This is a genomic window from Rubritalea sp., assembly GCF_051252225.1.
Lineage (GTDB): Bacteria > Verrucomicrobiota > Verrucomicrobiia > Verrucomicrobiales > Akkermansiaceae > Rubritalea.
The window spans coordinates 1-57,671 of sequence record NZ_JBPOGE010000016.1; the positions used below are offsets into that span (position 1 = coordinate 1).

The window sequence follows — 57,671 nt, forward strand, 5'->3', positions numbered from 1 at the left end:
AACGCCCAAAAAACCATCAAAAATGGCTTTTAAAAGCTTTTGCGACCTCACCAATAAGCAGGTGAGTGAAAAGTCATACTCAAAGCCCTATGAAAACAAAAATTAGCTTTCAGCAGACTGAAGCCCGACAGAACCCGATTCAAAAGAGACTAATACTGGAGTGATTTCCTGGTGAATCAAGGCGTGACGAAGGAGCGATACGAGCACCGTGACTGAGGAATAACGCAGATTCAACAGGATAGCGCCCAGCCTTCACTTCTTCCGCAACTCGCTATTCCCCATGCTTCAGTAAAATCACATTTGTCTCTTTTGGAACTCAGTTTGGTATAATCTCAATTTTACTTCGCATCTGATCTAAGCCCTACCAATGACATATCAAAGGGCTTGATGCCCATCTTGATTGCTGGTGAGCCTGGCTTAAAGCGGAAATCACCATTGGCTGGATCCTGAAACATGGGATCTACCGCTCGGCTATGAGAATCCACACCATCCTTCTGAAGTTTTTGGAGAACTTCTTCTCCTATTTTACGGTCTGCCTTACAGAAATAGAGATTGTAATCTGAATCTATGTCTTTCATACGCGCGGTCACTCGACCTCGACTATCCTCGCCTACATTCCCTTTTCCAGCTCCAGGCTCTGAAATAAATTTACAGCCAGAATCTGAGGAATAAAATATGTTTCGCAAGTTGCTAGCCCCCTTCATCGGACCTTCTACTATTTTCAGGTAGGTTCCACGCGGCACAATGACATCGGCTATGATGTTATTATCGAAACGATTATTTAGCTTCAGTGTCATCCCCTGTGACTTGCATTTATACATGAGATTCCCCTCGATGAGGGTATCCATCTGCCCCCCGTCAGTACGTATCGCGCTTTGTTTTGGAGTAGCGGCTACTAGATGGTGTACATAGTTACCTCGAATCACATTTCCTGGGCCACATCCACGGATATAAATGCCATTACCATCACCTAGTATCTGCATAACATGATGAATTTCGTTGTGTTCTATGATGTTATTGCGGCAGTGCATATAGGGACGAATATCTTCTAATTCTGGATTCTTCGGTACGTTTTTCACTTCATGCCAACGGATCGAGCTGCTCGACTCCCGCTTATTTTGCTCCACGAAAAATCGAGTCACGATACCCGCCACGATCATCCCCGAATAATTGGTGTGATGAATCAGGTTATTTGCCACGCGGTTCTCCCCACTCTGGCAAACAAAGATACCAGGGGAATGCCAATAGATCTCTCCAACATGGTGAATGTCATTATTGAAGACGATATTCTTTTTATTCACGTCCTTCGTTCCTGGTCCATAGCCACAAAGGAAAATACCGTTACCCCCCATGTATTCGATATGGTTGCTGGAAATTTCATTGTGCATTCCATGAAGGTCGACACGAATAGCGCTACTACCACCGTGTAAGAAATGGCATTTCTCTATCTTACAATACTCCGCCCCACGCAGACGAAACATCGCATTGGCCTTGTCGAACATATCCCAATCATGCTGGGTTCCTTTATCATCTTTCGCTAAGGTATAGCGATCTCCATGCTTAAAGGTCAGCCCTTCGAATCGCAGATTACGAACAGGCACATCCTTTGGTCCTTGTTTATCGATTTCACCCTCTATGCGAAACAGTTCTATCAATCTAGGCGCCACAATCTGAGATTGATTCCGTGGCCAAAGGTAAACCTTCTGTTGCTTCGTGTTGAGCACCCATTCACCAGGTTCATCCAGTTCTTCCAAAACATTCTCTAACCAAACACCTAGCTTACTCATCGCATAGGTCGCTTTCACCGAGGTATGAGCGATGCCTTTTTTTTCATCAACCGATGCTAGGGGTAACACGTTCATCACCCAATCACGCGTTGGACGAACGAGAATCTCTACATCCTCAACATTTGCCCAATTTTTCAATTTCCCCTCTGGATAGACCAGCTGGGTACTCTTACTTCCGGGTAAAGCAGCAAAACGTTCCGACTGGGCGCGTGGGAGCATGCCCTCGTGATCGTATAGTGTCAGGAAACGCTTAGAGGTATCTGCTACCCACACCTTACCTTGTGCTTCCTTTGGTAGACCTGGTAAATTGCCCGCCACTTTCTCCCAGCCTTCTATCAACTCTCCAGAGCTGAACACTGGAGATTCACCCGGATAGGCAGCGTAAGTAATTGTTGCCGCACCTCTGCCTGAATCAGCTAAACCAAAGACCACTGTTTCAGATAATTTATAAGCACCATCCCGAATCAACACCTTAATGTCACTCGTCTTTTGCTTTTTTAGTTCACGGACAGCATCACGAGCCCGAGTCAAAGAAGCAAACGGCCCATCATTCCCCTCTGCATTGGGTTCAGCCAATGTGCCCGACCAGCCGTCCGAACCCACAACAGATACATAAAAATCGGCCGAAGCCTCAGCGGCAGTAGCAAAACCTGTCGCTACGATGGTGAACAGCAAGGTAAGTAGTTTTTTCATCACAACGAATTTAGAATTTTTCAATATACACGTAGTACGCCGGATGAACACGCCCATCCTTGTCGATCAACTGAGCTTCCATATCATACTTTCCAGCACTGACATTTCCTTCGAAATTTACTTCATCTTGATCAGCTGAGATCTTCTTCTTTCCTTCGATACTAGCCACATACAAATAGGCTTCACTAAAGTCAGACTTCGTGCTCGCCCCGTTAAACCGGTGCAATTCTTCTCGGCGTTCTTGCTTAGGAAATGTCGCGTTTATGCCTAAACCGCTCTCACGTGGAAAGCGTCTTAAAGAAATACGATACCGACCATCTTCAACAAATTCGATCTTCCAGCGTCCTGCCGCTTGTGACCCGATAATCGCACCATTCTGGCTCCATGAACCACCGTGCTTCCCAGTCAGCATGTCGTGCGCGTTGATCCGACTCGGATTTTCATGCGGAGAACCGACTTTGATGTAAGCATAGCGCTCGTCCACGCCTTCATCCATGATCGACTGCCACCAGTTCTCATAGCCTACTGCCAAGCGAGCAGCTACCTCAGGGTATTCCTTAATCACGTTATTTTTCTGCGCTAAGTCTTCAGTGACGTTATACAGTTCCTTCCCGTTCACCAAACGCCAATCCTGATCCATCACCGCATAGTCCTTATACTTTATGAGGTTCTGCATGCGCTGCGTATCCATATAGAAAATTCGATTCGGCCATTCGGCATTTTCATCAAGCATCAAGTTCTTAAAACTAACACCATCTAAGGGCCTCTGCTCAGTGAACTCTAAACCTAATAAATCCACAAAAGTCGGTAAGACATCGACATGCGCTACGAATCGATCGTCATCACGGCCCCCGCCAATTCCACCTGCTGGCCAGCGCACAAAAAACGGTACTCTGTGTCCTCCTTCATAAGGACTTCCCTTGCCAGCCTTTAATCCACCTTCAAATCCAGGACGCCCCCACGTCCCCCCATTGTCGGTCATGAAGATTAAAATAGTATTTTCGCGCAGCCCTAGCGTCTCTAACTGGTCTTCCAGACGCTTCATGTTGTCATCGATATTGGTGACCATCCCATAGAAACGCTTCACTGTGTCCTGCAGACCAGGAATGTCTTTATACATGTCATAATACTTCTTCGGCACATTGAGTGGTGCGTGTGGAGCATTGGTCGAAAGATAACAGAAAAACGGCTTCTCTTTATTCTCGTCGATAAAGCGCATCGCTTCATCGAAAAATACATCCGTGCAATAGCCTTTATACGACTCCATCTTCCCATTGTGCCAATAACTGTCGTCAAAGTAGTCATTCCCCCAGTAATCAGGGCCTTGGCCGATTCCGCCACCGCCATGACGCACTACTTCATGAAAACCTCTGTCCATAGGACGGAACGGGTAGTTGTCGCCAAGATGCCACTTACCGAACATACCAGTCGTATAGCCATTTGTAGCAAAGACCTCAGGAAGAACGACCTCATCTTCAAAAAGTAAGGAACGACCAGTGATCGTATGGTAAACATTCAAACGGTTGCAATGGCGTCCAGTCATCAGCGATCCGCGGCTCGGTGCACAGGTGGTAGATACATGGAAATTCGTAAACCGTAGCGACTCGCCATGGAGCTTATCTAAGTTCGGAGTTTTTATGTATGGATTCCCACGCGAGCCCAAGTCGCCATGACCTTGGTCATCGGTAATCACAATAATGACGTTAGGTTGCTTCGCTTGTTCAGCAAAACTCGGGAGCGCCACGAGGCAAACGAGAGCGATAGTATGGAAAAAGTGTTTCATTAGAGTGATTTATAGAAAACGGTAATAACTATACTTACTTCGCTGCGGGATCTTTCTTAAGTCGCCCCATTTTAGAGATATTCAGCGGCTCTATACCGAGCGTGATTGCTGGACTGCCTGGACGGAAACTGAAGTCACCGGCTGTTAGATCCACAAACATTGGGTCACCAACCACACTCGCTTCTTCCTTCCCAGCTGCTCGCATCTTTTCAAAATGCGCATCCATCCAATCTGGATCTGCTGGATTGTAGTAGAGGTTCTCATCCATATCAGTATCCACCAACTTTGGTGGAGGGTTGCCCCCATTATTCTCACCGCGTGGACGTTCATTGTTGGCTACGCCTCCATCAGGATGGGATACGATGATATTGTGATACACCTTGGAACCCTTCACCGGTACCCACTCGTAGCTAATGTAACCACTTCTCGGGACGATTGTAGAATCGACGATGAAATTGTTGATGATATCATTCACCCCCTTAGTAGCGATTCCCGCAGACACCCCACCATTGTGATAAAGAATGTTACCATAAATAAGCGTTTCATGTTGATCGTCGTCGCATCGAATCGGCGCAGGGAAATGCGTTGCTAAGTTATCGTGGAGGTAGTTGTAGCGAATAATATTCCCCGTACCTGTTCCAGAAACATAGATACCATTACCATCTGAAAGCAGTTGCACACAGTGTGAAATATCATTGTATTCTAGAAGGTTGTGACGTGCATGATTATATTTTTCACGCTCCTTCCAGTTCTCATATCCACCGCGCCCGCTTGTCTTTAGCGCTTCATCGATTTCATGCTGGCGAATCGTTCGTCCACCTTCTCCATTAAGTGGCCTATTCGGCTCGACCCTAGTCGTGATACAAACTGCAGCGTAACCACTGTGGTGCAGATCGTTGTGCAACATTTTATTGTGACCACTTTGCCAAGCCCACAAGCCTGGTGAATGCCAGGTGATCTCACTAAAGTGATGAATGTGATTGTTGACGACTTCATTGTGGTGATTCACGTCTTTCGTTCCTGGCCCATAGCCAGCTAACAACACCCCAGCTTCACCTAGGTGGGAAAATTCGGAATCTATCACTCGATTCCGTTGAGCATGGAGATCAAGACGCACTCCTGATCCACCAGAAGCGGTGAATATACAATCACTCACCTCACACTCCTCTGCTCCGCGGAAGCGTAATAGAGCAGTCGGTCGATCAAACATATCCCAATCGTGCTGTAAGCCCCAGCCCACTCGTCCTTCATCACTTTTCCAGGCCCAACGATCAGCATGAGAAAAGGTCAAACCAGAAAAAGAAATCCCGCGTACAGGAATGTCGGTCGGTCCTTCGTAGTCTATGTCTCCTTCTACGCGAATCAACTCCGTCGTCGTTGGTGCTAAGATTCCCTTCGGGGAACCATCCTCAGCGAGCTCCCGTGGCCATAGGTAAATCTTCCGAGTCTTCGTGTTGACCACCCATTCACCAGCTTCATCAAGAGCTTCTAAAATATTCTCCACCCACACCACTGGCTCACCATCTTTATGTAAATATCCCGGTAATGGTCCCATCTCGTAGGTCGCAGAAGCTCCAGTCGTCGCTACCCCATTTTCCACATCTACAGTCTTTAATGGTAACATATTGATCGCCCAAGCTCTACCCGGCCTCACCTGAACTTCCACATCTTCTAAGTTGTCCCAATCCTTCAAAGCTCCTTCCGGAAAATGCAGCGTCCGCTTATTACCCACTTTCGTGTAAGCAAATCCAGAATTGCGAGCGCGCTTCAGCCGACCCTCACTATCATATAGGGTATAGAATCGCTCCATTCCCTCCGGCATATTAGCTACCCAAACCTTCCCTTCCGCCTGCTCTGGCAATTCTTTAGGAGTATCCTCTAACAATCTCCAACCTGTCACAGGAACGCCACCACTTATCACAGGATTCTCTCCAGGCTGTGCCTTAAATGACAACCATGCGTCGCTAACTTCACCCGCACCATACTTTGGGAGATTTACAGCCTCGACTTTAATTTGGGCACCATCAGCTACCCCTAACACTAGAGTTTCATTGAGTGGATGCCTTCCCTCACCTAAGTAAACCGTCACTGGCTTAGAATAGCCTGATTTACGTAATGCTCTCACAGCCTCCATGGCTGATGGGATCGTCGCATAAGGCTGCTCTACACTGCCATCAGCTGCCTGTTCACTAGCACTGGGTGAAACGTAGTAGTCTTTAGCTTGTGCACTAATAGTGAAAAGCATGGAAGTAGTAAGAAGTGTGAAGTAGCTGTTTCGTGTAATATGCATTTCCTTAATGTGATTCAGTGATAGATCGTTGCCTACTCACTCTTAGTTCCACCTTCATTTGTTCATTAACATTAAGAAACTCATTGGTGTGCTAGTGGTTAACAATCAGTCAAAAATAAGCGGGATGTCATATATAGGAATAGCCTAACCGGCAGCAAGCTTAGATTAATTTCGTGCGCATTATGGCACTTATTAAACACTAAAAAAGCGCACACGGAATAACCCGGTGCGCTCTTTCTAATTCTTGAAATTCACTGAACCTTCTACACCTTTTCAGCAGCGACGACAGATACTTCTACTAAAAGCTCCTGACGTGCCATACGTGCTTCTACACAGGCTCTAGCTGGAGCATACCCTTCTGGAACCCACGTATCCCAGACCGCATTCATCGCTGCAAAGTCTTTCATATCGCGCAGATAGACTGTCGCTGAAAGCATGTGCTCACGGTCAGATCCAGCCTGTACCAACAAACCATCGACCTTATCCAGCATCGTCTGCGTTTGCTCCTCGATCCCCTTAGTCGCATCTGCGCAGACCTGACCACAAAGATAGATGGTGCCATTGTGCTTCACGATACGGCTCATGCGCTGTTTGGTTTCTTGACGTTCAATTGCCATGCGCAACTCTATAGCGATCACTCTACCAAATAACGAGAGTAATTCACTCCCGTTCGAATCAAAAAACTAACTGAACTTACGCTCCAGTTCTTTGAGAGAAATCTGAATTAAAGTTGGGCGGCCATCAGGTGCACAATACGGTAGGTCGCACTTAAACAATCTAGCTAACAAGTGCTCTGCTCCACTACGCTTACAGACCTCGTTCCAAGCGGCACGTTTTGCGAGCTTTTCGGCAAAAAGCTCAAATGCGAGGTTCTTTCCTCTCTTGGCTCCGACAGTATCTACAAGTTCGTCAATGAGTGTGATCACGAAAGCTCGAGGGTCTTTGTCAGACAAAACCGCTGGCATGCTGCTCACCTGCAAGGTTGTTCCGCCAAAGGGTTCTATCGAAATCCCCGACTCGGTAAAATTCTCCATATTGGTGAGGACCACATCGAGATCGCGCGAGTCGAGTTCGATCAACTCAGGAACTAATAAGCCCTGCGATTCCAACTCTTTGCTTCCACCCTCTAAAAATGCCTCATACACGATGCGTTCACGTGCCGCTTTCGGTTCTAACAAGACGAGACCATCCTCACCCTGCATCAATAGATATCGTTCGTGAAGAGTGGCTAAAATCTGAAACTCGGGTGCCCCCTTCTCTTGCTTTTCAATTTCTAACTCCTCTTGTTTTGCTTGCGCTTGAAAGGTCTCCACCGCTTTCACAGCAGAGACCGTTGCTATTGTAGACCTAGGTACGAGAGCCTTTTCTGGAGCATTGCTTTTAACCAACGATTCAACGCTCTCTTCTGACTTTTCAAAAGGTTTGCGCACAGGCACAGCTGAACCATCTTTCCTAGAAACTATCTTAGGAACACCACGTAGCACCTTCTCTTCAACCTTTACGCTGAGAGCATTCTCAACTGCAGAAAATACAAGGTGTCGGACCTCTAAAGGCTTATGGAAACGTACTTCCTTCTTCGCTGGGTGGACATTGACATCGACAAGCCTAGGATCCATTTCAATCCAAAGCCAAGCTGATGGATTGAGCCCATCAGAAACGGCTCCTTTAAAAGCATCTTTGAGAGCTCGGCTAATTGCGGAATCTTCAATCGGCCTGCCATTTAAAAAAACAAACTGCTGGCGCTTTCCTTTGCGTGCAAATTCAGGTGGCAGCACATAACCATGCACTTCCATGCCAGATTCCTCCGTGAGCGGCACTTCTACCAAAGCACGACCAGCCTCAGCTCCCGCCAATCCAGCGATTCGCATGCGCTTATCATTCGTGCCCGGCAGATCGAACAAGGTGCGCGTGTCTTTTCGCATTGTGAAGCGCACCGCCGGCCACGCCAATGCGTGCAGCTTCACCTGATGCTCTACGTGCGCACTTTCTGTCGACTCAGCCCGCATGAACTTCCTCCGAGCTGGAACATTAAAAAAGAGCTGGCGAATCTCAAATACAGAACCTGGCTGTAGGCCCGCAACCTTAACCTCTTTAACGATGCCACCGTCTACGATGATTTCCGTTCCTTCTACGGCATCGTGTTCGCGCGTGCTTAACCTAAACTTAGAAACCGATGCGATACTTGGAACGGCTTCTCCACGAAACCCCATGGTCGTAATAGCTGAAAGCTGAGAAGAAGTTTTTAACTTACTCGTTGCATGCCGCTCTAGACACATCAATGCGTCTTCCTTCCCCATGCCGGAACCATCATCAGTAATTTTAATCAGACTCGCTCCACCTTTCTGAATCTCTACTTCGATATGCTTCGCCCCAGCATCGATCGAATTCTCCACCATTTCTTTTACGACACTGGCTGGACGTTCCACTACTTCACCCGCCGCTACTTGGCTGGCGAGGACATCCGGTAATATCGCAATTTTTGGCATCACGAGAAAAATGCCAAGAGCCGCCTGAGAAACAACCCAGAAGTTAAAAAGATTCGCAATTCGAGTCTATTGAGCAATCCACAAGAGCCCCACAGCGTCGACATTAATATCTTTTTTGTACGGCTTCACCTGCACGTTTTCGAGTTCAATCGTTACGGGATCAAAGCGTTCAGAAAGCTCAGCAATATCCTCAGCTAGTTCCGCTTCCATTTCTTCGATCAACTCACGTAAGTCATCCACCTTCTCCTTAGCCCGTGCGACATCGCGTGTCTGCTGAACTGCGCGTGATGCCGACCGAGCTGAAGTTGCTCCTTTACGTAACGCAGTACTTCCAAGCTTTCTTGAGCCTAATAAAGCCCCAAAAATGGTACTCAACACTGATGCTCCAGCACTGATTTGCGCATTTTGGGCCTGCGACTTCTCACGATCTACCGCGGCAAGAGCTCGCTGGAGCTGCCCTTCTTTAGTGCGCAGCTTACTCCGCATTTTATCACGGATTTTTTCTACCGCTTCATCGCGCTCTTCTCGCACACTTTGGCCAAGACGCGAACGGAAGGAACCTTCACTCTCTCCAAATTTAGAATACTCTTTCACCAATGGAGCATAAAAAACCTCCACTTTCTCGTTTCTATAAACCCAATCGATGAACTCTTTTTCCACCGCTTTATAATTTTTTGCATTCATCGCGAATCCTGGTAACTCCGCGAATCCGGTGCCTTCTTCAGGCTCTGTCGCTAAATCATCCAACTCTATCGAACACTCCAAATTGGCGGACCAATCGATTCCATTCTCCAACACAGGATTCACAAATCGAACCACACGCGAGCAATTCACGCCGGTTTTCGCATTACTGAAATACACGGTTGCTTCACGTAAAAGCGCAGGCTGATAAACATCGCCTTTTGTTGGTGCAAAATACTCGCTGACGCCATTCCCTACAACTGGTCGAATGGTAGCACTATTGCTCTCAGCTGTACTAGGTAAAGCCATCGGATTACTCGAAGAACTTTTTACATTCCCCAGCCAAGCATCGCGCTTAGTATCCATCAGTTTTTTTACCTGACGTTTGGTTAGAGGACCACAAAGGTAACTCATCACCCAGCGCACGTGGAAAACGACAGGGTTATCTTCGTGCACATTATTCATCAAGAAAACACGACTTCCAAGTCCCGCTAATAGCTCTTCCATAGATTTTCGGTCAAAGCCCCCTTCTTGGCTCGCCGCGGCTCCTTGCAAGCCATCTAGCACCCGCATTTTATCACGTTCAGTTTGTAATCGGCCCAACCACCATGTCCCAATGTTAGAGAGAGCCTTGTAATCAAGATCGACAGGATTCTGGGTCGCTAGCAAGGCGCCAAGCCCAAATGCGCGGCCTTGCTTCAAAATAGTCATCAGCGGTTTCTTACTCGCTGGGTTTGCTGTTGGAGGAAGATAGCCATAAATTTCATCCATATACAGCAAGGCTCGGAGGCTAGTCGTACCACTCTGCGTGCGCATCCAAGCTAACATTCTGTTCAATAAGGTACTGACAAAGAACATCCTTTCACTGTCACTCAGGTGAGCAATCGAAAAGATAGAAATACGCGCCTTACCGTTGTCTTGATATAGGAATTTTTGAATATCTAGACTTGGTCCTTCAAGCCAGGTGCTGAAGCCTGGAGACGCTAAAAGGTTATTGAACTGGATCGCTAAATCCTGACGGTCATTCTGCGGGTAATAAGATTCCAAATCGATCACGCCGACCTTATCGAAAGGTGGTTTCTGAATGGCGTGAATCAGACTCTCAATGCTAAGGTCTTTTTCCTTTTGCCAATAATGAGCAAAAATCGAGCCTAACAACACGGCCTCATGGCTTTGTTTTGGGTCTTTTTGAATTCCTATCAATGCAAGCATTGAGCTCACAGAACTCTCAATATAATCGCCTAACAACTCCCCATCATCCAACACCTCAAAGGGCGGCGCCTGCATAGCTCCTAATATAGACACGGGAATCCCCGCTTTGCTGCCAGGAGTGAACACATTGATATCTACATTCTCTTTGAATGCTTTCACGCGTTCTGAAGACTGCCCCCAATCCTCAATTCCTTTCTTCCATGTCTTCGCAGTTTTCTCCGCATAAGCATCTGGCTCTAAACCTTTTTTTAGGGCGTCATCTTCATTGATCCAAGGACGGAAGTCGCTCCCTTTAAAATCAGGAAATGTGAGCATCAAGTTTGCAATATCTCCTTTGGGGTCAATCACAATAGCTGGGATATTATCCATCGCTGCTTCTTCTAACAAACTCAGACAGAGTCCAGTTTTACCTGACCCTGTCATTCCTAGAACCACCCCGTGCGTCACCAAGTCTTTAGAATCATAAAGCACAGGTTCATCTTGAAGTTGCTTGCCTTTAAGCTCGTATTCACGACCTAAATAAAATGAACCTAACTTCTCGTAATCCTGCATGCTCTATTCTTAACCGTTACGATGGCTCCTAGGCAAGAAAACTCAAAATTTGTCACATTGATCTTTTCAGTCACGCCGATGAGACATTGAATGAGACTTAGCTTGAATAAAGAAACTATATCACCTCCGCGTACATGGGCAGAAATCAATCTCAGCGCATTACAACACAACCTAGACTTCGCTCGCCAACATTCTGGTCAACATGTCATGGCGGTATTAAAGGCGGGTGGATATGGTCACGGCATACAGCAAATTGCCCAAGCGCTCGATGCGGAACATCTAGCGTACTTTGGAGTCGCGAGTGTGATAGAAGCCAGAAAGCTTAAAGAATCTGGGATCATAACCCCCATCTACCTCTTAGGTCCCACATTCCCAGCTGAACGCCAGGAGATCATTGAACAACGCTGGGTTGCCTCTGTTTCCACCATAGAAGAAGCTCAACATTTTAACTCACTCAATGCTGGCCACCCTCCTCTAGAAGTTCACATCACGCTGGACACTGGTATGGGTCGTGGAGGTTTCCTTGCAGGATCTCTCTCATCAGCCATTGAAAAGATCAAACAACTCCCAAACCTTACTCTAGTAGGAATTGGTTCACACTTACCAAGTGCTGACGAAGATCGCGAATTCACGCTTCAGCAGTTTTCCCAGTTCGAGTCCTCAGTCCTTGGTTGTGATCTGAAATACCTACACCTCTCAAATTCTGCGGGCTTGTTGGATTATGAATCATCAGTGACAAACCTTGTTCGTCCCGGCCTCATGCTTTACGGCATTTCACCTCTTCCGAAATATCAAGACAAGCTCCAGCCTGTAATGACGCTGAAGTCTCGAGTCTCACTCGTTAGAACACTTCCAGCTGGCCACGGCATTTCTTATGGTCGAGATACTATTCTCAAACGGGACACACGTGTAGCTACGATTGGAGCCGGATACGGCGATGGATACCCGCGCGCGCTCTCAGGTAAGGGTGCTGAGGTTGTCATCAGAGGCATGCGTTGCCCACTGTTAGGTCGCGTGACGATGGACCAGATCATGGTAGATGTCAGCGCTCTTCCTGAGTGCGAATCAGGTGATGAAGTGGAACTCTTCGGTTCTACTATTCTTGTATCTGAAATTTCTCATAGAGCGGGTCTAATCCCATGGGAAGTGCTCACTGGAATCACTCCTCGCGTGACGCGCATTTATCAATAATCGATCGTTGGAGCACTCAGCTCGCCATATATATCTCGGCCTGAAAGTTCACCTAACGCACGCAGCTCCTTTTCTAAGACCTTCCACGCTGGTTGTCCACCATCCTCCTCCCGTCCACAGTGCGTACACGAAGCGAAGCCGGGATAATCCTCTGTTTTCTGAGGATCATTTTGGGCAGACACCAAGGTGATTAAAGAGCGTGAACGATCTCTTCCAGCGGGCAGTATAACTATCGGGTGAATCCAACAAGTAAGAGGCTTAAGATACCAATCCCCTAGTTCGTCTTCCATGGATAAACGCTGGATTCCACAGCGCCCCATAGAGTCAAGAAAGACACAGCGGGTCTTGTTAAAGTGGCTAGGGAAATCCACTGCCAGTTCTCCTACTTCTGCAGGTCTAACAGCAGTCTTTTTCGACAAGCCATTTCTTACAACATCCACGACCTGATTAGGTAAATTTAAACCAAAGCCTAATAGTCGACTTCGCTCATTTTCGACAAGCCATTCGACGCCTTGTGCTTCTTCATCAGAAAGATAGACACCATCATAACAACACGTGGCTGAGCACCTTTCTAAGGTACACGGTTTTAATAGTGTCTCAAATGCCTCGTGGTCAACAAGAGTATCCTTGAGCTGATAAGCTAGATCTGCAGCAGTCTCTTTATAATGCGTTAACATTACTCTAAGCCTGTCTGCTTCCAGAGACTCCAGCCACCTTTGAAGACGCTTGAACTTATGCCTTTTTTAGCAAAGCGCGTCGCCATTTCATACGAATCCGGACACTTCTCACTAGCACAGTAAATAACAATTTTCTTACCCTCCGAAACAGCTTGTTTGATTTCACTCTCTTTCTCCAAATACATTGTATCGAAGTGCTTGAGTGGCAGACTCTCAGCGCCAAAAATGTGCCCACGGAGGAAGAACAATGAAGGTCGCGTATCAATCAAATAAACTTTCCCCGACTCCCTAAGTTCAAAAACACGTTCTACTTCTACTTTCGTAATTAAACTTTCATCAAAGCCCTGTTCCTCTTTTTTTATGTCCAGCTGAGTAAACTCTTCTGTCGCCGACTGAGCTGACACCACTGGTTCCGTTAGGTCCGAGTCACTATGGCTAGAACAGCTAGCTAAAGTAGCAACTATTAGAGAACTAACAAAAAACTTCATGCCCAGATCTTATAGCTGAACTACGCTTGCTACAAGCAATCAAAAGCTCAAAAATTTAAAGATCCAGCTAAACTCAAATCCATGTGAAGCAGTTCACTCATGGAGATAGAGGGACATTCCAGCAAAAAACTCTCTTTAGAGAGGGTGATCTGCAGGGATCCTCGCCGCAACACGTTGAATTTGTTAGTCTAGATCATGAAAGTACCTAATAAGCTCAGCGTGGGAATGAACATCGTACTCACGATATATATCTCTCACGTAGGCTGATACGGTATTCACACTAATCATCAACTGATCAGCAATTTGTTTTCTTGAGTGCCCCTCTTTTAGAGACTTCAAGACAAGCTGCATTTTGGGCGTAAGCGAAAGTTTCTTGGCATCATGTATGTACTCGTGAGCTAAAGGTAAGTAGTCCAAAGTGGCATTAAGTAGAAGGCTGTCACGTTCCGCAAATGCTTCGTTTGCCATTGTTCGGAATGATACGAAAAGACTTGTAGTCCCATCTTTCATCATACGTATAGAATAAATGCATGAGAAAGGACCTCCGTCGTTGATGATCATTGTACGCTGATTACCAACTTCTTGAGCCAAAAACATCTGCAAGATATTTGAATGCAACATGGACTGAACATACTGAGCTAAACTCCCGCCACCGTCGTAGTTCGTACACTCTGAGCCTTCGACTACATTGGAATCGCTCACTCGGCACCAAAACCATGCATCAGAGTTAATTAACCCAGAAATCTGGTTAAATACGGTATCTTTTTTCTCAGTAATTGTCTGATGAGATGACGCTGTCGCTCCAAAAATATTCAGAAGAGCTACTTGATCACAAACTTCTAAATTAGGTAAGTTGGCTTTAGAATTCGGCTTTGATTTTCTAATTAAACGCGTTCGCACCCCCATTGCAGCCCCCGCACTTTTGCCTTTATTTGATACACTCGAATTTACCACATGGGTAGAACTGCCTAGTTGAATATCTTGAATCATAATAGTGATGGGTTTGGTTTGTCTTTTATCCCTTGTGGAGACACTGACGGCCTTGCTGACACCTCTATATATACTGATTTCTAGGGATCTAATCTATGGGGAGATCCACCCAATTTACATCTGTATCATTAAAAAACGGCACCTCCTCACCTCTACCCGCTCACTATAATAGCGTTCATTCCACCACTGATGGACTATCAATTCACTCTATCCACAGCTGTCGATTCATGTGAAATTTAACTATTTTCGCAAGATCTTCAGAAGATTATCATTACTAGAATACATGAACAAAGCTTCCAGTATGAATATAAGAACCTTTCTCTGTAGTATCGTGGCCTTAAGTACTCTATTAGGAACTACTAAACTCTCATGTGCAACAGAAGTGGCCAAAAGTAAAGTTGATCAGAGTATGTACCCAGAGTTCTCTTGGAACCGAATTCCACTTTACATGCATATCCGAAAAGAGACCTCCTATACCGATAAAGAGATCGAATTCATGGCGAAGCTCCCACTGGTCACATTCGAAAAAGCAAATGGTCACAAAGACCATGGATCCATCGAAGCAGGTACTTTGGTATCCGCCCGAAAACTTAAACAGGCTAACCCAAAAACTAAGATTCTCTATTACCGCAATGTCATAGTTCACTACGGTGGCTATGCTGCCGATAAGGAACTCGAAAGTGTCTCCGGCGCTTTTCTTGAAGACAAAAATGGCAACACCAAGCTCGTCCGCAGCAAAGTAAAAGCCTATGACCTCTCCAACCCCGTTCTACGCGACTGGTGGGTTCAAGCCTGCAAGACAATGACCTCGGACACCGCCATCGATGGAGTATTTCTCGACGGTAATATCAAGGCACTTGAAACGGGCTACCTCGCTCGCCAAATTGGAGTAGTAAAGAAAAAGGAGACGATGGCTGGTTACCATCTTATGATGAAACAAACTCGTGAAGCCATCGGCCAAGACAAGCTGATGATAGCAAACATCCTTCGCGCTCGATTTACTGAAGGAGGACTCGAATATATAGATTACTTCAATGGTTCCTATTTGGAAGGGTTTTTCCACAATGTTGGTAAAATGAGCTACGAGGAATATGTTGCCAAAGGTATCGATACTATTCAGAAAGCTGCTCGCCAGGGAAAAATCATCGCCTTCACTGCTGGTCTGAAAGGTCAGGGTAACTCAAGCCATATGGGAATTGATGAAGCTCACGGCTTTATAGACTCCTTTGAAGAGGCTCAAGCAGCTTTCTCCTACCCGCTCGGAATTTTCCTGATCTGTGCGGAAGAGTACAGCTACTTCCGACCTCACGAAGGATACTCTGCTAACGAAAACGAAAACTGGATGCGCTGGTTCCCTGAATATGATCGTCCACTAGGAGCCCCAAAAGGTCCAGCTATGAAAAACGGTTACACCTATACCCGCGAATTTGAACACGCTACGGTAAAACTCGATATTTCTAAGCGCTCTGCAGATATCAAATGGCACACCCTTGATCCTGACACCAAGTAATCAGAGTGATTAGACATAATTAGTCAAGAGTCCGATCTCTAGTATCTTACTACATCAATAACACTATTTAGTTAGATATCTACCAACAGGTTTGCTAGCGTAAAAACCTCCAAGTAAAGGTATTTTGAGCCACTCGAAGGTCTAGATGTGATTAGCTAAAAAATCTTTTGAAATATGTTTGAGATAAAAACTGTTTTCTAGTTAAATTTTAAAAATGGAGTTAGGGTATTCTCTATTACCTTTGTTACTCTCATTCCTTTAATAGAAGTGGTCCCGTGAAACGGAGCCAATAGCGTTTTGAAATATCTGACTTTTCGTCGGTGGCTTAATCACCGAAATACAGAGAAATGAAACGTTAAAAAGACACCTTAGTGCTGAATTTAAGGCTCGTATCGCCAGTGAAGCCCTTAAAGGTATTCGCTCAGTTAACGACTTAGCCCAAGCCAATGATGTAGCTCCGCCCCAGGTTAATCAGTGAAAAAAGGAGTTAGAATATCGAATTGTTGAGCTTTTTGAGAGTTCTAACACCACCAAGAAAGAGTTAAAAAAAACTCGAAGTCAAAGAGGCTCAGATGGAGCGTAAGGTGGGCCAACTCGTGCTAGAGAAGACTTCCTTCTAAAAAAGTACGAGCAGCTGTGAATCGATGTGAGCGAAAAGCTATGATTGATACTAAGCATGCACTTTCAATTAGGCAGCAATCCGCCGTTGCTAGAGCTGAATCGCCACCGTCTAAAAACCAAAAGAGCTGAGATTAGTGAGGTGAGCCACAAGATCATGCTTCATCTTGACGAAATCCACTTCAAATACTGTCACATGGGACAGCGCAACTTGATTCATTAACTCAGGGACAGAGGATATGAAGTCGGTAGGAAGCGAGTACGTCTCGTTTGATCAAATTGCTAGGAATTGAAGCAATGGTTCTCAAGTCTAACACCAGCAAGCGTGGGAAGGCGCACAAAATTCACCTTTAGCTTCTCAGAGGCACTCCTGTGAGGGCTGCGGATGAAGTCTGGTGCACTGATGTCACGGATATACCTTCGCCTATAGGTCACTCCGTGATGGACTGGCACACTCGTGCTGTGCTCTCATGGGAGGTGTGTAATACGATGGATACAGCGTCTTGCCTTCACGCTATTACGCAAAGCCTTCCAGGTAAGGTCCGAAAGCCAAAGATCTTCAATACAGATCAAGCTAGCCACTTCAGCGCACTACCTTGTTGAATCAGTGATGCCTTAAAAAGCATCCTTCACCCAACACAGTTTAGGTAACTCATTTTCCTCTAACACCACTTCCATGACATCGAAGCGCCAGAGGAAGTCATTATGAGGTAGAAGCTTAAGCCATGATCGAGCTCCGCGCTCGATGAGCTCTTGCTTCTCCGCATTCACCGCATCGAGCGGTCGACTGCCAGCTCTGCGCTTGCGTGTTTTGACTTCGATGAAGCTTAGGACATCGCGATCTCTCGCTACCACATCGAGCTCACCTCCCTTTGGTCCACGGTAGTTTCGATAAAGCACCTTCACATGTTGCCTTCGCAAGAACGTCGCCGCCATTTTCTCCCCCAGTTCCCCCACCTCAATGTGTGAGCGCTTCGTACCCTTCACTTCAAAGTGAAAAGGAAAATCCAGCAAGGGACTTGGAAGAATGGAATACAACGAGAACACGAGTCAGTCATACTAACGGACTCAATGCTCAATCACAAGTTTAAGATTAGCTGCGCCACGGGAGCAAATGACTTTCGGTGGATTTCAATAGGCCCGTGCTCTTGTAGAGCAGCCAGATGCGCCTTGGTGCCATAGCCCTTGTGTCTCTCAAATCCGTACCCAGGAAACTGCTTAGCGTAGGCAACCATCATGTGGTCACGCTTCACTTTCGCGATGATACTCGCTGCGGCTATGGAGAGGCTTTTACCGTCCCCCTTCACTATACCTTTCGAAGCGAATGGAAAATTCGGCACAGCAAGTCCATCGATCAAACAGAATGGACTAATAGCATCTAACATCGCAACTGCTCGCGCCATTGCAGCATGCGTTGCTTTGAGGATATTGATAGAATCGATTTCATCAACATCAGCGTAGGAATGTCCCCATATAATCCGTTCATCAGCCATGAGATCGGCATAGATCAATTCACGCTTTTTCTCTGAGAGTTTTTTCGAATCATCTAACAATGGATGTGTGTAGTCCGCTGGTAAAATGACAGCCGCAGCAGACACAGGGCCAGCAAGAGGCCCCCGCCCAGCTTCATCCACACCGACAATAACCTTGTAGCCTTCGGCAATCGCTTCGAGCTCTAATTCTAAATCTGGCATCTTACTTATGAATGAGAGCTTCTGCCGCTTCTGCGCATTTCACTCCATCGAGTGCTGCCGAGACAATACCGCCAGCATAGCCAGCACCTTCACCGCATGGGATGAAATGCTCAATCTCTGGATGCTCCAGCGTTTCTTCTTTACGAGGAATGCGCAGTGGGCTCGATGTGCGGGTCTCAAAACCTAACAAGTTCGCTTCATCGCCGACATAGCCTCTCATCTGTTGACCAAATTTTTTCAATCCGATCTTCATGCGATAGGAAACATCGTGCGGCAGAATTTCATCGAGCCTGCTCGAAGTGAGACCTGGAAAGTAACTCGTCTTCGGTAAAGTGTCTGAGAGCTTGCCATCGATGAAATCCTGCACTCGCTGACCCGGTGCTTTCTGCATACCGCCACCCGCCTTGGAGGCTTTGATTTCAAGATCTTTTTGGTAAGCGATGCCTGCTAAGATTCCGTGCTCTTTCTGGAAAACGATCGTGTCTTCAGGTTCGACTGTGACCACCATTCCACTGTTCGCGAATGGTGAATCGCGTCGCGCAAGGCTCATGCCATTTACCACAACTTCATCATTCTCTGTCGCTGCAGGAACAATGAAGCCACCTGGGCACATACAGAACGAGTGAACACCGCGGTCATCGATCTTAGTCGCCAAGCGGTAACGCGCAGCAGGAAGAATTCTTGGACGCTCGATCCCGCGTTCGTAAGAATACTGAATAGAATCGATCAATGGCTGTGGGTGCTCGATCCGCATACCAACTGCGAATGGCTTTTGCTCCATCAGAATTTTTTTAGCTGCAAGAAGCTGGTAGATGTCGCGCGCACTGTGGCCCGTTGCGAGAATAACTGATTCGCCAGTGATTTCACGACCATCAGCCAGAGTAACACCACGCATCTGCTTTTTGTCAGCGGAGAGGATGAAATCAACAACCTTTGCTTGAAAGTGTACTTCACCACCAGCATCGAGAATCGACTGACGCATCGCCTTTACCACATTAGGCAGCAAATTTGAACCAACGTGTGGATGCGCATCAGTGAGGATCTGCTCAGGCGCACCGTGAGCTACTAAGGTTTCATAGACATCGCGCACTGGGCCTCGTTTGGTCGCTCGCGTGTAGAGCTTACCATCGGAATACGTTCCCGCGCCGCCCTCGCCGAAGCAATAGTTGGAGTCTTCGATCACTCGTCCTTCTTTCATAATAGGACCAAGATCGAAACGTCGGGCAGAAGCGTCCTTGCCTCGCTCAACAATGATTGGCTTCACTCCGAGTTCGATACAGCGGAGCGCTGCGAAGATCCCAGCAGGGCCGCAACCCACGATCACGATTTGCTTCTCGTTTCCACCGAGTTTCGTATAAATTGGCTCTGGTTTGACATATGCAGGAAGTGGTCCGTCGATACCGACCTCCATCCGCATTTGCACCTTGATCTGAGCCTTACGCGCATCGATCGAATGCTTCTGTAACCGGAACTCATGGACACGCTCAGGCTTCACGTGCAACTTTTTACAGATTGCCTTTTTGCGTGCGTTTTCATCCTCGGATCTCTCCAAAGTTAAAATGATATCAACGAGCTCGTATTGCGCCATGCACCACTCATGCGTGAGCACCAGAAATTAGTCAAGACGGCAGCTACAAACTAGCGAAAATCAATCGTAAGTCAGCAGCTTCACTTTGCCTTTGAAAATACGATACGCCAATGCCGTGTAGCCCATTAAAAATGGAAATACTACGAGAGTCCCCACTAAAATGATCCATAAAGACTCACGAGACGCCGCAGCATCCGTGATCTTCAAATGACCAGGAATGATGTAGGGATAAAAACTGTAAACTAGACCGATTCCACCAAAGACAAAGATGAACATGGAAATCACGAAGGGAAGCCATGAAAGCTTATCGTTTTCTAGCGGGAGCACACGACAGATGATATGCATAAGCACTGTCAGAATCATCGACATCACAGGCATAATGATCAGTAGAGTGAGTTCAGGAAACGAAAACATCCGATCATAGATCCGCGTATCGAGGAAAACCGCAGCTAGACTACTCATGATAGCTCCAAGAACCATGAACCATAAAGCGATGCGAGCCCACACGAGCGCGCGTTTCTGAAGCTCCCCTTCACATTTCAGAATCAACCAAGTGGAGCCCATCAGCACGTAACCTGCTGTCACAATAAAGCCGAACGACATCGAGAAAAACTCACTGAGAAGACCGGTCTTAAAACCAATGACAAACCTGCCCACCATATACCCCTGGGTTAGAGCTACAAGCAGCGAGCTCACGAAGAATGATGTATTCCATTTCCCCTTCTTCTCTGGAGCCACTTTCTTACGGAAATCATAAGAAACGCCACGAAAGACGAGACTCAGTATCATCACGGTCACTGGGATATACAAGTTGGTCAAAACCACACCGTGTGCCGTAGGAAAAGCGACCAAGAGCAATCCCACGCCCATCACTAACCAAGTCTCATTGGCATCCCAGAAAGGTCCGATTGAACTAATCATCTTCTCTTTATCTTCCCCCTTCACCTGTAGCGAAAGAATTCCAACACCGAGGTCGTAGCCATCTAGAATAGCGTACAGCAGCATTGATACACCGATCAAAAAGGCAAAGGCGAATGGGAGCCAATCGCCACTTTCAATAAATTGCTCAATCATACTTCACCTAGAGTTTTCTTAGTTTCTACACGTGCCATATAAAAAAGTGTGGCCACGTACGCTACCATCAATATGCAGTAAGTTAGAAGATAAGCAGTCAGAGACAAAGCCACATGCGCTGGTGGTAAATCTGCTACAGCATCTTTAGATAAGAGCACTCCCTGGACTAGCCATGGCTGCCTCCCCATCTCAGTGACATACCAGCCAGCAATAGTACCTACCCATCCTGAAAATGTCATCCAACAGAGCACTCTGACATAGATCCTCGGGTATTCCATTTTCTTAAAATGAAAAAACATTCCGAGAAAAGCAACGCCGATCATAAGCATTCCGACACCGATCATGACTCTGAAACTCCAAAACACAGGAGCTACTCTAGGGTGTAAATCGCCGAAATCATTCAAGCCCTGAACATAGCCATCCGGGTCACGTGTGATAATAAGACTCCCCAATTTTGGAATCCCGATCTCGACGTCGTTCTCTTTCTTTTCCTCATCAGGAATGGCAAACAATAACAAAGGTATCCCCTTGCCACTCTCCCAATGTGCTTCCATCGCTGCAATTTTGGCAGGTTGATACTCTCGCGTATTTACGCCGTGGAAATCTCCAGCAAGCCCCTGTAGCGGAGCTACTATAGCAGCAAGCACCAGAGCACACTTCATTCCTGTGCGTACAGCGGCTGAGCGATCACCTCGCAACCAACGATACCCTAGCAGACCAGCAATGAGAAATGCCGCTGTGAGCACAGATGCCAAAAGCGTGTGAGTAAATCTATAGGGCATTGAGGGATTAAAAATAATCTTCCACCAATTTTCAGCATGCGCGACTCCGTCGATCATGACAAAGCCATCAGGAGTATGCATCCAGCTATTGAGCGCCAAGATCCAAAACGCGGAAAAAGTCGTTCCTAAAGCTACCAAGAATGTAGCCAGTGTGTGGAACCATTGAGGCACGCGACGAAATGCATACAGCATGATCCCGAGGAAAGTAGCTTCCATAAAAAATGCCGTGAGTATTTCGTAAGCTAACAGCGGCCCCGCAATATTACCGACAGTATTCATGAAGCCCGGCCAATTCGTTCCGAACTGGAAAGACATCGTCACCCCTGTTACCACCCCCAAACTAAAGGTCAGTGCGAACACTTTGGTGAAATAGAAGTACAGCTCCATCCATTTCGGATCTTCCGTCTGTCTAAAGCGAAGCTTAAAAAAGAACAACATCCACCCGAGAGATATTGTGATCGTTGGAAACAGGATGTGAAAAGTGATGTTCGCTGCAAATTGAATGCGCGACAGAAGAAATTCGTCCATATGACAAGCCTAGTTAAATGACGCGAGATTATGTCTCTTTTAAATGAGAACTCACTATGAGGTCGTCATGTCAAAAGCAAGCTCTCTACTAATCGTTAGTTTTGCAAGGCCTATTGGGATGAAAAGACTTCATGGGGGATCGAGCCACCTCCTGCTCAGTTAAGATATACAGTCTCAACCTAGGGTAAAAAAAACCCGCTGTCAGAGACAAGCGGGTTTTAAAAAGTTTAAGATCCTAGTAAACTAGAATTAGGCACGCTTACGTCGTGCAATTAGGCCAAGGCCGCCGAGCCCAAGAAGTAGAGCTGATGATGGTTCTGGTACTGCAACCACAGTAGGAACAAATTCGCCGTAGAGTGAAAGATCACCATTCTGACCAATTCTCGCAATTTCGCCAGAAACTGTATCATAAGCAACTAGACGGAAGGTGATAGTTTCCGAAGTTCCAAGTGATGCGAGTGCGGATAGGTCGTAAGTAATAGTATCACCTTCGGTCAAAAAAGAACTGGTGTCTATATCTTCGATCACAGTACCAAAGGAATCTTGGCTTGAGAACAAAGCTAGGTGCGTGCCAGCGTTTCCGATCACATCCACGATAAGAGAATCGAAAGACACTCCGGTACTTGCATCTGTTGTAAGATCAAAGCTTAAGAAGTCACCAGAGGCTACTGCAGCTGCAAGATTAAGTTGAACGGTACTAGTATTTCCAGTTCCGCCTACTCCTTCTCCGTAAAAGAGCCCAAGCGCTTGTGAAGCGCGAATAGCCTCACCGTCTGGAATGGCATTTCCTGCTGTAAGTCCTGATGCTACAAATGAAGGAGCCTCAGGCTCACTCAAGCCATCATTGGTGATGTCATTATCAAGTGTATAAGAGGAGAGAAGCGTGGCTCCACAAAGGGGGGAAATGAGGGAAAACATTCCTAAGGCAGCTCCTGTTACGGGGGATTTCAATGTGCTGATATAATTATTCATGTCGATTTATGATGAAGCATAAGGGGTGCCAACTTTTAAAGTTAAATAAGATTATTGTCGGCACACGTCCTGTCAGTTAAAACTGGCTCATTATCAACGAAAAACTTAAAATGTAACCACACTGTCACAGAGGTTCCACTAAATCTGTATACTCAGCACCAGACAGCTTCAAGAATCTCAAACTGTACCTTTTCCATCGCCGCCCGTTCAGCCGGATCCGTATCCTCGTGACCTGAGAGATGCAGCAAACCATGAATGAGGTATAACATCAGCTCACGTTCAAAGGCATTTCCATACTCAGCACCATAACTCTGTGCTGTCTCTGCACTGATCACAATTTCACCGTGGGCGAAGGTGATCACGTCTGTCGCCCCAGGAATATCCATGAAATCGCGATGAACTTGATCGATCGTCGGATCGTCCACAATGCTAATTTCGACAAGATCCAACTCAGGCAGAGGCCCGCCACCGTGTGCCGGATTTGCCAGAGCCATAGGAAATGCGAGATTCGCTGCAGCCTGCCATTTTTCAATCAGCGCGTCAGAAATCGCGATAACACCCTGATTATTATAGACTTCAACCATAGAACTAGGCTGATTCAGGAGCAGATTTTTTAGCGGTTTGTTTCACCACCTGCGTTGGCTTAACTGTCAACTTACCTGACTTACGTTTCTCAACTGCATCCTCCACCTTGCGTTGCAGTGTGGACGGGCGGCCAGCAGCTCGCAATTCAGCATCGTTCTTACGGTCCTCTTCTTTTGGATAGTTGATGCGACTATGTAGAATGCTGCGAATCGTCTTCGCAAAACTTATACGGATTTTTTTGAGATCACTCAGTGTGAGACCGCAATCATCCATTTGGCCTTCCGCTATCCTTTTATTAACGATGTCGTTGACCAGTGCTTCGATCTTCGACGGAGTTGGTTTAGTCAATGTGCGTGATGCACTTTCGACACAGTCAGCTAGACTGATAATACCACTCTCAGGCGTACGTGGACGAGGACCAGCGTAGCGGAAGTTCTTCTCGTCTACTTCCGGGACATCTTCTGAATTAATGAGCCCTTCATCCGCCTTCGCCTGCGCCGCATTTCGCATTTCGCGAGCCTTGTGATAGAAATAATAAACCAGCGAGTCACCATGGTGCTCACGGATGACATCCACAATCATTGGGTTGAGCTTATGCTTAATCGCAAGGTCCACCCCATCTTTTGAGTGAGCAATAATGACTAAAGCTGACATGCTTGGGGTGAGACTGTCATGCGGATTTTCCTCACCTTGGTTCTCAATAAAATAGGTAGGTTTTTTTAGTTTTCCAATATCATGGAAATACGCACAGACACGACAAAGCGTGGCATTTGCCCCCACCTCCTCGGCGGCGGCTTCGGCTAGCGACGCTACGATCAAGCTATGGTGGAAGGTGCCAGGAGCTTCGATCTGCATCTTGCGAAGTAACTTGTGGTTGAGGTCACTCATCTCTAACCAACTAATGTCTGTAGTAAGACCGAACATGCTTTCTAGAGCTGGGAGAACACCACTAACTATCATCGTTATGAGAAGACTTACACCTAGAGAGCCTAGCATTTGCTTGGCCATCACTTGAATGCCTGCTGCATTCTCAGGCCATTGAATAAATTCAAAAAGCACTCCAAGAACCATCACTATCACACCAGCGTAGAAGCCTGCACGAAGAAGAGCACCACGTCGGCGAACCTGCTTAGTGAATATTACTACCGTAATACCAGTGATCAAACTCACCACCATATATTGCATCGTAATAGCACTTGGAACCAAGAGTGCTCCAAGTAACGTCACCACATAAGTCGTAAACATCCCGCTCAGGCGCCCGAGCAATACGGAATTTACCAAGGGAGCCAAGGCATACGGAAGAAGTAAAGGAATGTATCCTGCATTACCTATTGTGGGTACAATGGCTGCGACAAAATAGAGAATAACAAGATGGATCAATATAGAGCCAAACACTAAGACCACTCGCCCATTACGAACGCGATGTTGGTGCTGCATATCAAACAACACAATCAGCCCTGAAGCCATCAACACATTCACAAATACTGCGTTCAATGCAGAAAGAACACGCTCAGACGCACTCGCGGTAGAAAACACGAGAATACTACTCACGATCAGAAAGATCAAATATAGCAATATACGACAGGAAACACTGCGATCCATTGAGGCAACCGCCGCACGCTCGCCTTGTGTTCGGCGCTTTTTGCCTGAAGACATCCCTTTTTGAGTAAGCTGTCTTCGTTTAATGATATCGAATAATCCCACGAGTATTGTTGGCTATTAATATACGAAAAAGCATGAGGCGCTTTCACAGACTCAGCTCTATCCGTTCATTTGTCACAATGCAATCTACAAATTCACGCTGTTAGAGTCATTATGTCCCACTTAGGTGAGTTTACGCATTACCACAAATATATTAAAAAGATCGAAAAGCCTTCTCTTAGACTAAGTCACATAAAGCAACCGTAGCCTCAATACGATACATGCTCTCTATAAGGTTTACTCCATTGAATGATTAATAGCGTACAATAAATACATACAATCCATATCATACGCTAAATAACACACTTCAGTAAGAGCCTATTCACTCCCGAAAAGTTTCGTAAGCCGCAATAATGCGCGCAACGACTGGGTGACGAACGACATCCGATCCAGTAAAGCGAACAAAGTCCACACTCTCTACCTCCTTTAGAGCATGTTCAGCTTCCACCAATCCAGACATTTGCCCCTTTTTGAGATCAACCTGAGAACCGTCACCAGTCACCACGCATTGACTACCTTCGCCTATTCGAGTCAACAGCATGAAAAGCTGCTCGGGGGTCGTATTCTGAGCCTCATCTAGAATTACAAAAGAATTTGCTAAGGTGCGGCCACGCATGTAGGCCAGCGGCGCAATCTCGATAGTGCCATCCTCCATGTAACGTTTGCCTGTTTCGGCGTCTAGCATGTCATACATCGCATCATAAAGCGGTCGTAGATATGGTGCGACTTTTTCCTGCAAATCACCAGGTAAGAATCCCAGCGACTCCCCAGCCTCCACTGCGGGACGAGTGAGAACGATCCGATTAATTTTTTTCGCTTTTAATAAGCTCAACCCCATAGCCATAGCTAAATACGTCTTTCCTGTACCTGCTGGTCCTAGCCCGAAAACCACATCGTTCTGCGTCATAGACTGGATATATGCCATCTGTTGTGGTGTGCGAGGCACTACAGGCTTACGCCCATTGGTAGCGAGTAACTTCATTTTACCTAGTTGCGCTATCCCGGTCTTTCCATCTTCAGCAGCCACATCGATTGCAGTGCGGAAATCTTTTGCAGAAATATCAGAGCCCGAGCGACGCGCTTCCTCTAAGTCAATGATCGCCCTTTTTGCGCGCTCAACACCATCATTACTGCCACGTAGTAAAATCCAGCCCTCTCGGGCCACGACCTTCACTCCAAGTCGCTCCCACAAATAAGTTAGCTCTCTAGGCTCATTAGCAAAAAGTGCATGTGCGAATTGTGGGCTTTCAAACTCTAAACGTTCTTCGATTTCATCCATCGTCGTCAGCATAGTACCTAGCTATACTACACCTACCACGTTTGCAATCCACCTTTGTGCCATGCAACCACTTCCCTAAAGCGTTCAAAAAGGAGGTTTTTAACTCGCTTCAGAGTACTTATTCACATTAATTGAGCCACGCTGAAAATAACTATTGCATTCTAGGATGGAATACACTTAATTCCGCGTCCCGCGAGAATGTCCACAGGTTGTAGGTCCTCTATGGCTTTATCTTTCAGATAATGCTCAACACTCGCTAGAGGGTAACCCAACTCACTTACTAGACACATGTCAGAAGAAACGACAAATACTGAAGAACTAAGCAAAGAGGAAAAGAAGGCCATCCTTCTCGACCGCTTCGAATTGCCAAACCGCGTCATCAAAGACGAGGACACTGAGACCGATACATTCGCACAATTCACCGCCGAGCCATTCGAGCGTGGATTTGGCCACACTATTGGTAACTCACTCCGCCGCGTACTCCTCTCCTCTCTTGAGGGTGCTGCAATCACATCTGTGCGTATCGCAGGTGTTCAGCACGAATTCTCCAGCCTCGCTGGTGTTGTTGAAGATGTCACTGACATCATCCTCAACCTCAAAAAGGTGAAATTCAAGCATCACGCAAAAGAGCCACGTGTCCTTAAACTCCAAGTGGAGAAAGAAGGCGTTATTACAGCTGGTGACATCCAAGATGACAACATCTACGAAGTCGTTAACAAGGACCAGATCATCTGTACTCTTGACCGCAAAACTAAGTTCGACTGCGAATTTGAAATCAAAGTAGGCCGCGGCTTTAACACTGGCGACGAAAACAAGCGTCCTGACATGCCTATCGGCGTGATCGCGATCGACTCTATTTTCTCACCTGTTACTCGTGTGAAATACTCAGTTGGCCAAACTCGTGTTGGTCAAATGACTGATTACGACAAGCTCCTACTCGACGTATGGACTGACGGTCGTATCACACCACCAGACGCACTACTTCAAGCATCTGCAATCCTTCGCCACCACCTCGACGCCTTCGTTAACTACGATGACGACGCAGTGGAATTCGAATCTGCTCAACCAGAACAGAGCGAAGAAAATGCAGCACTTAAGAAGCTTCTTAACATGAGCGTGAACGAGATTGAACTCTCCGTTCGTGCAGCAAACTGCCTCAACAACGCGAACATCACTTCCGTTGGCCAGCTTGCCATGAAAACTGAAGCTGAGATGCTCAAATACCGTAACTTCGGTAAGAAATCTCTCAACGAAATTAAGGACAAACTCGTCGAGCTCGGTCTCGGTCTTGGCATGTCCTTTGATCCTTCACTCCTGACAGGGCCTATGCCATCCGTGGCTATCCCGCGTCTCGGAGTAGAAGAAGAAGCACCGGTGGGTCTCGCTGACCTCATCGCGCAGAACCTTAACGACGAATAACCAAGATGAGAAAAAGACGCAAGACCGTAAAATTGCAGCGTGACGCAGCACACCGCCGCTCACTCCTCGCGAACCTTACATGCAGCCTTATCCAGCACGGCAAGATCCGCACCACACTAGCTAAAGCCAAAGCTCTCCGCCCAGTTGCAGAGAAAATGGTAACTCTTGGCAAGCGCGGTGACCTTCACGCTCGCCGTCAAGCTGTTGCATTCCTCCAGCAGAAAGACGCAGTTAAAGCGCTCTTCGAAGCAATCGCACCAGCAGCAGCTGACCGCCCAGGTGGTTACTGCCGCATCACGAAACTCGGCGCACGCCAGAGCGACTCCGCTCCTATGGCACAAATCGAGTGGGTTGACGCACCTGCGACTGCTGAAGTTGAAGAAGTTGCTACAGCTGAAGCATAAGGAACTCTCAGCCTCGAGCTGAAAGTAAATATTTAAGCGCACCTGATTTATTGGGTGCGCTTTTTTTATCTCACCTCTTCCGACTCTGCTGGGTTCTCGGGATTATAGATGTGTTTAATCGTCGATCCCACAGGATACTTGGCAGCACGCTTTTCAGCCAATTTCTGTCGCTGTACCCCTTGAGAGCGTATACGGACATTACTCCCAGTGTACTCTCTAGCATTCACTGTAAAAGTGTAACGCACGAGCGGAAGATAGCGGTATCCCGGCAACGGTAGGTGCTCGGCAAGCCATGGGCTCCGAGATCTCGCCCCTCAACCTTTGAATGCGAGAACACGCCCAGCATTTTCTTCCAAGTCACTCTCTTCTCATTGGCACGTATTGCTACGATAAACCACATCGCCAGCATTACTACGCCAACACCTCCTACGATCTGCAGACACAGCACTTCATTCGAACCCATCGTCTCAGCTAAAGTAGGGATCATAGATTCTCCACTGTAGGCTCCTCGACAGCCGCCTCACCCACCGTCACCTCCTCAAGCACATCCCATTGATGGTCAGGATGCCTATGATTTTCACGTGTGTGATGACTATGCCAATGATCGTCATGAGCATGCACAAAAGCATACACATCCGGCTGAGGCGCCTTATACTCAGATTCAGCACTTTTCACGACAGAAACATCTTCAGCAGGAACACAAGAGATAACTCCTAGAAAAACAAGTGGTGTAAACAGCATGCGCATAAGAAAAACGCTAGCAACTAGTGAGACATCTAACAAGCCCAGAACTAGCTACCCGCTACACCCCTCCTTAATAGCATAGAAAAGTTCCATCGCTCTCCTATAAGCCGGATTCTGTCCACTCCCGAAAGAGCTGGGTGATCATTTGTCTCCTGGCCGAAACCAGACGCAGCCGAAGCTGTCGTGCGACTATTACCCGAGAATTCTAGTCGGGTGGGCACCCTTCCTCTGTTGTGTCTTGCACCACGCGGGGTTTACCGTGCCACAGCTGTCACCAGCTGCGCGGTGGTCTCTTACTCCACCCTTTCACCCTTACCTGTGATCCTAAGATCCATCGGCGGTCTACTCTCTGCTGCACTGTCCGTCTACTGAGCTTAAACCCAGCATCCCTCCTTCTTCAAGAGGCGCGTTGCCCTACGGTGTCCGGACTTTCCTCTGCTACTAACCCGAAGGCTGCAACAGCGATCACCCGGAGAGCGATGGACTTGCAAACTACTGATTTTTCTCACACGAGCAAGGATTTTCTAGCACGATCCAAGATACAAAAAAGAGCATCGCTTACGCAGATGCTCTTCTAAATCTAGAATTTCAGCAGCCTGATGATTTTCACTACCAAATCAGAACTGAAAACCTCTCGAATGAAATTCGCTTATATCTCGTAACCACGACCAGTCTTACCATCAAACCAGTTGATGTAGGCAGCATTTACTGTAGCCATTCCACCCGCTGTCGGGAAATTCCCAGTGAAGTACCAATCTCCACAGTCACCTTTGATTGATGCATGAAGATTCTCGATAGTCTGGAAAATGATTTCCACGTCGCCATCCCACTCGACATCTTCAGGGTAGACCAATTTACTTACTTCTGCGGAAACCTCTTCCACGGTGAAGTCAGAATAGATGCGCTTCACTTGATTGATCCGCTCATCTTGTGGCTTCTTAAGCTCTTCCTGACACGCCTGGTAAACCTCTTTAAAAATCGCTTCGTTACCATTCTTTTTGTGCAGTGATACTGCAGCATTGAATGCGATAAATTTACCGAGCTCAGACATATCTATACCATAACAGTCCGGATAGCGGATCTGTGGCGCGGTAGAGCAAACCACTATCTTGCGCGGGTTAGTACGAGCAAGAATTTTAAGAATCGACTGCTTCAAGGTTGTACCGCGAACGATTGAGTCGTCGAGCATCACGAGCACATCGTCTTTCTTCACTACGCCGTACGCTATATCGTAAACATGAGAAACGAGTTGAGCACGACCTTTCTCCTGAGAGATGAATGTGCGCATTTTAATATCCTTCTGCGTCACCTTCTCTGCAGCTGGCCAATTCTTGAGAATCACATCATCCAGCATACTCGCATCCAGCGTCCCAGCCTGAAGCGCATCAAGAAGTTCTGCACGCACCTGCTGACGTCGGAAAAGACGAAGACCATCCATCAGACCATAGTATGCAGTTTCAGCCGTGTTCGGAATGAAGGAGAAGACGGAATTCTCAAAATCCCCACCCATTGACTTCACTACCTGATCGACAAGAGCTGCGCCCATAGCCTTACGCTCACGGTAGATATCTGGATCATTACCGCGAGAGAAGTAAATGCGCTCGAAGGAACAAGGCTTTTGCTCTTTTTCTTCATGGAAACGCTGATTACTAACTTCGCCATTATGCGTCACGATCGTGCACGTACCTGGCTCGAGCTCTTTAATCTGCTCTTTGTCTGCTTCAAAAACAGTCATCAGAGGCACACGCTCGGAAGAGAATGCAATCACCTCATCATCGATATAGTAGGAACATGGACGAATACCACGTGGATCACGCATAACGAACATGTCGCCATTACCAACAGCACCACAAATAGCATAGCCGCCATCCCAGTCATGGGCAGATTCTGAAATTACCTTATGTAGGTCGAGTCGCTCAGAGATGTGAGCTGGAATTTCTTTCCCCTCCATCCCGCTATCGCGAAGTTCATGGTAGAGGTCTGTATGAGCCTCATCTAGATGGAAACCAATCTCCTCAAGAACAGTCTGAGTATCAGTACCGAAAACTGGATGCTGGCCACGATTAATCATCGTGCGATTAAGCTCACCCGCATTGGTCATATTGAAGTTACCCTGCACCATAAGCGTGCGGGTTGGCCAATTGCTACGGCGGAGATAAGGGTGACATGAACCTTCATCAAAGCGACCAGAAGTCCCGTAACGAAGGTGACCCATGAGGATCTCGCCAGCGAAGTCGTAATCCGTTTTGACGCTTTCTGCAGAATTCGGATCAATAATGCCCTTTCGAGCCAACTTATTGAAAGTTTTCATCTCTTTAGTGAAAATCATGGAAAGAGAATCGTTCTGCACGCTTCGGCGACGAAAGATGTAAGGCTGGCCGAGAGGGACATTGAGCTTACATGAGCCAATGCCTACGCCGTCCTGCCCGCGATTACGTTGCTTCTCCATGAGGAGGAAAAGCTTATTCAAGCCCCATAGTGGAGTGCCGTACTTCTCCATGTAATAGCTAAGTGGCTTACGTAGGCGAACGACGGCGATGCCGCACTCATGTGTCAAAGGGTCACTCATAAATACTGTGTGATAGTGTGTTCGGTATGGAATAAAACACCCAGGAAATTGCTTCTAGCGCCTTTTCCTGGGTGAGTAAAAAATTACAGTGACGTTTTATGCTGATTTCTCAACAACACGCACGCCTTCTTGAGAAACAACTGTTCCAATAACTGAGCCACCTGGGCCAGCTGCAAGGATCTTGTCAACATCTTCAGGTGCCACAATAGCTACCCAGCCGATACCCATATTGAAGGTGTGGAACTTATCTTCCGCATCCACGTATTCAAACAGTTTGCGCATCGGCTTGTTATCCCAGAATGGAATTTCAAGATCAGCACCCAAACCTTGGAAAATACGCTCAATGTTTTCAGGAAGTCCACCACCAGTGATGTGCGCGTAAGCTTTTGGTGTAACACCAGTTTTGCGTACATCCGCCACCACATCGTGGTATAAGCGAGTAGGAGCTAGGAGCTCAGTCAGTTCTTCTTGTGTAAAGAGGTCAGGATTCTCAGCAAGCACGCGGCGAATCAAGCTCCAGCCATTTGCATGAGGTCCATCAGATGGATAGCCGACGAGTACGTCCCCCTCCTTCAGTTGAGTCGGATCAATGAGGTCTGGCTTCTCAGCTGCACCAATACAAAAACCTGCAAGCTCAACCACATCTTCAGGAACGATACCTGGCATTTCAGCCGTTTCGCCACCTGCGAGGATGCAACCACAGTCTTCAAGATAGTCACACATGCCAGCGATCAACTCAGTGATCATCACCTTATCGAGAGCTGCAATACCGATGTAATCGAGGAACATCAGCGGGTCACCACCAGTAGTGATGATATCATTGACGCTCATTGCCACGAGATCTTTACCAGCGATGCCGTATTGCTTCTGGTCGAGTAGGATGTCGAGCTTCGTTCCAACTCCGTCACAACCAGTAACAATCACTGGTTGTTTATACTCACTAAGGTCAAAACAAGCCGCGAAGAGGCCGAATGCACCGTGTAGTTTACGTTGCTGCTGAGTGCGGCGAACGTGTGTCCCGATGTCGCCTACGAGCGCAGCTGCCTCGCGGGTGTCGACTCCTGATTCTTTGTAGGTAAGTTTGCCTGACATGATGTGGCTTTGTTGTAACAGTCAACTGACGTGTGGCAAGCCCTTTGGTCAATGAATCTGGAATTTAAAACTCAGCCCCATCCCATCAAGTGAGAGCACTTACCCTCCTACGCCTAGATAACAAGAATAGCCCCCCAGAGAACACTAGGAATGAGGTAGAAGGCTCTGGAATATTAGGAATATTGGGAGCTGTATTCGGATCAATTGGCTGTAACCCGTGCTGCTTATACTGCAACTCAGCCTCCAGCACCACAGCCCCTGAAACTGGTGTCACTAGTTGATAACGAGCAGCTCGTTCAATCACTTCATCACTAGACTTTGCATAGCGCACATCATCCCAAGCTTTCCAACGCGCTAACTGATCCCAGACCTGATTCACCCCACCTTCGAGAGGCTGCTCAGCTTGAAGGCTCCATTGATACAGGCTTTGCCCCTTACCCAGAAGACTCTCAATAGAAATACCTGCATCCAAGCTCGGACGCACTTGTGACTGAATTTGCCTCGTCTCCCCCAGCGTCTCAAGCACCCGATTTGGACCACCCACAAGATCAACAGTAATGATATCTGGCTGATGTAATCCATAGTCCATGTATTGCATTAAAGCATTTTCAGACTCGAAACGTACCGGCTGCGCCCCATGACACCAAATGATAGCCTCCGCACCTAAAGCTCCAGCCAATTCATAGCCCTTCAGCAATGCTGCCATATTATCTTGCCCCCCTTTGAAGGTAATAGAATCAAACTCGTCAACGCCCTTGAGCACCTGCACTTTTTCGCTGTGAGCAATAACAATAGCTAAACAAACTCCCAGATCCTCCGACTCACGGATTAACTCCTCAAGCTCGCCCTTCCATTCAGCAACACCAGCTGATCCATCAATGACAAATACTACAGACCCATAAGAGACACCATCAATGCTCTTATTATGACGAACCAACACATTATCATCACCCTTTGCAAACGGATCCAGAGTCCACACCTTTTCATGCTCCGGCGCCCCCAGCACCTCTACAAAGGCGTGTGCTTGCATCAACTCACGCATAGAAATACTCCCATGAACTTCCCGCCATTCCCCAGAAGATGAATGCGCTAACAAGCCATGCATCTGCATAGTCGCATCCCCTTGAATCCATAGTGAAGCATCCACAGCCTCTTTAACCCTAAAATTCTTCTCTATAATCCTAGGAACATAGACACGACCATTTTCAACAAATGAGGAAGTCACACCGACGCGGATTTTCATTTCACCCCCAGCAGGCACAGGAAAGCATTGCACCAATACCCTATCAGGGCCCACCCACCTCACTAGTACTGGATCGCGTCTCTGCACCACAGCCACAAATTTATACGCAGCTGCCACTTTCTTTGTCGCCGCAAACGCTGCTTCACGAGGCTCACCATTCACCCACAACGTGAGACGAGACACCACTCCAGATGGAGGCAATAGCAACTGCATCCGCGCCTCTTTGGGAACCATCCCAGTATTCTTAAATTCGTAAGTGGATTCCCAATAACTCAGACCACTTGCGGCATCAATATGGCAATCATAACGCGCAGATTTCAAATCGAGATCTGGCACCATTTGCACCACACCGTCACCACCCAAGTTCTCATCTACGATAAAATTCGAACGGCTACGAAAACCGCCCAATTGCCTTCCTTCTGCAGCCTGCTCACTCATCACATCCCCCGTAACTTGGAAATACAATCTACCTAGATCGAGATCACCACTATTTCGATTATGAGAAATGATGTCCCCACTCTCAAACAAACCCAATACTGCTCCGCTAGTATCTAAATCAACCCCACTCCCCCAGCTGCATTCATACTCCATATCTACCAACATTTCAGCATCCCCAAACTGTCGAATTACAGCCACATTCCCATGCTTCGCGGCAACACGCGTCACATAACTTGGACCCTCAACGAGAATCAACATCAACACCCCCAATAAAGCACCCACCCATATCGATTTCTTATCGTACACGACTCCACCCCTTCGAACAAAACCCGCCATCAATCCAAACGGGGCTGAGGCTAAAGCGAAACAAAGCAGAAAAATGGGTAGGGCTAGCAGAGCTATGCCGAAACTAAAAAACACACCCATCCCATACCCAGCTATTCCAAACGCCTGAACAGGCAGCAACAAAAGACACCAATAGCTACTCATGGCAATCCCACAGCCTCGCACAATTGCCATCAACCGTGTTGCTCGCTCTGAATGTCGGATCCAATAGAAATGCAAACCAGCTAAACCAAGCATTAGCAATATCAACACAAGCTGCTCCACCCGTGACACCGGTGAGAAGAACACACCTCCACAGGCATTAGTAAAAAACTCTAAAACTACCACAATTAGAGGGAGAACCAGCACACCCCAGTAACTACGGGTAATGAGATGCCAATAATCAACTACTAGACGAATAAACACCGAACGCTTCTTCTTTATCGAATCGAACTCATTCTCCCGCCCTTTCAGCAGTTCACTACCCTTACCCTCATCACTTAAACACACCCCCCTAAATACCTTCACCCATCCCACTCAAACAAGACTCTTTGCTTATCTTCACCGTCTTTTCACACAGCCTTCATAAAACAAAAAAAATGCGCCACCCGAACGAACGAGTGGCGCATAAATAAATTAGTCTACGTAATCTAGTGATTAATGGCGGAAGTGGCGGTGACCAGTGAAGATCATTGCGATTCCTGCCTTATCAGCAGCCTCTATCACTTCCTTATCTCGGATAGAACCACCAGGCTGAATACATGCTGTCGCACCTGCTTCAATAGCAGCTTCGAGACCATCTGCGAATGGAAGCATCGCATCGGAAGCCATCACAGAACCTTCTAGAGAAAGGCCAGCCTCTTGCGCCTTCCATACTGCAATACGGGAGGAATCCACACGGCTCATTTGGCCTGCGCCAATTCCGAGTGTGCGATCTTCTTTACCGTAAACAATCGCATTAGACTTCACATGCTTCACCACGCGCCAAGCAAAACGCATTGCACGCATTTCCTCTTCAGATGGTGGACGCTTAGTTACTACGCGACCTTCGAGATTATCGAGACCCAGTGTGGTGTGATCACGATCCATTACCATGATACCGCCTGGAGCAGAGCGCACAACTGGCTCTTTCTTGGCTACCGCGTATGCATCGATATTCATTTTAATAAGACGAAGATTTTTCTTCTTCTGGAGAATTGCGCGCGCCTCAGTGTCGAAATCAGGAGCAATAATCACATCTGTAAAGATCTCTGAAATAATACGAGCAAGACCTTCAGTAAGTGAACGATTCACCACAATCACACCACCAAATGGAGCCTGTGTGTCCGTCTCAAATGCCTTCTGCCAAGCAATACGAAGATCCTCGTCATCTTGACCGATACCGCATGGGTTTGTATGCTTAAGAATTCCAACAGTAGGACGAGCAAAGTCAAAGATGAGATCTGCTGCTGCTTCAACATCAAGAATATTTGTATAGGATAGTTCCTTACCCTGAAGCTGTGTGAAGCACTTATCAAAATAACCGTAGAGCTTAGCCGACTGGTGTGGGTTATCACCGTATCGCAACTCACGCTCAAGTGGCAATGTGATGCTAAGATTTGAAGAAGTACCCTCAGCTGACTGGCTCAAGTAGTTTGTGATAGCGCCATCATACCCAGAAGTACGGAGGAACACTTTAATTGCTAATTCCTCACGCAGCTTGAAAGTTGTATCACCAGCGTGCTCGCTCATTTCTTCGAGCACACGAGTGTAATCTTCTACATCTGTCACCACAGTAACACTGACGTAGTTCTTAGCTGCAGAACGAAGCATGGAAGGACCACCGATGTCGATGTTTTCAATCGCTTCTGCAAGGGTCACACCCTCTTTTGCAATTGTTGCCTCAAATGGGTAAAGATTAACCACCACGATATCAATAGGTGGAATGTCATGTTCCTTCGCTTGAGCTAGATGAGTCTCATCATCACGCTTATGTAGAAGTCCACCGTGAACCTTCGGGTGAAGAGTCTTTACGCGACCTTCGAAAAGCTCAGGAGCGCCAGTGAAAGTGGAAACATCGATCACTGGAAGACCAGCATCACGGAGAGCAGCAGCAGTGCCGCCAGTGGAGAGAAGCTCGACACCAAAGTCGTGGAGCCCTTTCGCGAATTCGACCAAGCCAGTCTTGTCAGAAACCGAGAGTAACGCGCGTTGAATTGCCATAATTATAAATAGTGTTTTGAGCTCTCCTCGTGCGAGATGCGAGCCAGACCACGTGCCTACAGCAGCCCCTCGCTGACGACAAGAGCAATGTTTACCTCCCTAAGTAATTCTTACTGGTAAGAAGCCACAAACTTAGGCAGTATAACACCTATATGAGTCGCACTTTAAAAACTCTACTCGCCAGCAGCCTACTTTGCTTCAGCGTACAAGCTCAAACCGAGGGAGAAGTGATCACCCCCTTTGATCCATCTGAATTGCTAGAAGAGCTACCACCTAACGTCATTTTATTAATGACCGACGACTTAGGCTATGGCGATATCGGTTTTGAAGGCAACAAATGGGTCGATACTCCAAACTTCGACAAGCTTGCCGAGAGCTCAATCCGCTGGAAAAACTTCTACGTCAGCCCTGTTGGATCACTCACTCGCGCCTCCACCTTTACGGGACGCTATAATATACGTACTAAAGTGATCGATACATCACTGGGCCGCTCCATGATGGCTAGTGACGAAATCACTCTCGCCGAAGCCCTCGGCGGAGCGGGCTACAAAACTGGTCTTTTCGGAAAATGGCACCTAGGCGACCACTTCCCTATGCGTCCAAACGATCAAGGCTTTGACACCTCACTTATCTTCCGAGGAGGAGGACTAGGCCAGCCAAGTGACCCTATTGAAAATGAAGGGCGCTACACCAACCCTATTCTTTTCAAAAATGACAACGAAATCAGCACAGTAGGCTATAGCACCAATGTCTTTTTCGATGCGGCCAAGGAATTCATCGCTGAGGCCAATGACAACCAGCAGCCATTTTTCGCTGCAATCACAGTCAATGTACCGCACGCCCCGTATTCTGATGTACCGGAAAGCTTGCTGAAGAAATACCAAGCCAAAGATCTCAGTGGCTGGGGTGATGATGCGGATACGGACACCCTTGCACGCATCGCAGCAATGATTGACAACCTTGACCAAAACCTTGGAGAGCTCGAAGCATTCCTCGAATCCCAGAAACTCAGTAAAAACACGATCATCGTCTTTTGCAGCGACAATGGTCCAGATTCCCTGCGCTTTAATAAAGGCCTCAAAGGTAAAAAGGGAGACATCTACGAAGGCGGTATCCGCTCACCCTTATGGATCAAATGGCCTGAAAAGTTCACCCAAGGACGAGAAGTCAGTGATAATGTCGCTGCAGACATCGACATCATGCCCACATTACTTGACGCCTGTGAGCTCGGCACACCAGAGGCATTCGAGTTCGATGGCCGCTCATTGCTCCCGCAAATCTTAGAGACTGACAAAACTCTACCCGAGCGCCCACTTGTTATCCAATGGCACCGCGGAGCAACCCCCGTGAAGCACCACCACTTCATGGTGCGCCAAGGGAAATGGAAACTGCTGAACCCATCTAACCCACTAGAAGCACGTCTCGATTCTAGAAATTATGAACTCTACGACCTCGATAATGACCCAGGTGAAACCACCAACGTCATCAAAGAGTACGAAGACAAATCTGTAGAGCTCCTCAATATTTACAACAGCTGGCTGAAAGATGTCACTGAGACTCGCCTCCGCGACAGAGGCACTCCCTACATTCTTGTCGATCGTGAGAAAGAGAACCCTCTCGTCCTCACATGGCAAAACCGCATTTCTAAGTCATGGAATTACGCAGAAGAAGGCTTTTGGAAAACGCATTTTGAACATTCAGGACGCTGCGATGTTCGCCTCGAATTCCCCTTAGACTTCGATCGCGACCTCGCTAATTGGGAAGCTCGACTCACCATCGGTCGTGACATCTATACCCAAAAAGTGACTAAAAATGCTCAAGGCATCACTTTTACCGGCATTAACTTCAATAAAGGGAAGCACCTCCTTAAAGCTGCATTCATCTCACCAGAAGGAAATGAACTTGTAGGAGCATACCAAGTGCGTGTCCTCCACCGATAATCAACTCCAACCATCCCCTCCCTAACTTCTCTAGACCACTACTCGCGCCCAGAGTCTCAATATTCGATTTAAATAGGCCACTTTACTCAAAATTACATATTAGATAACTTTTATGTAAATTTTTAGATTTTCTTTCTTTTGAAGGCTCCAGAGCGACTTGAAGTACTTTTAAACGAAATTAATCTTGCTAATTCATTATTGCGTAATGGATTCAACGGTAAACCTAACAGGTTTAAAACCCTCATTTCACAACTAAATAACTGTTTGTTAGCCTATTATAACGGTGACAAAGTTGACAAACAGTTAGATCTGTAGTTTAATGTTAGAACCAAAGGAACCCCACCCGATACAATTATGAAATCAAAAAAGAATCTCACGCGTTTTACGTACGAGACTACAGCCTTCCAGGGATGGAGACTATGTCTTAGTCGTGCTGGCACAACATTCACTAAATACTTCTCCGACAAAAAGTACGGTGGACCGCGCAAAGCAATGAAAGCAGCCGAAGACTGCCTCAAAGAGCTCAAAGACCTCGTAGATAATTCACGTCGTGTAAATGGCAAACTAAGCCAAGCCACTCTCAAAAAGGCTAAAAAAATCACTGACGCTGCTTAATTCAGCGTCGTTTCTTCAAGTTCATAAAAGGCCACGCAGGATTTCCTGCGTGGCCTTTTCATTTTGAAAATCAGGTGAAAGATCAACACCTCTGAAGCCCCCACACAGCAACTTCGATACGTTTAGAAAAATGCGCTAAATCAGGATTCAAACCAATTGGTACCCCGTACTCACTAGCGACCTGATTAGATTCAATCGAATAGTCAACACCCTGCAACGGCCATGGGCGATGATGGATATCCCCACAAAAGAGTGAAGTCCCATCAAAAGCATAGAGACAATAACGCTCGCTGAGAAAATACTCTAGAGTCCCCGCTACCGCATGCCGTACTTCCCCCATTGGTCTGTACATAGCTTCAAACTTCCCAGTTCCATTGTCCCTCAAGGAAGTGTATCTGACAGCCTCCCCCTCGAGTGAACTGCGCATGGTTGCTTTAATGTATGGCAAATGGAAAAAAGTCCGAGCAGCCCATACCGCAATAGCTTGATCAGCATCAAGGCTGTAAAACCATACACCCGGCTTACCATCGCGAATCACGTATGTACGTAAATTCAACTCAGGAAAGTTCGAAACCCCAGGGATATTAGGCAGACCTCTGAGCATCACACCCTCCATCCGAAATGGCACCACACTCACCCAGGCTTCACCTTCAAATAAATCTAATTCGAGCCCATCTGGGAGCACGACCTCAATCAACTCTTTAGGAACTCGCCAGTGAAAAAATGCCAGATCCAGCCACTCCTGCCGCCAGCTTGGCCGACCACTAGGAAGCGGATAAGGTCGATGAGAAGTGTGATTCAAGCAATCCATATTTAGGCCATGTTATAGCGAATAACGGAGTAGCTCGCGTAGGCTACTAGCAAACAAATGCCTTCGATACGGGTTAGACGCATCCGACTCCACATAAACAAAAAGATAGCAACCGTCGCGCCAAGCATCACCATCTTATCTACCATCAAAATGTCACCTTCTGCGATCGGCTTCACCAATGCAGTAATCCCAATCACCGCCAGTATATTAAAAATACAGGAACCGATCGCATTACCCGTAATAATATCTCCCTCACCTTTTTTCACAGCCACTATCGATGTCGCTAATTCAGGTAAAGAAGTCCCGAAGGCGAATAAGAAAAGCGCAATAATCGAATCATCTACCCCAATAACACGCGCGGTATAATCACCACCCGTCACCAACCACTCCGATCCAAATTTTAACACAGCGAGACCGAATAAAATAAGAGCAATATCCAGCACTATCCCTTTTGCCCCAGCCTTCTTTACTTCTTCGATTTCTTTCGGGCTGAACTCACCGTAGTCATCCGGTTTGTGCTCCTTGCGTGACTGCACAATACTCGCCACCACATAGATTACCACACCAGCGAACAATAAACCGCCCTCAACGCGGCTAATGTCACCACTGTGAAGCATCGCAACAAATGCGAGCGTAATAATAATCAGGATCGGCATTTCACGGCGGATGATCTGTCGATTAATCACGATCGGCTTCATCACTGCTGCCACACCCAGGATCAGCGCAATATTACAAATATTAGAACCGATAATATTTCCTAAGGCCACATCGGGCCGCCCACCAAGATTCGCCTCGAGACATACCAGCAGCTCAGGAGCACTGGTACCGAAAGCCACCACGGTAAGCCCTACCACCAAAGGTGATATGCCTACACGCACCGCTATTTCAGACGCTCCCTTCACCAGCCATTCCGCGCCAAAATAGAGCGCCACTAATCCTATAAGAATAAGAGAAAGGTGAAAAATGAGAGAGTCGGCGAATGCTGGAAACTGAGTATAGAGAAAATCCACGGCCGAATCTTGCTCAGCACACACCTCTAACTCAATTCTTATTTTTGCCCATAATTTGTCAAATTGTAGTTCTCATTCCCAACACCCTTTGCTAGACCAACCCACATGAACCACAACATCACCGTTCTCGCTGGTGACGGCATTGGCCCAGAAGTCATGGAGCAAGCACTTATGGTGCTCGACGCCGCCTCTCAGAAATTTGGATTCACCCTCGAGACTACCGAATGTCTCGTCGGCGGAGCTGCTATCGATGCAGTAGGCTGCCCGCTCCCACAAGCAACTGTGGAAGCATCTGAGAAAGCCGATGCCATCCTCTTTGGATCAGTCGGTGGACCTAAGTGGGTAAACCTCCCACCGGATGAACAACCAGAACGTGGCGCTCTTCTTCCGCTCCGTAAGCACTTCAATCTTTACGCAAACCTCCGCCCAGGTGTCTGCCTTCCAGCGCTAAAGCATGCATCCCCCGTTAAAAACGAGCTTATCCCGAATGGTTTCGATGTACTCTGTGTGCGTGAACTCACCGGTGGCATCTATTTCGGCACTCCGAAAGGCCGTGATGACAATAAAGAGAACCCAACAGCGCATGACACCATGGTCTATAGCAAAATGGAAATCGAGCGCATCTGCCGCGTCGCATTCACCGCTGCCATGGCTCGCGATAAGCGCCTCCTCTCTGTCGATAAAGCAAACGTGCTTGCCTGCTCCATTCTCTGGCGTGAAGTAGCGACTGAAGTAGCTAAAGACTTCCCTGAAGTAGAGCTCTCACACATGTACGTCGACAATGCAGCAATGCAGCTGATCAAGCAGCCATCCGATTTTGACGTACTCGTTACTGGCAACCTCTTCGGCGACATCCTCTCCGATGAAATGGCCATGATCTCAGGCTCACTCGGCATGCTACCATCTGCCTCACTCGGCAATAAAAAGGACAACGGCCTCTACTTCGGCATGTACGAACCATCTGGCGGCTCAGCTCCAGACATCGCTGGCCAAGGGATCGCCAACCCAATCGCTCAGATCCTCTCCGCCGCAATGATGCTCAAGTACTCACTCGGTGAAACCGAAGCTGCAGACGCTATCGATAACGCAGTGAATGCTGCCATCGACAAAGGCCTCCGTACTGGCGACCTCTTCACAGGTGCTGAAGGTGAAACTAAAGTCGGCACAGCCGAAATGGGAGCAGCGATCATCGAAGCTCTCAAAAACGCATAATAGCCAACAACTCTATCTTTCTAAACGCTCAGACCTCTCTAGGTCTGGGCGTTTTTGTTTTCGTCCTTCTGCTTATAACCAAGAGTGAAATAGGCTAAACAAAGAAAGACCATACTCGAAAGGATCGACCAAAATAGCGTCCACCCGACCCATGTTTGACCTGCTTTGGTCACGTTAAATAGTAACCCACAGCTCAGTGCACCAGTCGTCTGCCCAATACTCCCTCCCATTAGCGCCAACAGCGCTTGAGCCTGACCTCGCATGTCCTCGCTCACCCTCCGGTTCACAAACACTTTCCCAGTCACTGAGAAAAACGCAAAAATCGGTCCATGCAGAGCCACCCCGATCCACATCAGATAAATCAATCCCGTGTGCCCAGCTGATGCATACAATCCATAGCGAATCACTGCCAGCGTCATCGATATCATCACAAAAGGCTTCACCCGCGCTCGGGCACCGAGCCAGCTCAGTAAAAGCATCGCCCCGATCTCAGTCATCTGACCCAAAGCCATTTGCGCGCTTGGCCCAGGAAGTAAAACCACAATAAAACTCTGCATCGCCCCAGCATTCACCTCTAGCTCAGCAAGCTGCTTCAGTAGTTTAGGGGCATACATGTAATGAGCGGCAATGGGAATCGCGAACAATAAGGCTGAAATGTAGTAAACCCGAAGTGACTTATTTGAGAACAAGCCGAATGCTCCAAACCCAAGAGCATCCTTCCACGTTTTCGCCCTCTTTCCCTTCGGTTTTGTTGCAGGTAAAAGAAAACAAAGCCCACCCAAGCCCAAACGCACAAAGGCTCCGATCTTCCCAGCCTCAGCTGAAGCATCGAGAGCGAGCCAACTCACCAGCACCCCAGCAGTGAGCCAACCAATGGTTCCCCACAGATGATAGAGCGGGAACTTCTTTTGTGGATTATCCGTATTTACCAGCGCTATCGTCGTCAAAATCGGGATCATTGGCGCGGAAATAAGTGCAGTGCAGCCTTGGAAAAACACGTACCACCACGGGCTCCATCCCCACGAGAGAACAGAAAATTGGAGCCACAAAAAAACTGAACCAAAGAGCGTCAAACATCCTAGCAACTTCTGCGCCTCAAAGCGCCTATCTGCTAACGAGGCAAACATTAGACTCGAAAATATTGCTACTATAGGCCCTACCGCCGCAGCATAGGGAATCACCCACAGCGCATTATAAGTTTCTAAAATGTTAGGTAGCGCGGGTGTCCACAGCCCAGGTGGAATGAAAATCAAAAAAAACACCACACCTATCCAGATATTGCGTGGCGAGTTTGTTGATTTCGTTTCCAAGACGCGCTAGTACTGCCAGTAGAAACCACATATTCAACCCCAATTAAAATCCACCCACCATTTTGGCTCAATCATTCATCACGCCCCCAGGCTGCCCACTGCTCCCGAGAATTGATATCCTCCTCCCTAGCACCCACACGCGGCAACACAGGGATACCTGTGGAGAAGCGTTCTACTCAGCATGTCATGAATTAGCTCAGTCCCATTGGCTCAGAGGACGCCCTGCACAGGCTATCCTCCAACTCGACAAGGCCATGATGGCGAAGCTCCCCGCTGATTCGGAAATTCTAAAGAAATATCCAATCCCCTATGAAGCGATTCTATGGATTATCCAGCATTCCTCAGGTAATGACTTCTTAGGAAACCCAGTGCGCCATTTCCAGCATCTCGCATCGCGAATGAACCAGAAGCAACCACAGCCAGAGCTTCGCCGCGCACGAGCATGGTGCTGCCTCCATTTGTCCGAACAGGCCTTTGGTAGCGCTACATTCCCCCGTGATCTCACTCAGGTACAGCGCGAGCAACTTCACATCCCCAGTTTCGATCAAGCCATCACTATGTTAGAAAATACGACCCCACATTCCTGTGAAGTCGAACGCGTTCAACAGCTTGCAAAGAAACGCAACTTCATGTCTAAAAAAGACGATCTGACAAGTTGACATTTCCTAAGGAATCATCAGTATCCCCACGCACTAGAAGAAGCCGGCGTGGCGGAATTGGTAGACGCGCTCGACTCAAAATCGAGTTCCTTGTGAGTGCCGGTTCGATTCCGGCCGCCGGTATTTCTTCTCCTTGTTTTAGCTACTTGCGATCTTCGCTTTATTGATCGCATCAATAAACTGCCTAAGACGCCCAAAGTCATAGCGACCATGCCTAAAGGTAATCCTCGGCATCTCGATCAATTCCACTTCATTCATTTCTTCCTTCAATGGGCCACTCTGTACCATTTCCCCGGTTTTAATAATGTCTGCAAACTCTTTCTTCAGCTCTACAAATGCCGACTCATCGATGGCATCCTGTAAACGGATGACGAGCTTATCCCCAATATATCGGTAGGAGTGGAAATTTTTGTAGAAATCCACGATCTCCTTCACGGCCACATCTATATCATCTGTCACTTTAAATAGTGAAAAATCAGTCTCCGAGATGAGCCCTAAACGCATGAGATGCTCCTCAATAAATTGATTCCAGAACTTCCAATACTTACCACCTGGAGCATCCAGTAAAACAATCGGATAGATCAATGCCTTACCGGTCTGAATTAAGGTCAGAGCTTCAAAAATCTCATCCATCGTGCCAAATCCACCAGGGAGAGCCACTGCCGCATCAGCCTCTTTCACGAATGATAACTTCCTGGTAAAGAAGTAATTATAGTCTATTAACTTCTCATCCTTAGCGATAAATGCATTTGCAGAAGACTCGAAAGGAAGTGAGATATTGAGCCCGAAGCTAAAATCACGACCCGCCCCCTCATTTCCTGCAGCCATGATCCCAGGACCCGCTCCAGTGATAGTCATGAAGCCTTCCTCGCGCATGCGCTCAGCAAATTTAACTGTCGTAATATACTCGGCTTCCTCAGGCTTCGTTCTCGCCGAGCCAAAAATCCCCACCTTCTTCAGATGCCGGTAAGGATGAAAAACCTCAGAAGAGATTCGCATTTCCTTCAACGCACGATTCATCAATTTGAAGTCACCCTGAGTCACGGAGCTACGAGACGCGCGCACTGCCGTTGTGAGCATTTCTGCGAGAAGACAGTAATTCCCATCGCGATCCATCTCGCGTGAGAGTTCCATAATCTTATCATCGAGATGCTTCTCCCCTGTGGTCCCTACGTAGGAACACGATGCGGCATGAATCATGCCACCTGTAAAATCCTTCTCCTGCGGTACATCTCTATGATTACGATTAGTCATAGAGGTTAGCTTATACTGGCATCAGTTAGATCGCCACTAAATCCTGCTAGAAAATTTATTTACTCTTTGGCGGACGTGAAGGCTTCCCTAAAAGACTGATAATTTCACCGTGCGGAAGCGAGTTGTATTTGGCAGCTAAGTCCTCAGCTGCCGCTGCTCGCTTCGGGTTAGGCTTGGTATCCTCAACATAGAAACCTACGGGCTCTAGATACTTCCTTGAAAACCCCTCAATATCCTTATCCGCCTCTAGAGCCAGAATAACACGGTCATCAGACGCCAACTCAGTATGCACTCGCTGCAGCTCCGGACTGAGCAAACCGCATTCATCTAAATAGGAACTAAGATAGTATGCCTCCCATGGAGCCTTCTCCTTCAGGTCATTGATTAGCCCCTCAGTAGCTCTAGCGTAGTTCGACTCGAGCACTTGCGAGTCAGTGCCCTTATATTTCTCGAGCGAGGCTCCGTAAATCCTAACCAGCCCTTGCTCTATCAGAGGCGCGCTCGCCCAGTCATGAAACCCCTTAAAGAAGCGCAGCCGGCAAGCATCAGAAAAGCCACTATGACTCTTCGCTGCTCCTGTACGATTAAAGTCACCACCACCAATGAGACTATAGATATAAGTCGACTTCCTAAGTTTCGCATCTCTAAATTCGTCAGCTTCTATATAGACCCCACTCCCAGATCCACACGCTAGCACCCCTGATATCCGCTTATCAGATTCAGCTAGCAAGTAGGCCATACGTGACCCACCAGACATACCGCTAGAAAACGCCATACCCTCTATCACAGGCACACGCTCAAAGACATCGTCAACCATCGCAGCCATTGCCTCATCAGAGCCCTCAAAGCCATTCTTAGACTCCATCGACAATACAACCACCACCCCGAGACGCTCGGCAGCTGAAAAGTACTTCTGCATTGGCTTAGAGGATTTTCCTCCACCAGACGACATCACAAAGCAAACCGGCCATTCTCTGCCGGTATGAAAGTTTTTCGGCAAATAAAGGTGGTAGCCCCAGCGCGCGTCATCCGCACAGCGTACATTTTGACAAACCTTGCCAGCCACGGCCTTAAGCTCAGTAATCCCCGGCTCCCCCATATTCTTCTCCTCTTGGATACGGAGAATATAGTCTTGGTCAGCTGATGAGAGTTGCGCCAGTGAGACGGTGAGGTTGGAACCATTATCACGGGCTAAAACCACTTTACCGCCATCGAACTCTAGAAGTTTAGCCTGCATTGTAGTTCCTGAGGAACTCGTCCACTCCCTTAATTCATCAGCAATAGTAGTGAATTGAAAGAGAAGTGAGGATAACAGAGTGAGTGGTAGAGCAAAGCGTTTCATGGAATGGCACATTAAGGGTGTACGAGCAAAAAAGCAGAAAGAACGAACGCTGATGAAAAGAGCACATTCTTCACTATGAGCCAAGCCCTGAGACACGAAAAAACCCACACCTCATAGGAAGCGTGGGCTTTAAAAGTTTCGGATACGAGATCGTCTAGTAGACGTCGCGGCAGTAGCGCTTCTCTTTCTTCAGAGCTTTCACAAAGTCCACAGACTCAGCCTCACTGAGACCACCGTGTTCTTGTGCAATCGTGTGAAGAGCTGCGTCCACATCTTTAGCCATGCGAGATGCATCACCACAGACATAAAATGCTGCTTTCTCCTCATTAAGCCACTTCCAGAGATCTGCGCCAGCTTCGATCATACGATCCTGGACGTAGATTTTTTCCTTCTGATCACGTGAAAACGCGGTACTCAGCTTAGTAAGAACTCCATCACTAGCCATCTGGTCAAGTTCATCCTTGTAGAGGAAATCTTCAGATTCATGTGGGTTACCAAAGAATAACCAGTTACCACCTTTTGCTTCAGTCGCTTTACGCTCTTCTAGGAAGGCGCGGAATGGAGCCACACCAGTACCTGGACCTACCATGATAACAGGCGTGTCACCATTCTCAGGAAGACGGAATGCATTGTTTGAATGGAGGAAAACACCCGGATTCACTTCTTCAGAACGATCAGAAAGGAAGGACGAGCAAACACCCGCACGATCGCGGTACTTACTGTGGTATCTTACGATACCCACAGTGAGATGCACTTCATTAGGATGCGCCTTAGGGCTGGATGAGATTGAGTACAGTCTCGGTTGTAGTTTCTTGAGCGATCCCACAAACTCTTCAGCATCTTCAAAATCAGCTGGATGATCAGTAATGAGATCGATCAATTCACGACCCCAGCAAAAATCATCAAACGCCGCCTTATCATCACCTTCGACTAGTGCGCGAAGGTAAGGAGAGCCACTGCGTGCTTGCCAGCTCTGGATGAATGCTTTGTTCAAATTACGGATATCGTAGTTTGAGATCAAAGCGTCGCGTAAAGTCGCCTCACCACCGCCAGGAAGTGGTACTTCCTCAGTCGGCTTGAAGTTCATGTTGCTAAGAATCTCATCAACAATGGCTTCATCGTTGCGAGGGTACACTCCGAGAGCATCGCCCACTTCATATTCTAAGCCTGAACCCTCTAGAGAGAACTCAATGTGATGCGTCTCGCGCTGAGAACCATCGGCATTGAGGTTCACATTCTTAAGAATAGGTGACGGGAATGGGTTCTTCTTGCTATAACCATCGTCAGAGAAGTCATCAGACGCTGCTACTGGAGCAGCAGAAGCACCGAGTGCATCGAGCACACCCTTTTTCCATGCGTCATAAGAATCATCGAAGTCCACATCGCAATCCACACGAGGGAAGATGCGAGTTGCCCCAAGCTGCTCAAAGCGCGTATCGAACTCGATACCACACTTACAGAAGTCTGGATACTCAGTATCTCCTAGAGCGAGAATTGAGAAGTTCACACCTTCTAGGCTAGGAGCGGCATCACTAAGGATCCACTCATGGAAATCTGCTGCGTTGTCCGGTGGTTCACCGTCGCCGTACGTTGATGTGATGATGAGTACGTTTTGCTCACTCGGGAGCTTCTCCATTTCATATGATCCAAGATCATTTAGCTCTGGGTTAAAATTCATCTTAGCCATCGCTTTGGATAGCTTCTTACCAAGCGCCTCGGAGTTGCCAGTCTGCGATCCGACTAGGATCGTAACAGGAACTGCAGGCCCAGCGCTCTGACCGTCAAGTCCACGGCCGCTGGTAAGATCATTGATGAAGTTAGACACCAAGTTATTGAGCCACTGACGTTGTTCGGCAGTGAATGGAGCATCATCAGGAATGTAATTCTGCTGTGACATAGTAAATCTGTGTTCGAGGAATCATTTCCTCGGGAGCGGATAAATTGCTTCAACTCCCACCAGCATGCAAGCACTGATGGTGCCAGTTTCCAAATATTTTACGATTTTTGATCAAATCGCCCTCTAAGCAGCAGAAAACCTAGCGTTCACGACGAGGACGAGTGCCCAGAATCAGTCGTAAGCCCACTAATGGAATCGCAGAAATGGCTAAAGCAGCCAAACCAATCTTCCACCCAGGGTACACCCGCGCTTTCTGCTTCTGTATACCCTCAAGAGCTTCCGCTACTACCTGCACCTTGTCAGTGTAGAAAAACTCGCTACCTGGAATCTTATTTTTATCCTCACCTCGCATAGCGACCTTGCCAAACTCGGTGTGCACCGGCCCTGGGCACAGAGCGAGCACATTGATATTGTGCCCTCTCAACTCCATACGGATAGCTTCAGAAAAACTAGTCACATAGGCTTTAGTGGCGGCATAGACTGCGAAGTCTGGAATAGGCATCACACTTGCCAGTGAACTGACATTGATGACATTGCCATAGTTACGCTCTACCATACTCGGTAAAAGCGCATGAGTCAGCTGCGTGAGAGCATTCATATTTAGCTCGAGCATCTGCTCTAGCTTCTTCCACTCGGCATGCGCAAACTCACCGTAATCACCCATACCGGCGTTATTCACAACCAGGTCAGGCCTCGCGCCGTGGTCCGCGAGTAATTCTATAAATTTAGTGCGCTCCTCGCGGTCGACTAGATCGACCGCGAAGTGCAACACATCTAAATGCGGAAACGCCTGCTTCAGATCACTTGCTAACGAAAGTAAGCGATCCTCACGGCGTGCGATCAGAATCATCTGATCACAATTACCTGCGAGCTGCCAAGCAAACTCCTCACCTAAGCCGGCAGATGCGCCAGTGATGAGAACCGAGCTGTATGTTGTGGGGGAAACTGTCACAGGTAACTGATTAAAATTAATTAAGCTCCCTGCTGAGCTTCAGGATTGTGCTCAACAATACGAAGTGGGATGCGCGTGATAAGCTCATCATCCACACTGATATCGATGGAGTAAATTCCATCTTCAGGGAATGAGAGGCCTTGGAGGTTCAGAATAAGGTTACGCGTCATGAACGGCACCTGCTCTGGAAGCTCGATTGGCATATCAGCAACGATTGGCATCTTATCATCGAGTGAGCTACCATCAGCATCGATGATATTTACACTGAACTTACGCTGACCGCTATCTTCAGGCGTGATGCAGAGACGCAGCGCGAGGCAGCAATGAGGGTGAACCACAGGCATTTTAGGTGCAGCAAGTGTGTCGAAGGTGCCGTTAATCACCATTTTACCATTGTAGTCAGCTGCGAAGTCGCAGAGTGTTGCAATTTGGATATCCATAAATTTTCTCTTTCTTAAAACAAAAGGTTTCAATGCCTCAAAATCGAAGCGAATTACCTATGCCAGATTTACACGCCACGTCCAGCATGGACTTCGGAACTTTTGTCACCACTTGTTAGCCAATGGAAAAACAATCCGCGTCGCAGCAGAATCTGCCGTCAAACTAGACGGATTACTCGCCTTTGGCCCGATCGAATAGAGTGTGCTCTCACCATCAGTCAGCCGCCTTAAAACAACTCCCATATCACAGCCGACACAGTGGCTAATTATACCATTTACGCAGTTAGTTTGGCGTAATGGCGCTGGAGGTCATGGGTTCTGAGATGGCGAGAGACAGGAGCCCCCCTGAATGTCGAATAACCCAGATAGGATATAGGAAATCCCGCACTCTTAGCATAATCAGCTGAGCTAATAAACTCACATATATTTACACTTTCCATTACTTCAAAAGAACTGGGAGAATGGTATTAGCAGCTCAAATACAGATGCAGCCTCTCCATTAAAAGATACAAATCCACCCTACAGCCATAGTCCTAGTATCGTATTCTTGACATGATTTTTCGGTTAGACTATAAACTATAAATTCATGTGTTCTCTTTTAGATATCTCCCATTTTAGGGACCTAGTAGGTGGTGACGCAGCCTCGTTCTCCTGCATCCTTGATGATTTTCAAACTGTCGGGAATGGACTTATTGAGTCGATAACCCAAGAAGCTGAATCAAACCAGCAGACTGCTAAGGATGCCCTACATCAGCTCAAGGGATCCTCTGGCATGCTCGGAATGTCTGCGCTCTATTCACTATGCAAAGAACTCGAGAAATGTAATACTTCAGGGTTCACTTTGGATCAAAAAACAACCCTCAGAGAAGTGTTCGTAAACTCACTGACCAAAGCCAAAGAAGACCTTAGCTCAATAAGCGGTCCCATAACTCCCTAATCTCGCCCACCAAAAACCTCCTCCCCGCTAAAACCCCACCCTAATAACTCCCAATATGAGTACTCTAAAAAAACCCACTCTAAGCTTCATTATCCCACTTAAAGACGAAGACCAGACCATAGTCGAACTTCACAGCAGGATCAGCGAACAAGCCAAAGAACACTCTCGCGGATGGGAAATAATTTTCATTGATGATGGCAGTGATGACAACTCTTGGAATGTCATCCAAGAGATCGCTAAAAAAGACCCAGAGCATGTCCGCGCCCTCAGATTTCGCACCAACAGAACCAAAGCTCCCGCTTTAGCTACCGGCTACCATGAAGCCTCCGGTGAAATAGTATTCACCCTCGATGCCGACCTTCAAGACGACCCTAAAGAAATACCAAGATTCCTCGAAAAAATCAATGAAGGTGAAGGCTGGGACATCGTCTCTGGTTATAAAGAAAAACGACATGACCCATGGCACAAAGTACTCCCTTCTCGCGTATTCAATGCACTCCTCAGTAAAGTCAACGGCGTCAAACTCCACGACCATAACTGTGGCTTCAAATGCTACCGCCAAGAAGTAGTGAAAGATCTTCCTATGTACGGAGAAATGCACCGCATGGTTCCATCACTTGCCTCGATTGAAGGATACAGAACCACCGAGATAGTAGTCGAACACCACGCACGCCAGCACGGAGTATCTAAATATGGTGTGAAGCGATTCCTCAGAGGCTTTCTAGACATGTGGTCCGTCTTTTTTGTCAAAAATTACCGAGAAAGACCACTCCACCTCATGGGGGGATGGGCTATCCTTTGTCTCATGTTAGCTGGTTTCCTATGGCTATTATGCTTCATCCCTGGCCTCCCAGCAGGCCTCAAGACCGGGTTACTTGCCACAGCACCCATCGCCTTCTTCACCGCTCCTATATTGATAGTTGTAGGGTTTTTGGCAGAACTCATCACAAACCGCCACTATGCGAACCAGACCGACGTCCCGATCATTGAGCGCATCGACCTCCCAAACTCTGAAGTGAGTAGTAAAGTCATCTCTATGGCAGATGAAACAACACCGGGAATGGACACTAAACCGAAAATCCTCGTTGCCGATGATGACCCAATCACACGCTCACTGAGCAGTAGAACCCTAGAGGCTGAAGGATGGAATGTACAAACAACAGCAACCGCCGAGTCTGCTCTAGCTGCTATTAAACCTGATATCAACGTGATACTACTCGATATCTATCTCCCTGGTCTCAGCGGTCTAGAAGCTTTACCCAAAATAAAGCAGCTCTCCCCAGCTACCCAGGTCGTCGTGCTTTCCGCTTCAGAAAAAGCAAAAGATGGCGCAAGCGCCATCCAAGCCGGAGCCTTCGACTACTTATCAAAACCCGTTGATAAGCAGATCCTTGTCGACACAGTGAAGCGTGCCTTCCAGATGAATGCATCACTCAGCACAAACACATTCAAGGTGCATAGCGCGGGCTAACAACCCACTAGCGCAGTATCTTCCAACCTCCTAAATGGCCACCACTTGGTGGCCTTTTTTAGCATCACCAGAAAGCTTCAGTATATCTGATCTCCATATCAAAAAATCACCAGGGGTCGTGCAGACATCATGATTAGAGAGAAGCGGCAAAAGCAAGCCGAAGGCATCACCCCTCTGGCCGAAGGCCACGCAACCATCACCCTCCTCCTTAATGATGGACTTACCTACATCCCCTACCAATTCACGGTAAAAGCACTCTCTCCAAGCTACTACAGTTGGGCCACGTCCAGCATGGACTTTGCTAGATTTCACTTCTCTCTATTCAAGGGAAAATAGATACGTCGAGCCTCCTCCGTAGTCTCCTTAGGCCACCTAGTATTCAGAAACTCTACACGTGGCCCCACCGAGTAAAGTGAGAACCCAGCTTCTCCACCCTTCTCATAAACCAAAGCACGTTCAGCATAAGGATCGGCCAACCATTCACGCTCCACTGACTCGAGAACATCTAATGACTCAGGGTAAGAACCGTTTTTAAGATAATAACGCTCCAGCTCTATCGAGAGAAGCGCGAGTCGACGGTCTACCACCGCATTCAACATCTCCTCGTATTGTTTCACAAAGGTACCCCACACAGGATTACCAAAAACAAAGTGTTGAGGGACATTTTCAGCTTCCGCCCTCAGCTGCATATAGACATTCACATCTGGCTCTTTTTCATAAAGCGGTAGAGCTGTATCGAGAATATAACTCTGAACATAACTCTCATAGTCCATGATGTAATTGGACGGAACCAAGACCAACATCACTTCTGCAAGTAGCTCCTCCCAATCAACAATACTCAAAAGTGGTCGATCGAGATCAATGATTTCAGCCACCCCATATTTACCATTTTCTACGACTTCAACATACACCTCGTCACCGTACTCTTCCTTAAACTCCTTAAACGCGCGATTATATTCATACTCACCTATTGGGCTGTGTTTGAACTGCTCGTAAGGATTTTTCACTACAACCCCGGCCTTCACTGCATCCAGCATCTCTTCATCCCATAGATGCCTCTCTACCCCAAAAGACAACAATTCAAGCATCTCAGCTTGATAAGCGAAACGTAGCAATGCGCTCACCAACATCGCATCGTTAGACAGTGAATCGTAATAGTGAAGAAATACACTGAGGTCGCTCTTTGCAGCTTCTCTATCACCACTTAAAAGATGAAGCTTAACCCTGTCGGAAAAGAAACGCATAACCCCCATATAATCCATCCCAGTCCAGTTAGGTTGAGCCTCTAACCTAGCAACGCTTAACCCCGGGTTGAATGGACTTTGAGTAACCTTCCCCGCTCTTGCTGCATTGGTGAAAACAGAAACTTCATCATCATACACAGCTAACATCTTCAGCACCCTCTGTGCTGCTTCTTGATCTGAGAGAGAGTCCTTATCGTCAAACCAGCTTTTAACACTATCGATCGAACTATATTTTGCCTCATAGCTATCATCCCCTATGAGCTCTGAGTACATATGCCCAATATCAGCCAATTGTCGCTCATCTTGAGAAAAATATGCGATCACTCCTTGGTCTCTATCGAGAGCCATAGCATCACTCACACTTGGAAAATACGCATCCAGATCAATCGGCCCAACTTCATCCGCCCAGCGTTCCTGAACCGCTGCCCAACGCTTCTCAACCGAACGATTATAAAAAAAGTGCGTCAGGGAAATAGCCACCGCTAGCAAAGCCACCAGACACCCAATCACCAGCGCCCCCTTCCTACTAAAAACAGCCCTCAAAGCTTTTTTAATCCAACCGTAGATCGACCTCAGAAAACGCATGCATACGGTCTAAAGCATACCACCTGCCTTTGTGTATTAGAAAAACCCACAAAATTTCTAACGCAACCCTCAATACATCTGCTGCATCGCCGCCAGCTCCTCCCGCACCCTCTCCACCAGCTCGGCTGGCGCGACCACCTTGGCGCAGCTCCCCCAGCTGAGCACGATCGATGAAAATTCCTCGAGACTCGTGAGCTGCATTTTCAGCTCCACCTTCTCCCCATAGTCGTCTAGCAACCTCACTTGTTGGGAATGATGCCACAGCCGCTCCTGCACCATCCGCGCCACCCAGCCAGTCACCTCTAACACCACATCCACCGCTTCCGCAGTCCCCCCTTCGCTCCACACCCCGCCAACACCCAAGCAAGCACAACTACCCAAACTCTGGAAACCACCGACCTCAAGCTAGCCACCAAGAAGACCACAACCACCAGCAAACTGAAGTGGCCAAAGTCTCTCCCCGAGCAAGTTACCATTATCAAAGACCTCTGCGTCACCCACAGCCATGATGCCGAGACTCTATCCCAACTCTTCGGCCGTGCCTCAAAATCTCGCATCGCCCAGATCAACCAAATCCTCCAAACCCTCACAGCCCTTGGCCAGATCTAACTCCCACTCAGATGAAAATCACAACCATAAAAATTAAGAATTTCCGTCTTCTCAAGGACTTTGAAATCGATCTTGAAAAGAACTTATCTCTAGTAATTGGTAAGAATAATTCAGGGAAAACCTCATTTTTAAGCCTTCTCAATAAGCTACTTGCCTCTGACAGAAATGCTTTCAATTATGACGATTTCAATCTTGATATTCGAAAGCAAATTATCGAACAGCTCACATCAGAGACTCAACCCGACATAGAGACTTATGAACCGCTTGGTATAAGGTCTGAAATGGAAGTAGAGTATGCGGATGAAGATAATCTTGCTCAGGTAAGTAAACTTATCATGAGCTTAGATCCTGAGAATAAGCTCATAGTCTTGGAGTTTGATTACACACTAAGCCATGCCAAACTCATTGAGCTTAGAGACCTCTATATAGTGGAAAAAATAAACTATAATGATGATCCTGATAGTTTCCTAAGAGACGAACTTATTTCTCACATCGAGGGGCTAAGCATAAAGAGCGTTAATTCAGAAAATCGTGAAGAGTGGATCGATCTCAAAAAAGAAAAAATTCAAATAAAAGACGTCATAGGGTTGCAATATATCAACGCAAAAAGGGAAGTTACCAACCAAGACTCTAACACAACTCTATCTGCTCAAACGGCAAAACTCTATCGGAGTAAGGTTGATAAAGAGACACACAAGGGAACTGTTGCTGATTTTAAGAAAGTTTTGAGGAACTCCGACAAGAAAATAACTGAAGCCTACACCCCCATTTTTGAAAGTATCACACGGAATGTTGCAGATTTCGGAGGGCACTCTGATGGAGAAACAATCATTTCTATCACCTCAGAACTACAGCATTCAAATTTGCTAGAGGGTAATACTACAGTCAGCTATTCACAAGACGACCAAAGTCTACCCGAACAAAACAACGGACTGGGCTACATGAACCTTATCAGTATAATTTTTGATATCGAGATGCTGATTGATCAACTAAAGCCAGCTAGCCCTCAGCTCCCAGCTCCTATCAACCTTCTCTTTATTGAAGAACCAGAAGCTCATACTCATCCTCAAATGCAGTATGTTTTTATTAACAACATCAAGACTCTGCTTGGAAAGAGTCTATGTATTCCTGATTTGCCTGATCTGAACTTACAAACAGTCGTAAGTACCCACTCGTCTCACATTGTGGCGGAAAGTGATTTTGAAGATATAAAATACCTCAAGAAAGACTCAGATGCGAATACAGTAGTTTCCAAAAACCTCAGTGACCTAAGAAAACTGTACGGCGATGAACGAGAAAAAGAATACAGGTTCCTGAAGCAATACCTCACTCTCAACCGCTCTGAGGTTTTCTTCGCGGATAAGCTTATTCTTATTGAAGGTGACACTGAGAGAATCCTCCTCCCTGCAATGATGAAAAAATTGGATACTGACGATAAAGTCGTTGATGTAGAAAATAAAAGAACTCCACTGCTTTCACAGAATGTATCGATGATAGAAGTTGGTGCACACTCTCAAATCTATGCTCCCTTTATCGATTTCCTCTCCTTGAAGACCCTCATCATAACGGACCTGGACTCGGGGAAATATGATTCAGACGGTAATAAAGAAAAATGCCCGGCCTCCGATAATGACTCCTGTTACAGCTCTAACTACTCACTTCTTTTTTACCATGGGTTCACAAAAAAGAAAAAAACTCTCCTAGAGGAGCTAAAAACTAATCCTGATTCCCTTGATAAACTACAACTTCAAGAACTGATCTCTGAAAAAAAGAAGGAATTCGACCGC

The 57,671-nt window shown here is 47.1% G+C and carries 48 protein-coding genes, 1 tRNA gene and 1 other RNA gene (1 of these 50 running past the window's edge); 13 read left to right on the forward strand and 37 right to left on the reverse strand.

All coding sequences use genetic code 11. The annotated features are described in order from the left end of the window. Window positions 1-338: 338 nt before the first annotated feature. From ACSHX2_RS12455 to ACSHX2_RS12480, 6 genes are all read right to left on the reverse strand, one after another. Window positions 339-2,480, reverse strand: coding sequence for a right-handed parallel beta-helix repeat-containing protein (locus ACSHX2_RS12455; protein WP_435693277.1), 2,142 nt, complete (start codon window positions 2,478-2,480; stop codon window positions 339-341). A gap of 10 nt (window positions 2,481-2,490) precedes the next feature. Continuing rightward, a complete protein-coding gene (locus ACSHX2_RS12460) occupies window positions 2,491-4,263 on the reverse strand; it encodes an arylsulfatase (RefSeq protein ID WP_435693278.1) in 1,773 nt (590 codons plus the stop codon). A 34-nt stretch (window positions 4,264-4,297) separates the two neighbouring features. Further along, complete coding sequence (locus ACSHX2_RS12465) at window positions 4,298-6,553, reverse strand: right-handed parallel beta-helix repeat-containing protein (protein WP_435693279.1); 2,256 nt, start codon at window positions 6,551-6,553, stop codon at window positions 4,298-4,300. 263 nt (window positions 6,554-6,816) lie between these two features. Beyond that, window positions 6,817-7,170: a RidA family protein gene (locus ACSHX2_RS12470; RefSeq protein ID WP_435693280.1), complete on the reverse strand. Its 354-nt coding sequence runs from the start codon at window positions 7,168-7,170 to the stop codon at window positions 6,817-6,819. Between the two features lie 66 nt (window positions 7,171-7,236). Beyond that, window positions 7,237-9,039: a DNA mismatch repair endonuclease MutL gene (gene mutL, locus ACSHX2_RS12475; protein WP_435693337.1), complete on the reverse strand. Its 1,803-nt coding sequence runs from the start codon at window positions 9,037-9,039 to the stop codon at window positions 7,237-7,239. Window positions 9,040-9,105: 66 nt separating this feature from the next. Next, complete coding sequence (locus tag ACSHX2_RS12480; protein ID WP_435693281.1) at window positions 9,106-11,484, reverse strand: helicase HerA domain-containing protein; 2,379 nt, start codon at window positions 11,482-11,484, stop codon at window positions 9,106-9,108. 102 nt (window positions 11,485-11,586) lie between these two features. Here ACSHX2_RS12480 and alr point away from each other — a divergent pair, with 102 nt between their 5' ends. Beyond that, complete coding sequence (gene alr / locus ACSHX2_RS12485; protein WP_435693282.1) at window positions 11,587-12,675, forward strand: alanine racemase; 1,089 nt, start codon at window positions 11,587-11,589, stop codon at window positions 12,673-12,675. On the opposite strand, the gene ACSHX2_RS12490 is transcribed toward alr, so the two are convergent. From ACSHX2_RS12490 to ACSHX2_RS12500, 3 genes are all read right to left on the reverse strand, one after another. Then, entirely contained in the window at window positions 12,669-13,352 is a 684-nt protein-coding gene (locus ACSHX2_RS12490) for a hypothetical protein (RefSeq protein WP_435693283.1), read from the reverse strand. The two genes, alr and ACSHX2_RS12490, sit on opposite strands and share 7 nt — an antisense overlap. Then, complete coding sequence (locus ACSHX2_RS12495; RefSeq protein WP_435693284.1) at window positions 13,352-13,840, reverse strand: rhodanese-like domain-containing protein; 489 nt, start codon at window positions 13,838-13,840, stop codon at window positions 13,352-13,354. Before ACSHX2_RS12495 ends, ACSHX2_RS12490 begins: the two co-directional genes overlap by 1 nt. A gap of 183 nt (window positions 13,841-14,023) precedes the next feature. Next, window positions 14,024-14,830 (reverse strand): helix-turn-helix transcriptional regulator, encoded by an 807-nt coding sequence (locus ACSHX2_RS12500; RefSeq protein ID WP_435693285.1) that lies wholly within the window; start codon window positions 14,828-14,830, stop codon window positions 14,024-14,026. Window positions 14,831-15,278: 448 nt separating this feature from the next. Between ACSHX2_RS12500 and ACSHX2_RS12505 the strand changes: the two genes are divergently transcribed. Continuing rightward, window positions 15,279-16,340 carry a putative glycoside hydrolase gene (locus tag ACSHX2_RS12505; protein WP_435693286.1) on the forward strand — a complete coding sequence of 354 codons (1,062 nt, stop codon included), beginning with the start codon at window positions 15,279-15,281 and terminating at the stop codon, window positions 16,338-16,340. 990 nt (window positions 16,341-17,330) lie between these two features. Next, complete coding sequence (locus ACSHX2_RS12510) at window positions 17,331-17,561, forward strand: DDE-type integrase/transposase/recombinase (RefSeq protein ID WP_435693287.1); 231 nt, start codon at window positions 17,331-17,333, stop codon at window positions 17,559-17,561. Window positions 17,562-17,573: 12 nt separating this feature from the next. Here ACSHX2_RS12510 and ACSHX2_RS12515 read toward each other — a convergent pair whose 3' ends face one another. The 9 genes from ACSHX2_RS12515 to ACSHX2_RS12555 all read right to left on the reverse strand — a co-directional run bounded on the left by ACSHX2_RS12515 (window position 17,574) and on the right by ACSHX2_RS12555 (window position 27,173). Next, window positions 17,574-17,972 (reverse strand): YraN family protein, encoded by a 399-nt coding sequence (locus ACSHX2_RS12515; RefSeq protein WP_435693288.1) that lies wholly within the window; start codon window positions 17,970-17,972, stop codon window positions 17,574-17,576. A 65-nt stretch (window positions 17,973-18,037) separates the two neighbouring features. Continuing rightward, window positions 18,038-18,652 carry a ribonuclease HII gene (locus ACSHX2_RS12520; RefSeq protein WP_435693289.1) on the reverse strand — a complete coding sequence of 205 codons (615 nt, stop codon included), beginning with the start codon at window positions 18,650-18,652 and terminating at the stop codon, window positions 18,038-18,040. 1 nt (window position 18,653) lies between these two features. Further along, window positions 18,654-20,240, reverse strand: coding sequence for an NAD(P)/FAD-dependent oxidoreductase (locus tag ACSHX2_RS12525; RefSeq protein ID WP_435693290.1), 1,587 nt, complete (start codon window positions 20,238-20,240; stop codon window positions 18,654-18,656). 60 nt (window positions 20,241-20,300) lie between these two features. Then, a complete protein-coding gene (locus ACSHX2_RS12530; protein ID WP_435693291.1) occupies window positions 20,301-21,314 on the reverse strand; it encodes a cytochrome d ubiquinol oxidase subunit II in 1,014 nt (337 codons plus the stop codon). Continuing rightward, window positions 21,311-22,624: a cytochrome ubiquinol oxidase subunit I gene (locus tag ACSHX2_RS12535; protein WP_435693292.1), complete on the reverse strand. Its 1,314-nt coding sequence runs from the start codon at window positions 22,622-22,624 to the stop codon at window positions 21,311-21,313. The genes ACSHX2_RS12530 and ACSHX2_RS12535 overlap by 4 nt, the downstream gene beginning before the upstream one ends. 249 nt (window positions 22,625-22,873) lie before the next feature. Beyond that, on the reverse strand, window positions 22,874-23,596 hold the full coding sequence (locus ACSHX2_RS12540; protein ID WP_435693293.1) for a PEP-CTERM sorting domain-containing protein: 723 nt from the start codon (window positions 23,594-23,596) through the stop codon (window positions 22,874-22,876). Window positions 23,597-23,748: 152 nt separating this feature from the next. Beyond that, the gene (gene ybeY, locus ACSHX2_RS12545; protein WP_435693294.1) at window positions 23,749-24,180 is read right to left on the reverse strand and encodes an rRNA maturation RNase YbeY; all 432 of its coding nucleotides are present in this window, start codon (window positions 24,178-24,180) and stop codon (window positions 23,749-23,751) included. 4 nt (window positions 24,181-24,184) lie between these two features. Continuing rightward, the gene (locus ACSHX2_RS12550; RefSeq protein ID WP_435693295.1) at window positions 24,185-25,837 is read right to left on the reverse strand and encodes an HDIG domain-containing metalloprotein; all 1,653 of its coding nucleotides are present in this window, start codon (window positions 25,835-25,837) and stop codon (window positions 24,185-24,187) included. Between the two features lie 367 nt (window positions 25,838-26,204). After that, window positions 26,205-27,173 (reverse strand): PhoH family protein, encoded by a 969-nt coding sequence (locus ACSHX2_RS12555; protein WP_435693296.1) that lies wholly within the window; start codon window positions 27,171-27,173, stop codon window positions 26,205-26,207. Between the two features lie 276 nt (window positions 27,174-27,449). On the opposite strand from ACSHX2_RS12555, the gene ACSHX2_RS12560 reads away from it, so the two are divergent. Further along, window positions 27,450-28,580, forward strand: a complete 1,131-nt coding sequence (locus ACSHX2_RS12560; protein ID WP_435693297.1) for a DNA-directed RNA polymerase subunit alpha — start codon at window positions 27,450-27,452, stop codon at window positions 28,578-28,580. A 5-nt stretch (window positions 28,581-28,585) separates the two neighbouring features. Continuing rightward, window positions 28,586-28,984 (forward strand): 50S ribosomal protein L17, encoded by a 399-nt coding sequence (rplQ, locus tag ACSHX2_RS12565; RefSeq protein ID WP_435693298.1) that lies wholly within the window; start codon window positions 28,586-28,588, stop codon window positions 28,982-28,984. Window positions 28,985-29,049: 65 nt separating this feature from the next. On the opposite strand, the gene ACSHX2_RS12570 is transcribed toward rplQ, so the two are convergent. From ACSHX2_RS12570 to purH, 8 genes are all read right to left on the reverse strand, one after another. Further along, complete coding sequence (locus ACSHX2_RS12570; RefSeq protein ID WP_435693299.1) at window positions 29,050-29,229, reverse strand: DUF3592 domain-containing protein; 180 nt, start codon at window positions 29,227-29,229, stop codon at window positions 29,050-29,052. Further along, window positions 29,208-29,471 (reverse strand): hypothetical protein, encoded by a 264-nt coding sequence (locus ACSHX2_RS12575; RefSeq protein ID WP_435693300.1) that lies wholly within the window; start codon window positions 29,469-29,471, stop codon window positions 29,208-29,210. The genes ACSHX2_RS12570 and ACSHX2_RS12575 overlap by 22 nt, the downstream gene beginning before the upstream one ends. After that, a complete protein-coding gene (locus ACSHX2_RS12580; RefSeq protein ID WP_435693301.1) occupies window positions 29,468-29,731 on the reverse strand; it encodes a hypothetical protein in 264 nt (87 codons plus the stop codon). Before ACSHX2_RS12580 ends, ACSHX2_RS12575 begins: the two co-directional genes overlap by 4 nt. 84 nt (window positions 29,732-29,815) lie before the next feature. Next, an RNA gene (gene rnpB / locus ACSHX2_RS12585) (RNase P RNA component class A) lies at window positions 29,816-30,209 on the reverse strand. Between the two features lie 168 nt (window positions 30,210-30,377). After that, window positions 30,378-32,297, reverse strand: coding sequence for an amidophosphoribosyltransferase (locus ACSHX2_RS12590; RefSeq protein WP_435693302.1), 1,920 nt, complete (start codon window positions 32,295-32,297; stop codon window positions 30,378-30,380). 96 nt (window positions 32,298-32,393) lie between these two features. Then, on the reverse strand, window positions 32,394-33,389 hold the full coding sequence (gene purM / locus ACSHX2_RS12595; RefSeq protein ID WP_435693303.1) for a phosphoribosylformylglycinamidine cyclo-ligase: 996 nt from the start codon (window positions 33,387-33,389) through the stop codon (window positions 32,394-32,396). Window positions 33,390-33,474: 85 nt separating this feature from the next. Then, a complete protein-coding gene (locus ACSHX2_RS12600) occupies window positions 33,475-35,922 on the reverse strand; it encodes a PEP-CTERM sorting domain-containing protein (RefSeq protein WP_435693304.1) in 2,448 nt (815 codons plus the stop codon). A 129-nt stretch (window positions 35,923-36,051) separates the two neighbouring features. After that, on the reverse strand, window positions 36,052-37,596 hold the full coding sequence (gene purH, locus ACSHX2_RS12605; RefSeq protein ID WP_435693305.1) for a bifunctional phosphoribosylaminoimidazolecarboxamide formyltransferase/IMP cyclohydrolase: 1,545 nt from the start codon (window positions 37,594-37,596) through the stop codon (window positions 36,052-36,054). A gap of 152 nt (window positions 37,597-37,748) precedes the next feature. On the opposite strand from purH, the gene ACSHX2_RS12610 reads away from it, so the two are divergent. Both ACSHX2_RS12610 and ACSHX2_RS12615 read left to right on the forward strand, forming a co-directional pair. Then, a complete protein-coding gene (locus ACSHX2_RS12610; protein ID WP_435693306.1) occupies window positions 37,749-39,536 on the forward strand; it encodes an arylsulfatase in 1,788 nt (595 codons plus the stop codon). A gap of 354 nt (window positions 39,537-39,890) precedes the next feature. Continuing rightward, the gene (locus ACSHX2_RS12615; protein WP_435693307.1) at window positions 39,891-40,151 is read left to right on the forward strand and encodes a hypothetical protein; all 261 of its coding nucleotides are present in this window, start codon (window positions 39,891-39,893) and stop codon (window positions 40,149-40,151) included. A gap of 82 nt (window positions 40,152-40,233) precedes the next feature. On the opposite strand, the gene ACSHX2_RS12620 is transcribed toward ACSHX2_RS12615, so the two are convergent. Together ACSHX2_RS12620 and ACSHX2_RS12625 are read right to left on the reverse strand one after the other, a co-directional pair. Continuing rightward, window positions 40,234-40,953 (reverse strand): YqjF family protein, encoded by a 720-nt coding sequence (locus tag ACSHX2_RS12620; protein ID WP_435693308.1) that lies wholly within the window; start codon window positions 40,951-40,953, stop codon window positions 40,234-40,236. An 11-nt stretch (window positions 40,954-40,964) separates the two neighbouring features. Next, on the reverse strand, window positions 40,965-41,972 hold the full coding sequence (locus ACSHX2_RS12625) for a calcium/sodium antiporter (RefSeq protein WP_435693309.1): 1,008 nt from the start codon (window positions 41,970-41,972) through the stop codon (window positions 40,965-40,967). A 105-nt stretch (window positions 41,973-42,077) separates the two neighbouring features. Between ACSHX2_RS12625 and leuB the strand changes: the two genes are divergently transcribed. Beyond that, window positions 42,078-43,184, forward strand: coding sequence for a 3-isopropylmalate dehydrogenase (gene leuB / locus ACSHX2_RS12630; RefSeq protein ID WP_435693310.1), 1,107 nt, complete (start codon window positions 42,078-42,080; stop codon window positions 43,182-43,184). Window positions 43,185-43,222: 38 nt separating this feature from the next. Here leuB and ACSHX2_RS12635 read toward each other — a convergent pair whose 3' ends face one another. Further along, window positions 43,223-44,437 (reverse strand): MFS transporter, encoded by a 1,215-nt coding sequence (locus ACSHX2_RS12635; protein ID WP_435693311.1) that lies wholly within the window; start codon window positions 44,435-44,437, stop codon window positions 43,223-43,225. Between the two features lie 119 nt (window positions 44,438-44,556). Here ACSHX2_RS12635 and ACSHX2_RS12640 point away from each other — a divergent pair, with 119 nt between their 5' ends. Then, window positions 44,557-45,153, forward strand: coding sequence for a hypothetical protein (locus tag ACSHX2_RS12640; RefSeq protein WP_435693312.1), 597 nt, complete (start codon window positions 44,557-44,559; stop codon window positions 45,151-45,153). 42 nt (window positions 45,154-45,195) lie between these two features. Then, window positions 45,196-45,276 (forward strand) — tRNA-Leu (locus tag ACSHX2_RS12645). A 15-nt stretch (window positions 45,277-45,291) separates the two neighbouring features. Here the strand turns inward: ACSHX2_RS12645 and ACSHX2_RS12650 are convergent. The 5 genes from ACSHX2_RS12650 to ACSHX2_RS12670 all read right to left on the reverse strand — a co-directional run bounded on the left by ACSHX2_RS12650 (window position 45,292) and on the right by ACSHX2_RS12670 (window position 51,038). Next, window positions 45,292-46,407: an LOG family protein gene (locus ACSHX2_RS12650; RefSeq protein WP_435693313.1), complete on the reverse strand. Its 1,116-nt coding sequence runs from the start codon at window positions 46,405-46,407 to the stop codon at window positions 45,292-45,294. A 55-nt stretch (window positions 46,408-46,462) separates the two neighbouring features. Continuing rightward, the gene (locus ACSHX2_RS12655) at window positions 46,463-47,749 is read right to left on the reverse strand and encodes an SHD1 domain-containing protein (RefSeq protein WP_435693314.1); all 1,287 of its coding nucleotides are present in this window, start codon (window positions 47,747-47,749) and stop codon (window positions 46,463-46,465) included. A gap of 154 nt (window positions 47,750-47,903) precedes the next feature. After that, window positions 47,904-49,646, reverse strand: a complete 1,743-nt coding sequence (locus ACSHX2_RS12660; protein ID WP_435693315.1) for a sulfite reductase subunit alpha — start codon at window positions 49,644-49,646, stop codon at window positions 47,904-47,906. Window positions 49,647-49,785: 139 nt separating this feature from the next. Continuing rightward, window positions 49,786-50,598 (reverse strand): SDR family NAD(P)-dependent oxidoreductase, encoded by an 813-nt coding sequence (locus tag ACSHX2_RS12665; RefSeq protein WP_435693316.1) that lies wholly within the window; start codon window positions 50,596-50,598, stop codon window positions 49,786-49,788. A gap of 20 nt (window positions 50,599-50,618) precedes the next feature. After that, on the reverse strand, window positions 50,619-51,038 hold the full coding sequence (locus ACSHX2_RS12670) for a DUF6941 family protein (protein WP_435693317.1): 420 nt from the start codon (window positions 51,036-51,038) through the stop codon (window positions 50,619-50,621). 586 nt (window positions 51,039-51,624) lie between these two features. On the opposite strand from ACSHX2_RS12670, the gene ACSHX2_RS12675 reads away from it, so the two are divergent. Beyond that, window positions 51,625-51,975, forward strand: a complete 351-nt coding sequence (locus tag ACSHX2_RS12675; protein WP_435693318.1) for an Hpt domain-containing protein — start codon at window positions 51,625-51,627, stop codon at window positions 51,973-51,975. Between the two features lie 55 nt (window positions 51,976-52,030). Further along, the gene (locus ACSHX2_RS12680; RefSeq protein WP_435693319.1) at window positions 52,031-53,446 is read left to right on the forward strand and encodes a glycosyltransferase; all 1,416 of its coding nucleotides are present in this window, start codon (window positions 52,031-52,033) and stop codon (window positions 53,444-53,446) included. 30 nt (window positions 53,447-53,476) lie between these two features. Here ACSHX2_RS12680 and ACSHX2_RS12685 read toward each other — a convergent pair whose 3' ends face one another. From ACSHX2_RS12685 to ACSHX2_RS12695, 3 genes are all read right to left on the reverse strand, one after another. Then, complete coding sequence (locus tag ACSHX2_RS12685) at window positions 53,477-53,758, reverse strand: hypothetical protein (protein WP_435693320.1); 282 nt, start codon at window positions 53,756-53,758, stop codon at window positions 53,477-53,479. Continuing rightward, entirely contained in the window at window positions 53,755-55,170 is a 1,416-nt protein-coding gene (locus ACSHX2_RS12690; protein ID WP_435693321.1) for a hypothetical protein, read from the reverse strand. The genes ACSHX2_RS12685 and ACSHX2_RS12690 overlap by 4 nt, the downstream gene beginning before the upstream one ends. 174 nt (window positions 55,171-55,344) lie before the next feature. Next, on the reverse strand, window positions 55,345-55,554 hold the full coding sequence (locus ACSHX2_RS12695; RefSeq protein ID WP_435693338.1) for a WYL domain-containing protein: 210 nt from the start codon (window positions 55,552-55,554) through the stop codon (window positions 55,345-55,347). Window positions 55,555-55,895: 341 nt separating this feature from the next. Here ACSHX2_RS12695 and ACSHX2_RS12700 point away from each other — a divergent pair, with 341 nt between their 5' ends. After that, on the forward strand, window positions 55,896-57,671 hold the 5' portion of the coding sequence (locus ACSHX2_RS12700; protein ID WP_435693322.1) for an AAA family ATPase. The gene runs 414 nt beyond the window's last position; the window shows 1,776 of its 2,190 coding nt (coding positions 1-1,776); its start codon is at window positions 55,896-55,898; its stop codon lies off the right edge, out of view.

Excerpts from the sequence above, each read along its gene's own strand:
- ACSHX2_RS12530 (WP_435693291.1), bottom strand. The coding sequence starts at position 21,314 with ATGATTGAGCAATTTATTGAAAGTGGCGATTGGCTCCCATTCGCCTTT.
- ACSHX2_RS12480 (WP_435693281.1), bottom strand. The coding sequence starts at position 11,484 with ATGCAGGATTACGAGAAGTTAGGTTCATTTTATTTAGGTCGTGAATAC.
- leuB (WP_435693310.1), top strand. The coding sequence starts at position 42,078 with ATGAACCACAACATCACCGTTCTCGCTGGTGACGGCATTGGCCCAGAA.
- ACSHX2_RS12675 (WP_435693318.1), top strand. The coding sequence starts at position 51,625 with ATGTGTTCTCTTTTAGATATCTCCCATTTTAGGGACCTAGTAGGTGGT.
- ACSHX2_RS12465 (WP_435693279.1), bottom strand. The coding sequence starts at position 6,553 with ATGCATATTACACGAAACAGCTACTTCACACTTCTTACTACTTCCATG.
- ACSHX2_RS12490 (WP_435693283.1), bottom strand. The coding sequence starts at position 13,352 with ATGTTAACGCATTATAAAGAGACTGCTGCAGATCTAGCTTATCAGCTC.
- rplQ (WP_435693298.1), top strand. The coding sequence starts at position 28,586 with ATGAGAAAAAGACGCAAGACCGTAAAATTGCAGCGTGACGCAGCACAC.
- ACSHX2_RS12660 (WP_435693315.1), bottom strand. The coding sequence starts at position 49,646 with ATGTCACAGCAGAATTACATTCCTGATGATGCTCCATTCACTGCCGAA.
- ACSHX2_RS12525 (WP_435693290.1), bottom strand. The coding sequence starts at position 20,240 with ATGGCGCAATACGAGCTCGTTGATATCATTTTAACTTTGGAGAGATCC.
- ACSHX2_RS12535 (WP_435693292.1), bottom strand. The coding sequence starts at position 22,624 with ATGGACGAATTTCTTCTGTCGCGCATTCAATTTGCAGCGAACATCACT.
- purM (WP_435693303.1), bottom strand. The coding sequence starts at position 33,389 with ATGTCAGGCAAACTTACCTACAAAGAATCAGGAGTCGACACCCGCGAG.
- ACSHX2_RS12655 (WP_435693314.1), bottom strand. The coding sequence starts at position 47,749 with ATGAAACGCTTTGCTCTACCACTCACTCTGTTATCCTCACTTCTCTTT.
- ACSHX2_RS12470 (WP_435693280.1), bottom strand. The coding sequence starts at position 7,170 with ATGGCAATTGAACGTCAAGAAACCAAACAGCGCATGAGCCGTATCGTG.
- ACSHX2_RS12680 (WP_435693319.1), top strand. The coding sequence starts at position 52,031 with ATGAGTACTCTAAAAAAACCCACTCTAAGCTTCATTATCCCACTTAAA.
- ACSHX2_RS12695 (WP_435693338.1), bottom strand. The coding sequence starts at position 55,554 with ATGGTGCAGGAGCGGCTGTGGCATCATTCCCAACAAGTGAGGTTGCTA.
- ybeY (WP_435693294.1), bottom strand. The coding sequence starts at position 24,180 with ATGGTTGAAGTCTATAATAATCAGGGTGTTATCGCGATTTCTGACGCG.
- ACSHX2_RS12540 (WP_435693293.1), bottom strand. The coding sequence starts at position 23,596 with ATGAATAATTATATCAGCACATTGAAATCCCCCGTAACAGGAGCTGCC.
- ACSHX2_RS12555 (WP_435693296.1), bottom strand. The coding sequence starts at position 27,173 with ATGCTGACGACGATGGATGAAATCGAAGAACGTTTAGAGTTTGAAAGC.
- ACSHX2_RS12580 (WP_435693301.1), bottom strand. The coding sequence starts at position 29,731 with ATGCGCATGCTGTTTACACCACTTGTTTTTCTAGGAGTTATCTCTTGT.
- ACSHX2_RS12575 (WP_435693300.1), bottom strand. The coding sequence starts at position 29,471 with ATGATCCCTACTTTAGCTGAGACGATGGGTTCGAATGAAGTGCTGTGT.
- ACSHX2_RS12455 (WP_435693277.1), bottom strand. The coding sequence starts at position 2,480 with ATGAAAAAACTACTTACCTTGCTGTTCACCATCGTAGCGACAGGTTTT.
- ACSHX2_RS12650 (WP_435693313.1), bottom strand. The coding sequence starts at position 46,407 with ATGACTAATCGTAATCATAGAGATGTACCGCAGGAGAAGGATTTTACA.
- ACSHX2_RS12500 (WP_435693285.1), bottom strand. The coding sequence starts at position 14,830 with ATGATTCAAGATATTCAACTAGGCAGTTCTACCCATGTGGTAAATTCG.
- mutL (WP_435693337.1), bottom strand. The coding sequence starts at position 9,039 with ATGCCAAAAATTGCGATATTACCGGATGTCCTCGCCAGCCAAGTAGCG.
- ACSHX2_RS12495 (WP_435693284.1), bottom strand. The coding sequence starts at position 13,840 with ATGAAGTTTTTTGTTAGTTCTCTAATAGTTGCTACTTTAGCTAGCTGT.
- ACSHX2_RS12460 (WP_435693278.1), bottom strand. The coding sequence starts at position 4,263 with ATGAAACACTTTTTCCATACTATCGCTCTCGTTTGCCTCGTGGCGCTC.
- ACSHX2_RS12550 (WP_435693295.1), bottom strand. The coding sequence starts at position 25,837 with ATGTCTTCAGGCAAAAAGCGCCGAACACAAGGCGAGCGTGCGGCGGTT.
- ACSHX2_RS12670 (WP_435693317.1), bottom strand. The coding sequence starts at position 51,038 with ATGGATATCCAAATTGCAACACTCTGCGACTTCGCAGCTGACTACAAT.
- ACSHX2_RS12590 (WP_435693302.1), bottom strand. The coding sequence starts at position 32,297 with ATGAGTGACCCTTTGACACATGAGTGCGGCATCGCCGTCGTTCGCCTA.
- ACSHX2_RS12520 (WP_435693289.1), bottom strand. The coding sequence starts at position 18,652 with ATGCCAGATTTAGAATTAGAGCTCGAAGCGATTGCCGAAGGCTACAAG.
- ACSHX2_RS12615 (WP_435693307.1), top strand. The coding sequence starts at position 39,891 with ATGAAATCAAAAAAGAATCTCACGCGTTTTACGTACGAGACTACAGCC.
- purH (WP_435693305.1), bottom strand. The coding sequence starts at position 37,596 with ATGGCAATTCAACGCGCGTTACTCTCGGTTTCTGACAAGACTGGCTTG.
- ACSHX2_RS12560 (WP_435693297.1), top strand. The coding sequence starts at position 27,450 with ATGTCAGAAGAAACGACAAATACTGAAGAACTAAGCAAAGAGGAAAAG.
- ACSHX2_RS12505 (WP_435693286.1), top strand. The coding sequence starts at position 15,279 with ATGCATATCCGAAAAGAGACCTCCTATACCGATAAAGAGATCGAATTC.
- ACSHX2_RS12610 (WP_435693306.1), top strand. The coding sequence starts at position 37,749 with ATGAGTCGCACTTTAAAAACTCTACTCGCCAGCAGCCTACTTTGCTTC.